We start from the raw sequence: 57,671 nt of genomic DNA on the forward strand, positions 1-57,671 counted from the left end.
GACTGGAGCATCTGGGTCGCGTCGGGGATTTCTCTGGTGTGGCTGTTGGTGGTCATGCGTTGGGGTTGAAGATTGAGTCGTAAGAGCGCCGCTTCCATAAGAGGCGCGACAGGTTGGCAAGCGGGACTACATAAGAAAAAACACTGGAGGTGTCTATGTTCAATAAGAAAAACAAGCTGCGACATAGCGTGACGTTGGCAACCATGCTGACACTCACCGGCTTGAGCGTGTCGGCGTGGGCGGATCAGTACGAAGATGCAGCGAAGAAATGGGTAGGCAGCGAGTTCAAGCCTTCCACGCTCAACGCCGAACAGCAACTGGAAGAGTTGAAGTGGTTCATCAAGGCGGCCGAACCGTTTCGCGGCATGAAGATCAAGGTGGTGTCGGAAACCCTGACCACCCACGAGTACGAATCCAAGACCCTGGCCAAGGCGTTCACTGAGATCACCGGCATCGAGCTGACCCACGACCTGCTACAGGAAGGTGACGTCATCGAGAAGCTGCAAACGGCCATGCAGTCCGACAAAAGCATTTATGACGGCTGGGTCAACGACTCGGACCTGATCGGTACGCACTTTCGCTACGGCAAAGCCGAATCACTCACCGATCTGATGGCCAATGAAGGCAAGAACTTCACGTCGCCAACGCTGGACATCAAGGATTTCATTGGCACCTCGTTCACCACTGCGCCAGACGGCAAGCTCTACCAGCTGCCGGATCAGCAGTTCGCCAACCTGTACTGGTTCCGCGCCGACTGGTTTGACCGTGCTGACCTGAAAGAGAAGTTCAAGGCCAAGTACGGCTACGAGCTGGGCGTTCCGGTCAACTGGTCTGCCTATGAAGACATCGCCAAGTTCTTCAGCGAAGACGTCAAGGAAATCGACGGCAAGAAAGTCTACGGCCACATGGACTACGGCAAAAAAGACCCATCCTTGGGCTGGCGCTTCACCGACGCCTGGTTCTCCATGGCCGGCAGCGGTGACAAGGGCCTGCCAAACGGTTTGCCGGTGGACGAGTGGGGTATTCGCGTAGAAGACTGCCATCCGGTCGGTTCGAGCATCACCCGAGGTGGCGACACCAACGGCCCGGCTGCTGTGTTCGCGACCCAGAAATACATCGACTGGCTCAAAGCCTACGCGCCACCTGAAGCTGCGGGCATGACGTTTTCTGAGTCGGGCCCTGTGCCGTCCCAAGGCAACGTCGCTCAGCAGATCTTCTGGTACACCGCGTTCACGGCCGACATGACCAAGCCTGGTCTGCCGGTGATGAATGCTGATGGAACACCGAAGTGGCGGATGGCGCCGTCGCCTAAAGGTCCGTACTGGAAAGAGGGCATGAAGCTCGGCTATCAGGACGTGGGTTCGTGGACATTCCTCAAGGCGACGCCTGAGAAGCAACGTCTGGCGGCTTGGCTGTACGCACAATTCGTGACTTCGAAGACTGTATCGCTGAAGAAAACCATTGTTGGCCTGACGCCGATTCGTGAGTCGGACATCAACTCCAAAGAGATGACCGCCCTGGCGCCAAAACTCGGTGGTCTGGTGGAGTTCTACCGCAGCCCTGCCCGTGTTCAATGGTCGCCAACCGGCACCAACGTTCCCGATTATCCGAAGTTGGCGCAACTGTGGTGGAGCCATGTGGCTGAAGCCGTTACTGGCGAGAAAACCGCGCAAGCGGCTCTCGATGGTCTGGCCAAGGATCAGGACGCGATCATGACCCGTATCGAGCGCTCCAAGGTCCAGGACGCGAGCAATTGCGCGCCGAAGATGAACCCGGAAACCTCGGCTGAGGAGTGGTACAAAAAGGCAGAGAGCAGCGGCGGCAAGTTCCTGGCGCCACAGCGCAAACTGGCGAACGAGAAGCCGAAGGGCGAAACCATCAACTACAACGAACTGCTGAAAAGCTGGGAAGCGGCCAAGAAGTAAATTCTGATATCGCTGGAGCGGTGCTCTGTAGGAGCGAATTTATTCGCGAGGCGGCGTAACTGGAACACCCGGTCGCGCCTCTCGCCAACAAGTTGGCGCCTACAGAAGCGCTGAAGTTAGGGATAAAAAAACGGCACTCTCGGGTGCCGTTTTTATTTGCCTGATCGGTCGAGCTGATCAGCCGTGCAGCGTCTCGGCTGCGTACAAGGTGTTTTCCAGCAGGCAGGCCCGGGTCATCGGCCCCACACCGCCTGGCACGGGCGTTATCCAGCCAGCGCGGGGCAGGGCGGTGTCATAAACCACATCACCTACCAGCTTGCCGTCTTCCTGACGGTTGATCCCGACGTCAATGACGATAGCGCCTGGCTTGATCCATTCACCCTTGACCAGTCCGGGTTTGCCGGCAGCCACCACGACTAGATCCGCGCGGCCGACGTGGCCTGCCAGATCCTGAGTGAAGCGGTGGGTCACGGTCACGGTGCAACCGGCGAGCAACAATTCCATCGCCATCGGGCGACCGACGATATTGGAGGCGCCAACCACCACTGCATCCTTGCCATACAGATCGACCCCGGTGCTTTCCAGCAGGGTCATGATGCCTTTAGGCGTGCAAGGACGAAGCAGCGGGATACGTTGAGCCAGACGGCCGACATTATAAGGATGGAAACCATCGACGTCTTTGTCCGGGCGGATGCGCTCCAGCAGGCTGGAAGCGTCCAGATGCTCCGGCAAAGGCAGTTGCAGCAGAATGCCGTCGATGGCCGCGTCATTGTTGAGGCGATCAATGAGATCGGTCAGCTCGGTCTGAGTGGTTTCGCTGGGCAGGTCATAGGCCTGGGAAATGAACCCGACTTCTTCGCAGTCTTTGCGTTTGTGCGAGACGTAAACCTGAGAGGCGGGGTCGCTGCCGACCAGTATCACCGCCAGGCCCGGCGTACGCAGGCCCTGCTCGTGACGCTCGGCGACACGTTTGGCGATCTGCTGGCGCAGGTTGGCTGCGATCGCTTTGCCGTCTATTAGTTTTGCAGTCATTACGCGTGATTAACCATCGGAAGGGAGGAAAAAAGAGCGCGCATTCTCGCATGACATCGCCCAAGGGCAAAGGCGGTTGGTCTGCATAATCCCCTAACCCCTTTAATTAACTGAATTTTTTAGAAAAAAGAGTTGACGACCTTTTAGACCGTCTATAAGATTCGTCGCACTTGTCGGGCACAGCCTAGCACTGAGTGGCCAGCGATGGCGGACGAAGTCGGTAGGTTGATTGAGTCAGGTGGGTTTAGATCTGCTCAGCTTGATTGAAGCGCTTGGTTTGTAATCGCAAGAATACAAATTATATAAGTGCCCGTAGCTCAGCTGGATAGAGCATCCGCCTTCTAAGCGGATGGTCGCAGGTTCGAGTCCTGCCGGGTGCGCCATTAACGGCAGCTTTGGCACAAGTAGCATTCAAATAGAATGCGCCGGTTACAACGCGATATGGTGGGCGTAGCTCAGTTGGTAGAGCACGGGATTGTGACTCCCGTTGTCGAGGGTTCGATCCCCTTCGTCCACCCCATATTCGAAGAAGGCGCCAGACTTATAATCTGGCGCCTTTGCTTTAACAGCTTCAAATGCGGATGTGGTGGAATTGGTAGACACACTGGATTTAGGTTCCAGCGCCGCAAGGTGTGAGAGTTCGAGTCTCTCCGTCCGCACCAGTTAAAAACCTTGAGAATTGCCTTGGCGTTCTCAGGGAATAGAAAAGCCGCCTAGTGCGGCTTTTTTTGTTTCAGCGTATTGGTTTCATGATGCAGCAACCCCGACGGCTGATCCGTTGCAGGGTTGTCTGGACTGTTTCCAGGGACTGGATCGATATTCGGTCATGCTTCGCTTCCTTTATATAGGAGCGGATCAGGGCTGTCCCAGAGCGCTCGCGACAGCCATTGGTGCGCGCGACGCATCCCTTGATTGGTTCCACTTTATTTACCCTGATTCAGTAGGGTGACTTCTTGAGTTTGACCCACTAGAATGCTTGCCCTTGATTCTGGGGTCGGAAACGGCCGGCTAACGTCTGTGCAACGAGGAATATCCATGCAAGTTTCTGTTGAAAATACTTCCACTCTTGAGCGCCGCATGACCATTGGCGTGCCAGCTGAGCGCATCGAGACTGAAGTCAACAAGCGTCTGCAGCAGACCGCACGTAAAGCCAAGATCCCGGGCTTCCGCCCAGGCAAAGTGCCTATGAGCGTGATCCGCCAGCGTTACGAAGACGGTGCTCGTCAAGATGCATTGGGCGACCTGATCCAGGCGACCTTCTACGAAGCCGTCGTAGAGCAAAAGCTGAACCCGGCCGGCGCTCCATCGGTTGAGCCAAAGTCCTTCGAAAAAGGCAAGGACCTGGAATACGTCGCTACTTTCGAAGTATTCCCGGAGTTCACCGTTGCCGGTTTCGAATCCGTTGCCGTTGAGCGTTTGTCCGCAGATGTGGCCGACAGCGACCTGGACAACATGCTGGAAATCCTGCGCAAGCAGAACGTTCGTTTTGAAGAGACCGATCGCGCTGCTCAAAACGAAGATCAACTGAACATCGATTTCGTGGGCAAGATCGACGGCGAAGAGTTCGCTGGCGGTTCCGCTACCGGCACTCAGCTGGTACTGGGTTCGGCTCGCATGATCCCAGGCTTCGAAGATGCTCTGGTTGGCGCAAAAGCTGGCGAAAAGCGTGTTCTGACTCTGACATTCCCAGAGGATTATCAGAATCTGGAACTGGCCGGCAAGCCGGTTGAGTTCGATGTGACCGTCAACACCGTTTCCGAGCCGAAACTGCCTGAGTTGAACGAAACGTTCTTCAATCAGTTTGGCATCAAGGAAACCGGGATCGACGGCTTCCGCACCGAAGTTCGCAAGAACATGGAGCGCGAACTGCGTCAGGCGATCAAGTCCAAGGTCAAGAATCAGGTAATGGACGGCTTGCTGGCCGCCAACCCGATTGAAGTGCCGAAAGCGCTGCTGGAAAACGAAGTGAACCGTCTGCGTGTTCAGGCCGTTCAACAGTTCGGCGGCAACATCAAGCCAGATCAGCTGCCTGCCGAGCTGTTCGAAGAGCAAGCCAAGCGTCGCGTTGAGCTGGGCCTGATCGTTGCTGAAGTGGTCAAGCAGTTCGACCTCAAGCCTGACGAAGATCGCGTTCGCGAGCTGATCAAGGAAATGGCTTCCGCTTACCAGGAACCAGAGCAGGTCGTATCCTGGTACTACAAGAACGAACAGCAAATGAACGAAGTGCGTTCGGTTGTGCTGGAAGAGCAAGTTGTGGATACTGTTTTGCAGAAAGCGAGCGTGACCGATAAAGCGGTCTCGTACGAAGAAGCTGTCAAGCCGGTAGAAGCTCCACAAGCCGACTGATTTCTCCTCTCGTTCGAAAACACCATAAGCCAGCCTTCGCGCTGGCTTATGCGTATTCAAGACATGACTATTTGGGAGTGAATGCCGGACATGTCCCGCAATTCTTATATTCAGCAGAACTCTGACATCCAGGCCGCAGGCGGCCTGGTCCCGATGGTTATCGAGCAGTCCGCCCGTGGCGAACGCGCCTATGACATCTATTCGCGCCTGCTCAAGGAGCGAGTGATCTTTCTGGTGGGTCCAGTAGAAGACTACATGGCCAACCTGATCTCGGCGCAACTGCTGTTCCTTGAAGCGGAAAACCCGGACAAGGACATCCATCTTTACATCAACTCACCAGGCGGTTCGGTGACTGCAGGCATGGCGATCTACGACACCATGCAGTTCATCAAGCCAGACGTGTCGACCACATGCATGGGTCAGGCCTGCAGCATGGGCGCGTTTCTGTTGGCCGGTGGCGCACATGGCAAGCGTTTCGCACTGCCGAATTCGCGCGTGATGATTCACCAGCCGCTGGGCGGTTTCCAGGGTCAGGCTTCGGATATCGATATCCATGCCAAAGAGATCCTGTTCATTCGTCAACGTCTGAATGAATTGCTGGCTCACCACACAGGTCAGTCGCTGGAAACCATCGAGAAAGACACCAACCGCGACAACTTCATGAGCGCCGAACGCGCTGCTGAATACGGTCTGGTTGATTCGGTTCTCGACAAACGCCAAATGGTCAAATGACTGCTAGATAGGCAGTAATCCCGGGTGGCCGGACATCCGTGCCACCTGCGGACTTGAAAAAGCCCGCAATTGCCTTCATCTTGTGTTGCAAGCCTACCGGATTGGATCGATCGAATGACTGACACCCGCAACGGCGAGGATAACGGCAAACTGCTTTACTGCTCCTTCTGCGGCAAAAGCCAGCATGAAGTACGCAAGTTGATTGCCGGCCCCTCGGTATTTATCTGTGACGAGTGCGTCGACCTGTGCAATGACATCATCCGCGAGGAGGTGCAAGAAGCCCAGGCAGAGAGCAGCGCCCATAAATTACCATCGCCTAAAGAAATCAGCGGCATCCTTGACCAGTATGTAATCGGTCAGGAACGTGCCAAAAAGGTTCTCGCGGTAGCGGTGTACAACCACTACAAGCGTTTGAACCAGCGTGACAAGAAAAACGACGACGTTGAGTTGGGCAAGAGCAACATCCTGCTGATCGGCCCTACGGGCTCCGGCAAGACCCTGTTGGCGGAAACGCTGGCTCGTTTGCTCAATGTTCCTTTCACCATCGCGGACGCCACCACCCTGACCGAAGCCGGTTATGTGGGTGAGGACGTTGAAAACATCATCCAGAAGTTGTTGCAGAAGTGCGATTACGACGTAGAGAAGGCCCAGATGGGTATTGTCTATATCGATGAAATCGACAAGATTTCGCGCAAGTCTGACAACCCTTCGATCACTCGTGACGTGTCCGGTGAAGGCGTGCAACAAGCCTTGCTGAAGCTGATCGAGGGCACTGTGGCTTCCGTTCCGCCCCAAGGCGGTCGCAAGCACCCACAGCAGGAATTCCTGCAAGTGGATACGCGTAATATCCTGTTTATCTGTGGTGGCGCGTTCTCTGGGCTTGAAAAAGTCATCCAGGCGCGTTCTACCCGCGGTGGAATCGGTTTTAACGCGGAAGTGCGCAGCAAGGAAGAAGGCAAGAAGGTGGGCGAGTCCCTGCGTGAAGTCGAGCCTGACGATCTGGTCAAGTTTGGTCTGATCCCGGAATTCGTTGGCCGTCTGCCAGTACTGGCAACGCTTGATGAGCTGGATGAAGCTGCGCTGATGCAGATTTTGACCGAGCCCAAGAATGCGCTGACCAAGCAGTACGGCAAGCTCTTTGAAATGGAAGGCGTGGACCTTGAGTTCCGTCCGGATGCGCTTAAATCGGTTGCTCGTCGTGCGCTTGAGCGCAAGACCGGTGCCCGAGGTCTACGTTCCATCCTGGAGGGTGTGCTTCTCGACACCATGTATGAAATCCCGTCGCAGTCTGACGTGAGCAAAGTGGTCATCGATGAAAGCGTCATCGAAGGGACGTCCAAGCCGCTGTTGATTTATGAAAACAGCGAGGCACCTGCGAAGGTGGCGCCTGACGCTTAAGCGTTGGCGTCATGCCGCAAGTGATGTAAACGCAGAGGGGCCTTCGGGCCCCTTTTGCATTTGAAGCGGTTTTGCATTTCGTTGATCCCGCGCTTGTTTTTTTAGGTATCTACCCCCATCTTGATTTTCAGCTCATATCTATCTGTCCATGGCCTTACGGCCGCCGTAGAGGCGAAATCATGAAGACGACCATTGAATTGCCTCTTTTGCCATTGCGCGATGTTGTGGTTTATCCGCATATGGTTATCCCACTGTTCGTGGGGCGCGAGAAGTCGATCGAGGCTCTTGAAGCCGCGATGACCGGCGACAAGCAAATCCTCCTGCTCGCGCAAAGAAACCCAGCAGACGATGATCCTGGTGAAGACGCTCTTTATAGCGTGGGCACTGTTGCAACCGTGTTGCAGCTGCTGAAACTGCCTGACGGCACCGTGAAGGTGCTGGTTGAAGGCGAGCAGCGCGGCTCTGTCGAACGCTTCATCGAGGTCGATGGCCATTGCCGTGCCGAAGTCGCGCTGATCGACGAAGTCGACGCGCCGGACCGTGAATCCGAAGTGTTCGTGCGTAGCCTGCTGGCTCAGTTCGAACAATACGTGCAGCTGGGCAAAAAAGTCCCGGCTGAAGTCCTTTCCTCCCTCAACAGCATTGATGAACCTGGCCGTCTGGTCGATACCATGGCAGCGCATATGGCGCTGAAAATCGAACAGAAGCAGGAGATTCTCGAGATCATTGACCTGTCCGCACGGGTCGAACACGTGCTCGCCTTGCTGGATGCCGAGATCGACCTGCTGCAGGTCGAGAAGCGCATCCGTGGCCGCGTGAAGAAACAAATGGAGCGCAGTCAGCGCGAGTACTACCTGAATGAGCAGATGAAGGCCATTCAAAAAGAGCTCGGCGACAGCGACGAAGGCCACAACGAAATCGAAGAGCTGAAAAAGCGCATCGACGCCGCTGGCCTGCCCAAAGACGCCCTGACCAAAGCGACGGCCGAGCTCAACAAGCTCAAGCAAATGTCGCCGATGTCGGCTGAAGCCACAGTTGTTCGTTCGTACATCGACTGGCTGGTTCAGGTGCCATGGAAAGCGCAGAGCAAGGTTCGCCTTGATCTGGCTCGCGCCGAAGACATTCTCGACGCCGACCACTACGGGCTGGACGAAGTCAAAGAGCGCATCCTCGAATACCTCGCCGTGCAAAAGCGCGTGAAGAAGATTCGCGGCCCCGTGTTGTGCCTGGTCGGTCCTCCTGGCGTGGGTAAAACCTCGCTGGCCGAGTCCATTGCCCACGCAACCAATCGCAAATTCGTGCGGATGGCGTTGGGCGGCGTGCGTGACGAAGCGGAAATCCGCGGTCACCGTCGTACCTACATCGGTTCGATGCCAGGTCGTCTGATCCAGAAAATGACCAAGGTTGGCGTGCGCAACCCGCTGTTCCTGCTCGACGAAATCGACAAGATGGGCAGCGACATGCGTGGCGATCCTGCCTCGGCGCTGCTCGAAGTGCTCGATCCTGAACAGAACCACAACTTCAACGACCACTATCTTGAAGTCGATTACGACCTATCGGACGTGATGTTCCTGTGCACCGCGAACTCCATGAACATTCCAGCCGCATTGCTGGACCGTATGGAAGTCATTCGCCTGCCTGGTTACACCGAAGACGAAAAGATCAACATCGCCACCAAATATCTCTCTCCAAAGCAGATTGCTGCGAACGGTTTGAAGAAGGGCGAAATCGAGTTTGACGCTGAGGCCATTCGCGACATTATCCGGTATTACACCCGTGAAGCCGGTGTCCGTAGTCTTGAGCGCCAGATCGCTAAAGTTTGCCGTAAAGCGGTCAAGGAACACGCTCACGAGAAGCGTTTTTCGGTGAAGGTCACGGCCGACATGCTGGAAAATTTCCTCGGTGTTCGCAAATTCCGCTACGGATTGGCCGAACAACAGGACCAGATCGGTCAAGTTACCGGTCTTGCGTGGACTCAAGTGGGCGGCGAATTGCTGACCATCGAGGCTGCCGTGGTGCCGGGTAAAGGTCAGTTGATCAAGACTGGTTCCCTGGGAGACGTGATGGTCGAATCGATCACCGCAGCACTGACCGTTGTACGCAGTCGCGCAAAAAGTCTGGGCATCCCCGTGGACTTCCACGAGAAGCGCGACACCCATATCCATATGCCGGAAGGCGCAACGCCCAAAGACGGCCCTAGCGCAGGCGTAGGCATGTGCACGGCGCTGGTTTCAGCGCTGACACAGATACCTGTGCGCGCGGACGTGGCAATGACCGGTGAAATTACTCTTCGCGGGCAGGTTCTGGCGATCGGCGGGCTGAAGGAAAAGCTGCTGGCGGCACACCGTGGTGGAATCAAAACGGTCATCATTCCAGAAGAAAACGTGCGTGATCTGAAAGAGATTCCGGACAACATCAAACAGGATCTACAGATCAAGCCGGTTAAATGGATTGACGAAGTCCTGCAAATTGCGCTGCAATACGCGCCGGAGCCCTTGCCGGATGTGGCTCCGGAGATGGTTGCAAAGGATGAAAAACGCGAGTCTGATTCTAAGGAAAGAATTAGCACGCATTAGTCTGAGGGGCTTCCTTGACAGCTTTTTAGAGCCCTTGTTATAAAGCGGCTCTTCAAAGCCTAGGCAGTCGATATAGCCAGGCCACTCAGCGCTCGTTTGGCTTCACCAAAAAACTTAGAAAATACTCAATAGATATAAGGGGACTTAGAGTGAACAAGTCGGAACTGATTGATGCTATCGCTGCATCCGCTGATATCCCGAAAGCTGCTGCTGGCCGTGCGCTGGATGCAGTCATCGAATCCGTCACTGGCGCTCTCAAGGCTGGCGACTCCGTTGTACTGGTAGGTTTCGGTACCTTCTCCGTGACAGACCGTCCTGCTCGCGTAGGCCGTAACCCACAGACCGGTAAGACGCTGGAAATCGCTGCTGCCAAGAAGCCAGGTTTCAAAGCCGGTAAAGCGCTGAAAGAAGCTGTGAACTAAGTTTCATCGTTGCCTTTACCCAGCCAGGACTTCCACTTCTGTCCTGGTTGTGAAGCGGCAAGTGCGGTTGGTTGTAAGCTGGCCTGTCACCTCGGGGGACGCAAATTCGAACCCTGTCCGCTTTGCAAGTTACGAGAAGGCGCATCCTCGGATGCGCCTTTCTTCTATCCGGATTCTACCCACGCTCCGCGGTTGGTGAGTCAAACACCACCGTTTCTGGGGGACGCATGCTGCAGAATATCAGGGACAATTCACAAGGCTGGATTGCCAAAACCATTATCGGAGTGATCATTGCTCTGATGGCCCTGACGGGTTTCGATGCCATTTTCAGAGCGACCAGCCATAGTCAGGACGCCGCGAAAGTCAATGGTGAAGAGATCAGTCAGAACGAGCTGGCTCAAGCGGTCGACATGCAACGTCGTCAGCTTGCGCAACAGCTGGGCAAGGATTTCGATCCTGCCATGCTCAATGACCAAATGCTCCGTGAGTCTGCCCTCAAGGGGCTGATCGATCGCAAGCTGTTGCTGCAAGGCGCTGCGGATGCCAAGTTCGGTTTCTCGGAAGCATCGCTGGATCAGCAGATTCTGTTGACCCCTGAATTCCAGGTAGACGGCAAGTTCAACGCTGATCGTTTCGATCAGGTTGTCCGTCAACTGGGCTACACCCGCATGCAATTTCGCCAGATGCTTGGTCAGGAAATGCTGATCGGTCAAGTGCGCGCAGGTGTTGCCGGTAGCGCGTTCATCACTGACGCTCAGGTTGACGCTTTTGCCCGTCTGGAAAAACAGACGCGTGATTTCGCCACGCTGACGCTGCCAGCTGATCCGTCGAGCGTCAAAGTCACCGACGATGAAATCAAGGCTCATTACGACGAGCACGCCAAGGAGTTCATGAGCCCTGAGCAAGTCGTGCTTGATTACATCGAGCTGAAGAAATCCTCCTTCTTCGACAAAGTGTCGGTCAAGGACGAAGACCTTCAGGCGGCTTACCAGAAAGAAATCGCCAACCTGGCTGAGCAGCGTCGTGCTGCCCACATCCTCATCGAAGTCAACGACAAGATGACCGATGCCCAGGCCAAGGCGAAGGTTGAAGAGATTCAACAGCGTCTGGCAAAAGGCGAAGACTTCGCTGCACTTGCCAAAGAGCTGTCTCAGGACCCGGGTTCGTCCGCCAAAGGTGGTGATCTGGGTTATGCCGGCAAAGGCGTCTACGATCCGGCCTTCGAAGACGCGCTGTATGCGTTGAACAAGGATCAGGTCTCGGCGCCGGTTCGCAGTCAGTTTGGCTGGCACTTGATCAAGCTGCTGGGCGTTGAAGCGCCGTCTGTGCCGACGTTCGCCAGCCTCAAAGAGAAGCTGACCACCGACCTGAAATCGGCTTTGGTGGAACAGAAGTTCGTTGAAGCGACCAAACAATTGGAAGACACAGCGTTCGAGTCCTCCGATCTGGCGCAGCCAGCACAGGATCTTGGCCTGAAAGTCCAGACTTCCGCGCCGTTCGGTCGTGAAGGCGGTGAAGGTCTGACGGCTAACCGCGCTGTGATCCAGGCCGCTTTTAGCCCTGAAGTGCTGGAAGAAGGTTCCAACAGCTCGGCACTGGAGCTTGATCCGGAGACGGTGCTGGTGGTGCGCTCCAAGGAGCATCGTCAGCCAGAGCAATTGCCGCTTGAAGCAGTGTCCAGCGCGATTCGTGCGCAGCTGACCAAAGAGCACGCCAGCGAAGCGGTGAAAACCAAAGGCCAGGCGCTACTCGCAGGTCTGCGTGATGGCAAGACTCCGTTGGCCGCCAAGCAGGAAGGTCAGAGCTGGAAGGTCGTGGAAGCCGCGTCGCGCAGTCAGGAGGGTGTTGATCCCCAGGTGCTGCAAGCGTTGTTCCGCATGCCCAAGCCGGAAGGTAAGGACAAGCCTGGTTATGGCAGCCTGACCGCCGCCGATGGCAGCTTCGTGATCGTGCGCCTTAATGGCGTCAATCAGGCCGCTCCACCGACCGATGAAGAGAAAGCTCAGTACCGTCGCTTCCTTGCTTCCCGTGAGGGCCAGCAGGACTTCGCCGCGTACCGTGCGCAGCTGCAAAGCGCAGCGAAGATCGAGAAGTATTGATCGGTTGATCCGCTGACAACAAAAAGCCCCGGCTCGTGAGAGACCGGGGCTTTTTGTTGAGTGGGAAAACAGTGTATCTGATCGTTCCCACGCTCTGCGTGGTAACGCTGCCTCTGACGCTCTGCGTCAAGGACGCGGAGCGTCCCGGGATGCATTCCCACGCCGGAGCGTGGGAACGATCAAAACTGCTCAGGCCCAATCACATCACTCTTCGATATTGCCCATCGCGGTGGTGTTGAAGCCGCCGTCGACGTACATGATTTCACCGCTGATGCCCGATGCCAGGTCAGAGCACAGGAATGCGCCGGCGTTGCCGACTTCATCGATGGTCACGTTACGGCGCAATGGAGTCTGCGCTTCGTTGGCGGCCAGCATTTTACGGAAGTTCTTGATACCGGAAGCGGCGAGGGTGCGGATCGGGCCAGCCGATACAGCGTTGACGCGGGTGCCTTCCGGACCAAGGCTGCCTGCCAGATAACGTACACCGGCTTCCAGGCTGGCCTTGGCCATGCCCATCACGTTGTAGTTCGGCATGGTGCGCTCTGCGCCCAGGTACGACAGGGTCAGCAGGCTGCCATTGCGGCCTTTCATCATTTCGCGACCGGCTTTGGCCAGGGCCACGAAGCTGTAGGCGCTGATGTCGTGAGCGATGCGGAAACCATCACGGGTGGTGGCTTCTGTGAAGTCGCCATCCAGTTGGTCACCCGGTGCGAAGCCTACGGAGTGAACGATCACGTCCAGGCCGTCCCACTTCTTGCTCAGTTCTTCGAAGACCTTGGCGATCTCCTCGTCGCTGGCCACGTCGCACGGAAAGCACAGCTCAGGGTTCGAACCCCAGCCTTGTGCGAATTCTTCGACGCGACCCTTGAGTTTTTCGTTCTGGTAGGTGAAGGCAAGCTCAGCGCCCTCGCGGTGCATGGCGGCAGCAATGCCGGATGCGATGGACAGTTTGCTGGCGACACCGACGATCAGGACGCGCTTACCGGCGAGAAAACCCATGTGTTGTTCCTCTATCAGATTAATCGACAGTTGCCGGGGCCAAAAACGCGGCTTCCAGCAACTGCTGTGTATATGGATGTTGCGGTGCGGCGAAGATGTCTTCGGCTGCACCCTGTTCGACCACTTGGCCTTGCTTGACCACCATCAGTTGGTGGCTCAGCGCTTTGACTACCGCCAGGTCATGGCTGATAAACAAATACGTCAGGTTGTACTTGGTTTGCAGTGAACGCAGCAGCTCCACCACTTGACGTTGAACAGTGCGGTCGAGGGCCGAAGTCGGCTCGTCCAGCAAAATCAGCGCCGGTTTTAACACTAATGCCCGGGCGATGGCGATTCTTTGCCGCTGCCCACCGGAAAACTCATGGGGGTAGCGGTGCCGGGTATCCGGGTCCAGACCTACCTCCTTGAGCGCTTCGATCACCGCCGATTCCTGCTCCACCGGCGTGCCCATCTTGTGAATCCGCAGGCCTTCGCCAACGATGTCGCACACCGACATGCGTGGGCTCAGGCTGCCAAACGGATCTTGAAACACCACCTGCATTTGCCGCCGCAGCGGGCGAACCTGCTGCTGCGTCAGGGAGTCTAGCGGCTTGCCCTGAAAGCGTATGGCGCCGTCGCTACCGATTAGCCGAAGAATCGCCAGGCCCAACGTCGACTTGCCCGAACCGCTTTCCCCAACGATGCCCAGGGTCTGACCTTTGGGCAGGCTGAAGTGAATGCCATCGACCGCTTTCACATGATCGACGGTGCGTTTGAACAGGCCCTTTTTGATCGGAAACCATACCCGCAGGTTGTCCACTTCAAGCATCGGCGGCCCCGGAGCGTTGTCGGCGGGGCCGCCTTTGGGCTCGGCGCTGAGCAATTCTTTGGTGTACGGATGCTGCGGCGAACGGAACAGCTCCTCGCATGACGCCTGTTCGACGATGCAACCGCGCTGCATGACACATACTCGGTTGGCTATTTGTCGAACCACGTTCAAATCGTGGCTGATCAGCAGCAGGGCCATTCCCAGCCGGCCCTGCAATTCCTTGAGCAGTTTAAGGATTTTCAGCTGCACCGTGACGTCGAGCGCGGTGGTTGGCTCATCGGCAATCAACAGCTCCGGCTCGTTGGCCAGCGCCATGGCGATCATCACTCGCTGCCGTTGCCCGCCAGACAGCTCGTGAGGCAACGCTTTGAGGCGTTTGCGCGGTTCGGGGATGCCGACCATGCCCAGCAACTCCAGCGTACGCTCAGTGGCCGCCTTGCCCGTCAAACCTTTGTGCAGGCCGAGCACTTCGTTGATCTGCTTTTCAATCGATTGCAGCGGATTCAACGAGGTCATCGGCTCCTGGAAGATCATCGCGATGCGATTGCCGCGAATCGCCCGCAAACGCTTCTCGCTGGCGGTGAGCATGTCGTGACCGGCGTAACGAATGGTCCCGGTCGGGTGAGTCGCCAGCGGGTAGGGCAGCAATCGCAGAATCGAGTGGGCGGTGACTGACTTACCCGATCCGCTTTCGCCGACCAGTGCCAGGGTTTCGCCCTTGCGGATGTCGAAGCTGATGCCCTCGACCACGCGCTGCTTTGTATCGCCGTTGACGAACTCGACGGACAGGTCGCGGATTTCAATCAGATTGTCCTGCTTCATCTCATTTCCTTGGGTCGAACGCGTCGCGGGCGGATTCGCCGATGAACACCAGCAAGCTCAACATCAAGGCCAGTACGGCGAAGGCACTCATGCCCAGCCACGGCGCTTGCAGGTTGGATTTGCCTTGTGCCACCAGTTCGCCCAGAGAGGGCGAGCCAGCGGGCAGGCCGAAGCCCAGGAAATCCAGCGCGGTCAGGGTGCCGATCGCGCCGGTGAGAATGAACGGCATGAAGGTCATGGTCGACACCATGGCATTTGGCAGGATGTGGCGGAACATGATCGCGCCGTTTTCCATGCCCAGCGCACGGGCTGCACGCACGTATTCCAGGTTGCGCCCGCGCAGGAACTCGGCTCGCACCACGTCCACCAGACTCATCCAGGAGAAAAGCAGCATGATGCCTAGCAGCCACCAGAAGTTGGGCTGCACGAAGCTGGCCAGAATGATCAGCAGATACAAAACTGGTAGCCCGGACCATATTTCCAGAAAGCGCTGGCCGACCAGATCCACCCAGCCGCCATAGAAACCCTGCAACGCGCCGGCAACCACGCCGATGATCGAACTCAGAATGGTCAGCGTCAGGGCGAACAGCACCGACACCCTGAAGCCATAAATCACCCGCGCCAGCACGTCGCGGCCTTGGTCATCAGTGCCCAACAGGTTGTCCCGCGAGGGCGGGGCAGGGGCCGGGACCTTCAGGTCGTAGTTAATACTTTGGTAGCTGAAGGGGATGGGCGCCCATAACGTCCAGCCGTCTTTAGCGGCCAGAAGCTCCTTGATGTAGGGGCTTTTGTAGTTCGCTTCCAGCGGGAATTCGCCGCCGAACGTGGTTTCCGGGTAGCGCTCGAACACCGGGAAGAACCACTGGCCGTCGTAGCGAACGGCCAGCGGTTTGTCGTTGGCGATCAGTTCCGCGCCCAGGCTCAGACCGAACAGGATCAGGAACAGCCACAGCGACCACCAGCCGCGCTTGTTGGCTTTGAAACGGGCGAAGCGGCGTCGATTGAGAGGGGACAACGTCATGTTAATGATCCCTGCTTTCGAAGTCGATACGCGGGTCAACCAGCGTGTAGGTCAGATCGCCGATGAGCTTCACTACCAGCCCCAGCAACGTGAAGATGAACAGCGTGCCGAACACCACCGGGTAATCGCGGTTGATCGCCGCTTCGAAGCTCATCAGGCCCAGGCCGTCCAGGGAGAAGATCACTTCCACCAGCAAAGAACCTGTGAAGAAGATGCCAATGAACGCCGACGGAAAACCTGCGATCACCAACAGCATGGCGTTGCGAAACACATGGCCATAAAGCACGCGATGCTGCGACAGACCCTTGGCCTTGGCAGTGATCACGTATTGCTTGCCGATCTCGTCGAGAAAGCTGTTTTTGGTCAGCAGGGTCATGGTCGCGAAGTTGCCGATCACCAACGCTGTGATAGGCAGCGCCAAGTGCCAGAAGTAATCGCCGATCTTGCCCAGCCAGCTCATCTGGTCGAAGTTGTTGGAGGTCAGGCCGCGCAGCGGGAACCAGTCGAAATAGCTGCCGCCGGCGAATACCACGATCAACAGAATGGCGAACAAGAACGCCGGAATTGCGTAGCCAACGATGATCGCCGAACTGGTCCAGACGTCGAAATGGCTGCCATGGCGCGTGGCTTTGGCGATCCCCAGCGGGATTGACACCAGGTACATGATCAGCGTGCTCCACAACCCCAAGGATATGGACACGGGCATCTTCTCGATAATCAGGTCGATGACCTTGGCATCACGGAAGAAGCTGTTGCCGAAATCCAGCTGGGCGTAGTTCTTGATCATGATCCACAAGCGTTCCGGCGCCGATTTGTCGAAGCCGTACATGTGCTCGATTTCTTTCACCAGGCTTGGGTCCAGACCCTGTGCACCGCGGTAGGTCGAGCCTGCGACGGCAACTTCCGCGCCACCGCCGGCGATGCGGCTGGTGGCGCCTTCGAAACCCTCCAGCTTGGCGATCATCTGTTCCACCGGGCCGCCGGGCGCCGCCTGAATGATCACGAAGTTGATGAGCAAAATACCCAGCAGCGTCGGGATGATCAGCAACAGGCGCCGAAAGATATAGGCCAGCATGTTATTGCTCCGCGCTCGCAGGTTTGGCGTCGTCTGCATCAGGCTGCTTGGGGGCAGCGTCCAGCGGCACGGCTGGCTGAGCGTCAGGCTTGACCCACCAGGTCATATTGCCGATGTCGGACAGCGGCGAGACCTTTGGATGACCGATGTGATCCCAGTACGCCACGCGCCAGGTCTTGATGTGCCAGTTGGGGATAACGTAGTAGCCCCACAGCAGGGCGCGGTCCAGGGCGCGGGTGTGGTCAATCAGGCTCTGCCGCGAATCGGCGTTGATCAGGCCGCTCACCAGCACGTCAACGGCGGGGTCTTTCAACCCCAGAATGTTGTAGCTGCCAGGCTTGTCGGCGCTGCTCGAATCCCAGTACTCACGTTGTTCGTTACCGGGCGAGCTGGACTGCGGGAAGCTGCCGACGATCATGTCGTAGTCCCGCGAGCGACGACGGGTGATGTACTGCGAGACGTCAACGCGACGAATTTCCAGGTTGATGCCGATGTCGCTGAGGTTGCGTTTGAACGGCAACAGGATGCGTTCGAATTCGGTCTGCGCCAGCAAAAATTCAATGGTCACCGGCTTGCCTTCGGTGTCGACCATTTTGTCGCCAACGATTTTCCAGCCCGCTTCCTTGAGCAGCTGGAACGCCTTGCGCTGCTGCTCGCGGATCATGCCGCTGCCATCGGTGACCGGCAGTTTGAATTCGTCAGTGAATACCTGGGCCGGCAGCTTGTCGCGCAGCGGTTCGAGAATCTTTAGCTCTTCAGGAGTAGGCAAGCCGCGCGAGCCCATGTCGGAGTTATCGAAGTAGCTTTTGGTCCGCGTGTAGGAGCCGTTGAATAACTGTTTGTTGGTCCATTCGAAGTCCAACAGCAGGCTGAGTGCCTGGCGCACGCGCACGTCCTGGAACATCGGCTTGCGCAGGTTGAAGATAAATCCCTGCATGCCCTGCGGGTTGCCGTTGGGAATTTCCTCACGGATCAAACGGCCGTCTTTGACCGCCGGGGTGTCGTAGGCGGTGGCCCAGTTTTTCGCGCTGGTCTCCAGCCAGTAGTCGAAGGCGCCGGCTTTCATGGCTTCCAGCGCGACGGTGTTGTCACGGTAGTACTCGGTGGACAGGGTGTCGAAGTTATAGAAGCCCTTGTTCACCGGCAGATCCTTGCCCCAGTAGTCCTTGACCCGCTCATAGCGCACGGAGCGGCCGGCCTTCACCTCGACGACCTTGTACGGCCCGCTGCCCAGCGGGATTTCCAGGTTGCCCTTGCTGAAGTCGCGACCTTCCCACCAGTGTTTCGGCAGCACCGGCAACTGGCCGAGGATCAGCGGCAATTCGCGGTTGTCGTTGTGCTTGAATTTGAAGAGCACTTTGAGCGGGTCTTCGGCAATCGCTTGGTCAATGTCGGCGTAGTAGCTGCGGTACAGCGGCGAGCCGTCTTTGATCAGCGTCTGGAAACTGAACACCACGTCTTCGGCGCGGACCGGATGGCCGTCGCTGAACTTGGCCTCGGGCCGCAGGTAAAAGCGCACCCAACTGTTGTCCGGGGCTTTTTCGATTTTGCCGGCAATCAGGCCGTATTCGGTAAACGGCTCATCCAGACCCTGGCGGGCGAGTGTGTCGTAGATCAGGCCGATGTCGTCGGCCGGCACGCCCTTGCTAATGAACGGGTTGAGGCTGTCGAAGCCGCCGAACCCTGCCTGACGGAAGGTCCCACCCTTGGGCGCGTCGGGGTTTGCATAATCGAAGTGCTTGAAGTTGGCCGGGTATTTTGGCGCTTCGTTGTACAGCGTGATGGCGTGTTCCGGGGCCGCTTGGGCCGCGCAGGCAATGCCCAGCAGAAACAAGCCGCCAGCCTGTGTGAACAGGGAGCGAAGGGCAGTCATTGGGGTTTCTCCGAAGGCTTGAGCCACCACGCACGCAGGCCCAGGGTGTAGGGCGGGGTGGTGACCATGACGAACCGGTTGCGGTACGCCAGACGATGATTATTGAGGTACCAGTTGGGGATCATGTAGTGCTGCCAGAGCAGGACTCTGTCCAGTGCTTTGGTCGCAGCGACCTGATCGTCCTGGGTCTTGGCGGCGAGCAATTGGTTGAGCAGGTTGTCCACCACCGGATTGGCAATGCCCGCATAGTTCTTGCTGCCCTTGATATTCGCCTGGCTGGAATGAAAATACTGCCACTGCTCAAGGCCGGGGCTGAGGGTCTGGTTGAGGGTCATCAGAATCATGTCGAAATCGAACTGGTCCAGACGCTGTTTGTATTGCGCACGATCAACCGTGCGAAGCCTGGCATCGATGCCGATGCGCGTGAGGTCTTCGATGTAGGGCTGCAGGATCCGTTCGAGATTGGGATTGACCAACAGTATTTCGAATCGTAACGGCTGCCCGTTATTGCCCATCAGGCGGCCATCGGAAAACTTCCATCCCGCTTGTGCGAACAGGCCCAGCGCTTTGCGCATGGTGTCCCGCGGAATGCCTCCGCCGTCGGTTTTCGACACGCTGAAGGGCTGGGTGAACAGGTTGGGGGGCAACTGTTCGCGGTACGGCGCCAGGGTCAGAAATTCGCGGCCAATCGGCAGGTCAGTGGCCGAGAAGTCGCTGTTGGGGTAGTAGCTGGTCGAGCGCTTGTAGGCATTGTTGAACAGCGTGCGGTTGGTCCACTCGAAATTGAACATCAGCCCCAGTGCTTCACGCACCTTGACGTCGGCAAACGTCGAGCGGCGGGTATTCATGAACAAACCTTGGGTTTGCGTCGGAATCTTGTGGGTGATCTGGGCCTTGATCACGTCGCCGTCGGCCACTGCCGGGAAGTCATAACCGGTCGACCAGTTCTTCGCCTGGTGCTCAATGTAGATGTCGAATTCGCCCGCTTTGAACGCTTCGAACGCTACATCCGCATCGCGATAGAACTCGACCTCGACGCGATTGAAATTGTACTTGCCGCGATTGACTGGCAAGTCCTTGCCCCAGTAATCCTTGACCCGCTCGAACACCAGGCTACGGCCGGGATGAACCTGGGTGATGCGATAGGGCCCGCTGCCCAGAGGCGGCTCGAAGGTGGTGGCCTTGAAATCGCGGTTCTTCCAGTAATGCTGCGGGAGCACGGGCAGTTCGCCCAGGCGCAGGATCAGTAATGGATTGCCGCTACGTTTAAACACGAAGCGAATGCGATGACGGTTGAGGATGTCCACCCGCTGCACTTCTTGCAGTGCCGTACGGTATTGCGGATGGCCGTCCTTGAGCAGCGTTCTGTAGGAGAACGCGACGTCGTAGGCGGTAATCGCCTTGCCGTCGTGAAAACGCGCTTCGGGTCGCAGGTTGAACACCACCCAGCTGCGGTCTTCGCTGTATTCGACGGACTTGGCGATCAGGCCGTAGCTTGAGGTCGGTTCGTCGCCCGAAGGGTCGTACTGGCCGGTGCCGACCATTAATGGCTCATTCAGCTCACTGACGCCGTACTGGCCGAAATTGGGGGTCGAGATCGGGCTGCTGCCCTTGAAGGTGTAGGCGTTGAGGGTGTCGAAAGTGCCGAACGCCATGATTCGCAGGGTGCCAGCCTTCGGCGCCTCGGGATTGACCCAGTCGAAATGCGTAAAACTGGCCGGGTACTTGAGAACACCGAACTGTGCGTAACCATGGCTTTCGCTGACGGTCGCGGCGGCTGTCGTGCTCAAGGCCAGGCTTACGATCAGCAGGCAATGGCGTATCAAATCGAGGTTCGATCCAGGCAGCGGTCGGTCACAGTAACAGCTTGTATCGGCTGGAAAAAGAGTGCCCAGGGCAGGTATCGATTACCTGTAAGAGCGAACTTGTTCGCGAAGCGGTGTATCCGATACACCCAATCAACTTCTCGCCAACAAGTTGGCTCCTACAGATCGTGCGGTTTAACTTTCCAGATCAATGCGGCAAGTAAACCGTCAATGTCTGCCCAGGCTTCAACGCCTGACCACTGCGCGGGTTCCAGCGTTTGAGATGTTGCATCTCGACGTTGAAACGCTTGGCGACCAGATACAGCGAGTCGCCTTTCTGGATTTTGTACTGCATGGATTTCTGATCGGCTTCTTTGCTGCTGGTGCCCTTGCTGGCAACCGCGCGCGCACTGCTGCTGACTTTGGCGGGCTTGCTGTTGTCCTGCATCACCAGCGTCTGGCCGACTTTCAGGTTTTGCCCGGACAACTTGTTCCAGTGCTGCAAATCCTTGACGTCCACCTTGTTGATCCGCGCGATCTGCACCAGGTTGTCGCCCTTCTTCACTTTGTAACTGCGCGTGCGCACCGGGGTGATGTCTTCAACAGCAATTTCCTGGAAGACCGGCAGGGCAGGGGTGATGCCCGGACGCACCGGAATGGTCAGCGCCTGACCACGACGCAGATGAGTGCTGGTGAGCTTGTTCAAATCTTTGAGCGTGGAGGTCGAGACCTGATAGCGGCTGGCGATGGTCGCCAGACTGTCACCCGGCCGGACGCGATACTGCTGCCAGTCGATCAGGTCTTCGGGCTTCATGTTCGACAGGTTGGAGGTCAGCAGCTGCGATTTCGACGTCGGCACCAGCAAGTGCTGGGGGCCATCGATGGTCAGGCGTTTCTTGAAGGCCGGGTTGAGCTGAATCAGCTCGTCTTCGTCAATGTTGGCCATGGCCGCGACTTTCGAAAGGTCCATGCGCTGGTTGAGCTCGACCACCTGAAAATACGGCTGGTTGGCGATCGGGTTGAGGTTGACCCCGTACGCTTCCGGCGACATCACCACCTGCGACAGCGCCAGAAGTTTTGGCACATAGTCACGGGTTTCCTGCGGCAATGGCAGGTTCCAGTAGTCGGTCGGCAGGTTCAGCTTGTCGTTACGTTCGATGGCGCGACTGACCGTACCTTCGCCTGCGTTGTAAGCCGCCAGCGCCAGCAACCAGTCGCCATTGAACATGTCATGCAGCTTGGTCAGGTAATCCAGGGCCGCGGTGGTGGACGCCGTAATGTCGCGACGGCCATCGTAGAAATTGGTTTGACGCAGATTGAAGTAGCGACCGGTAGACGGGATGAATTGCCAGATGCCGGCAGCATCGCTGCGTGACAGGGCCATCGGGTTGTAGGCGCTTTCGATCACCGGCAACAGCGCCAGCTCCAGCGGCATGTTGCGCTCTTCCAGACGCTCGACGATGTAGTGCATGTACAAACTGCCGCGCTGGCCAGCGGTTTCCAGAAACGAAGGATTGTTGGCGTACCAGAGGCGCTGTTGATCGATGCGCGGATTGAGGTTGTTGCCGTCTTGCAGCTGGAAGCCTTCACGCATCCGTTCCCAGACGTCCTGAGGTGGCGTCTGCGGACTCGGTTTGCGCGCGAGGAAAATCGGTTTTTGCTTGATCTTGGCCGAAAGATTCGGAACCGGGGCGGGGTTGCTGTGTTGCACGCTGCTGGTGCTCTGACAGCCTGCCAGCGTGGCGCTCGCGATAACTGCGACCGCTTGGGCCAACCGAGTCAATGTGTCGGATGTGAAGGTTCTGCGTATAGATGACGACATTGGCTGGGGGATAGTTCCAGTCGAAAATGTCGGGCGATTCTAGAAACTGCATTAACAACGGTCAACCATTCAGAATTTTTGTGCTGAATGGCTACCGCTTTAGAACTTATCTTTCCAGCCCCGCAAGGTCGTAAAAACCGCCACAGGCGTTGAGTTATCAGTGCCGCTCCGTTCGTCCGCTTTTTCTTTCACTGCCCGGATGCCGGCACGCAGAAAAGGGTTGGTTTTGCGTTCCAAGGCCAAATTGGAGGGCAAGCTGATGCGGTTTTCGTTGCGCCATTGGCTGACCTGTTCAAAACGCGCGATCACATCCGGGTTGTTCGGCTCCACCGCTACCGCGAACCGCAGATTGCTCAGGGTGTATTCGTGGGCGCAATAAACCAGGGTATTGCCCGGGAGTTCAGCAAGGCGGCCGAGGGAGTGATGCATCTGCTGAGGAGTGCCTTCGAATAGCCGACCGCAGCCAGCGGCAAACAGGGTATCGCCACAGAACAGCAGCGGCGTTTGCGGGTCTTCGTGGTAGAAGGCGATGTGCCCCAGCGTATGGCCCGGCACTGAATAGACGGCGAACTCCAGGCCGAGTACGGTGAGCCGGTCGTTGTCGTTGAGCGAGACGTCGCGCACGGGCGTATTTTCGGCGGCAGGGCCATAGACCGTCGCGCCGCTGACGCGCTTGAGTTCTTCGACGCCGCCGGTGTGGTCGGCGTGGTGGTGCGTCACTAGAATGTCGGTCAGTTGCCAGTCGGGGTTGGTGGCGAGCCAGCTCAGGACCGGTCCGGCATCCCCCGGATCGACTACCGCGCAACGTTGGCTGGTCGTATCTTGTAACAGCCAGATGTAGTTATCGGAGAAAGCGGGGAGAGCTTGGATCTGTATCATGCGGTTCGCCTCGCTGGAAACAGGATTGCAGCATCAAGTTGCATCAATGCCGCATCTTAGAGTCTCAATACGTTCCAGGCGAGCACCTCTCGCGAGATCATTCATGGAGACCGGAAATGACCGAAGAAGCATTTGCCCAGGCCGATCCCGAATGGGTTGAGCTGATCAGCTCGGCGCGCGAATGGCTGTCCGGGCCGGTAGGACAGCTGTTGTTGCAGGAAGAACGCCGGGTGCTCGATGAAGAGCTGGAGCGTTTTTTTGGCGGGTATCTGGTGCATTACGGGCCGTCAGCCGAAACCCCGCCCGCCGCCAAACAGGTGCAGCGCAACGTGCGGTTGGGCGCGCCGCTGCCGGGGGTAGAAATCGTCTGTGAAGAGCAAGCCTGGCCGTTGAGTGAGCACGCCGCCGATGTCGTGGTGATGCAACACGGTCTGGATTTCTGTCTGTCGCCCCACGGTTTGCTGCGCGAAGCGGCCAGCAGCGTCAGGCCCGGCGGGCACTTGTTGATCGTCGGAATCAACCCTTGGAGCACGTGGGGTATTCGTCATTTGTTCGCTCGTGACGCGCTGCGCAGGGCACGCTGCATATCCCCGTCGCGGGTCGGCGACTGGCTGAATCTGCTGGGTTTCGCGCTGGAGAAACGCCGCTTCGGGTGCTATCGTCCGCCGCTTGCTTCGCCGGCCTGGCAGCAGCGTCTGGCAGGTCTTGAACGCTTGGGCGATGGCTGGCAAAGCCCTGGCGGCGGTTTTTACGTGCTGGTGGCGCGCAAATTGATGGTAGGACTGCGACCTCTGCAGATGCCCCGTCGCGAGCCGATGGGCAAATTGCTGCCATTGCCGATGGCCAAGGTCAATCGGCGCAGTCCCGAGCCTTAGTCGCCAGGCGTTCACCGGCAAGAAGCCCTCTTATTTTGGAAAAAGTCGTCATGAGTGAAACCGTTGAGCTCTTCTCCGACGGCGCCTGCAAAGGCAATCCCGGCCCTGGCGGCTGGGGCGCATTGCTGGTGTGCAAGGGCGTGGAGAAGGAATTGTGGGGCGGCGAAGCCAATACCACCAATAACCGCATGGAGCTGACCGGCGCCATTCGCGGACTGGAAGAATTGAAACGTTCCTGCGAAGTGACCCTGGTCACCGACTCGCAGTACGTCATGAAGGGCATCACCGAATGGATGCCTAACTGGAAAAAGCGCGGCTGGAAGACGGCTGCCAAAGAGCCGGTCAAAAACGCGGACCTTTGGAAGTTGCTGGATGAGCAGGTCAATCGCCACACCGTCACTTGGCAATGGGTGCGAGGCCACATCGGCCACCCCGGCAACGAACGCGCCGACCAGTTGGCCAATCGTGGGGTCGATGAAGTGCGCGGTATAAAGCGCGGCTAAACCGCGATCATCACTGGTAGGAGCGCTTGCCCGCGATAGCGATATATCGGCTCCCGAACTCTTGCCGGCAAAAAGCAATCGCGGGCAAGCGCGCTCCTACAGAAACGGGACCCGTTTTGGCATGCTAAGATTCGCGCCTGACGCTGAGGCAGTAAGCAATGACTGTACAAAACACCCTTGAACGAAAAATAGTGCTCGATACCGAGACGACCGGTATGCCTGTGACCGATGGACACCGGGTGATCGAGATCGGTTGCGTCGAGGTCATCGGCCGGCGCCTGACCGGGCGCCACTTCCATGTGTACCTGCAGCCGGACCGTGAGAGTGACGAGGGCGCAATTGGCGTCCACGGTATTACTGACGAGTTTCTTATCGGCAAACCCCGCTTTGCCGAAGTCGCCGACGAATTTTTCGAATTCGTCAAAGGCGCTCAGCTGATCATCCATAACGCTGCGTTCGACGTGGGCTTCCTCAACAACGAATTCGCGTTGATCGGTCAGACCGATCGCACTGACGTCACCACCTATTGCACCGTGCTCGACACCCTGGCCATGGCCCGCGAGCGTCATCCGGGGCAGCGCAACAGCCTCGATGCACTGTGCAAGCGTTATGGTGTCGACAACTCCGGTCGTGAATTGCACGGCGCGTTGCTCGACTCCGAGATTCTGGCGGACGTCTATCTGGCGATGACCGGTGGCCAGACCACGTTGTCGCTGGCCGGCAACAACGATGGTGAAGGCGGTGCTGACCGCCCCAGCGAGATTCGTCGGGTTGTCAACCGTACTCCGGGCCCTATCATTCATGCTTCGGACAGCGAAATGGCCGAACACGAGGCGCGCATGGCGGTCATTGCCAAGTCAGCCGGTGCGCCAGCGTTGTGGGTGCAATTGCTCGAAGCGCAGCAGCAAGCCGCGTCGGCCTGAGGGTTGACGCCAGTGGGAGGGGCCTTTTGATGGGTCGTCTCTCTTCATTGACGGTGCAGGCCCGACATGACTGACTCTCCATCGACAAACCAACCCGCTCTGAGTGTTCGCGTCGCTGACGAACGTTTCGAGGATTACATCCTTAACAGCGAATTCACTTTCAACGTCTGCGGCTACGCCAAGGTGCAGATCGGCAAACCGGTGGCGCAGTGGCGCATCGACTCGGTCCAGCCGTACCTCAAAAACTACGGCATCGATTCAGAAGAGTTCTGTGATTATCGAAATCGCGCCGACAGCACCGTGCTGGTGGCGTGGATCGGCGAGGAGCCGGTGGGCCACATCGTGCTCAGCACCCACTGGAACGGCTTTGCCCATGTCGATGAGCTGGCGGTGGACGCGACGTCAAGACGCAACGGAGTGGCGCGTTCGCTGCTGGATGTAGCCCAGTTCTGGACTCGTAAACGCAACCTGCCCGGGATCATGCTGGAAACCCAGAATAACAACCTGGCGGCGTGCCGGTTGTACGAAAGTTATGGGTTTATTGTTGGAGGCGTCGATCACTTGCTGTATCGCGCGATCGATCCGTCTAGCCACGAGGTGGCGATTTTCTGGTATCTGCTGTTTGAGGACGGCGGGGCAGGCGGCCTGTAGGAGCTCGCTTGCCCGCGATAACGGTACTGCAGCAGAACAAGCTTTAGCGGGGAAGCGCGCTCCTACAGGGCTACTCGACGTTCAGCTAACCCGAGTGATCTTGATTCCGGACTGCAACAACTCGAATTCATCTCCACCCAGATGGTTGACGCGGTCGCCAATGGCCAGTCGATAAGTGGATTTGGGCTCCGCGCCGCCAGCCTCGACAGGCTGTGATTCACGGAACTCATGCACTGGGTAGACGCGGCCTTCTGCGTCTCTGGCATGAAATTGTCCAACTAGAACTGAAGCCATCTGCTTTGTAACCTCTGGAAATAACTGCTCGTTTTCGCTCGCATCGTACCACTGCGCGCTGACAATCCGTGGCCGCTTGTAAGGTAAGTCTGAAAGATCTGTAGCTCATTTCGCGGTTATGCCTTCAGACCGTCGTTTTTGAGTGTAGTTTTCGGCAGCAAAAAATATAGTCGCAATGTGCGCTAGACCGCCCTGGGATTGGCTTGGCGCGGTAAACATGAACCAATCCGATGATGATGACCGCACATTTCGAACAGATCATCTGCGTCGTTTAATCTATAACTGTCAGCTCACCATTAGATTAAGAGGCATGTCATGAGTCAGGTTCATACGATTGCAGTGATCGTCGGCAGTTTGAGAAAGGACTCCATCAATCGCAAGGTCGCTCACGCCTTGGCCGAGTTGGCACCTTCAAGCCTCAAGCTGAAAATCGTCGAAATTGGCGACCTGCCGCTTTATAACGAAGACATTGACCAGGATTTGCCGCCTGAAGCCTACGCCCGCTTTCGCCAGGAACTGCTCGGCGCCGATGGCTTTTTGTTCGTCACCCCTGAATACAACCGTTCCGTTCCGGGCGCATTGAAAAACGCCATCGACGTCGGCTCACGGCCTTATGGCAAAAGCGCGTGGGGCAGTGCAAAGCCTGCAGCCGTGGTCAGCGTATCGCCAGGCGCGATCGGCGGTTTTGGTGCTAACCAGCATTTGCGCCAATCGTTCGTGTTCCTCAACGTGCTGTGCATGCAGCAGCCAGAAGCGTACCTGGGCAATGCCGGGACGTTCTTTGATGAGCAAGGCAAATTGAACGATAAAACCCGCCCGTTCCTGCAGGGCATCATCGATGCGTTTGCCGGGCACGTTGAGCGCACGTTGAAGGTTTGATCTTCTGCCGGACGCTTCCGGTTCTGTAGGAGCCAACTTGTTGGCGAGGCGATTGTGAGGCGTGTCAGGCTAGCCGCCTCGCGAACAAGTTCGCTCCTACAGGCGATGTGGTGTCAGTTACCGTGTCGCGAGCAGAGGGTGGGACTTCACTGATCGGTCAACCCAAACTGCGTCAGGCAGAATGTGGGGATCGACATATCTTCCAGTCGCTGGGAGCCCCCCAGCTCGGGTAAATCAATGATAGCCGCTGCTTCATGCACCTTGGCGCCCATGCGGCGAATCAGGTTGGCGGCGGCGATCAGCGTGCCGCCGGTGGCAATCAGGTCATCGAACATCACCACCGAATCGCCGTCACACAGGCTGTCGGCGTGGACTTCCAGAAACGCTTCGCCGTACTCGGTTTTGTAGGCCTCGGCCAATACATCGGCGGGTAGCTTGCCTTGCTTGCGAAACAGCACCAGCGGTTTATTGAGTTCGTAGGCGATGATCGAGCCGATCAGAAAGCCCCGTGCGTCCATGGCACCGACGTGGGTGAAATCCGTATCGATGTAGCGCTGAACGAAGCTGTCGATCACCAGCCGCAGCGCCTTGGGCGACTGGAACAGCGGGGTGATGTCACGAAAAATGACGCCCGGCTTGGGGAAATCAACCACCGGGCGGATCAGGGATTTGAAGCTGAACTCGTCAAAAATCATCGAAAGTATCCTGGGCAGGAAGGCACACCAAAGGCGCTAGTCTAAGCCTGACCCAAGCCTTGCGCATCAGCTTTCCAGCGAACCGCCCGCCAGCGCACACAGTTGAATCGGATCGATGATGCGGATTTCCTTGCCCTCGGCGGCAATCAGTTCGCTCTGTTGAAACCTTGTAAAAACCCGCGACACTGTCTCCACCGCAAGCCCCAGGTAATTGCCGATTTCGTTGCGCGACATGCTCAGGCGGAATTGATTGGGGGAAAAGCCCCGCGCGCGGAAACGTGCAGACAGATTGATCAGGAACGTTGCGATGCGTTCGTCAGCGGTCTTTTTCGACAGCAGCAACATCATCTGTTGATCGTCGCGAATCTCGCGGCTCATCACCCGCATCAACTGGCGACGCAATTGCGGCAGCTGCACTGAGAGTTGGTCCAGACGCTCGAAAGGGATTTCGCACACCGACGTGGTTTCCATCGCTTGCGCCGATACCGGGTACGCCTCAGCGTCCATGCCGCAAAGGCCGACGAGTTCGCTGGGCAGATGAAAACCGGTGATTTGCTCCTGGCCGCCGTCACTGACGCTGAAGGTTTTCAATGCGCCAGAACGGACCGCATACACCGAATCAAACCGATCGCCCTGACGAAACAGAAAATCGCCTTTGTTCAGCGGACGACCGCGTTTGACGATGTCGTCCAGTGCATCCATGTCTTCCAGGTTCAGGGAAAGCGGGAGGCACAACGGAGCCAGGCTGCAATCCTTGCAGTGGGCCTGGGTTTGAGCGCGTACTTTCACTGGCTCAGGCATCGGGTCATTCCTTGTCTTAAAACACACATAAGTCGTAAGGGTAACTCAGCGCTTAGGCGTGGGACTAGTCACTGTCTTGCAGGGCCTGTAAATCGTTCCTGCACACCTGGCGGATATTTCCTATATCACCCGAGAAAATCGCTGACGGTTTCGGTCGGTCAGGTAGGCATCGAACACGCCGCAGATCGAGCGTACCAACAGCCGTCCGATGGGGTTGACGTCGATGCCCTGAGTATCGATGTCGAGCAAACCGTCCTCAGCCATCGCCAGCAACTGCGGCCATACGTCCAGGAAGTAGTCCTGAAAGACGATTTCGAACCGGCTTTCGATCACCGCGAAATCCAGGCTGAAATGGCAGATCAGTTGCCCAATGATTGCCTGTCGTAATCGGTCGTCGGCATTGCAGCGCACACCGCGTTTGGTCGCCAGTTGATCGCTGGCGAGCTGATTCTGGTAGTCGTTCAGGTCGTTGCAGTTTTGCGTGTACAGATCGCCCACCTGGCTGATGGCCGACACACCCAGGCCAATCAGATCGCAATGACCGTGGGTGGTGTAGCCCTGGAAATTGCGCTGCAGGGTGGCTTCTTCCTGGGCAACCGCCAGCTCGTCATCTGGCAACGCAAAGTGGTCCATGCCGATGTAGCGATAGCCTGCGCCGGTCAGTTGTTGGACGGTGCGTTGGAGCATCTGGAGTTTCTGATCGGGGGCGGGCAAGTCCGCGCTGTTGATGCGTCGTTGCGGCATGAAGCGTTCAGGCAGGTGCGCGTAGTTGAATACCGACAGGCGATCCGGCTGCAGGGCGATTATTTGCTCTACGGTACGTGCAAAGCCGTCCACTGTTTGCCTGGGCAGGCCATAGATTAAGTCGATGTTCACCGAACGAAATTGCAACGTGCGCGCGGCGTCGACGATGGCTTGGGTCTCATCCAGGCTTTGCAAACGGTTGACCGCCCGCTGCACCTGCGGGTCGAGATCCTGCACACCGAGGCTGACGCGGTTGAAGCCCAGTTCCCGCAAAAGGCCCATGGTCGACCAATCGGCTTCGCGCGGGTCGATCTCGATGCCGTAGTCGCCCGAGTCGTCGTCCAGCAGCGTGAAGTGTTGACGCAGGTGCGCCATGAGTTGCCGCATTTCGATGTGACTGAGAAAGGTCGGCGTGCCGCCGCCAAAATGTAATTGTTCGACGACCTGCTTTGGGTCCAGATGGCAAGCCAGTAACTCGATCTCCTGCTGCACGCTCTGCAAATAGGCCTGCGTGCGACCGCGATCTTTGGTGATGACTTTGTTGCAGGCGCAGTAGTAGCAAATGTTGGCGCAGAACGGGATGTGCACGTACAGCGACAACGGGCGACGCGCATTGCGGCTGTCTCGCAGGGCGTGCAACAAATCAAAAGCGCCAATCTGCGTATGAAACTGCAAAGCGGTGGGGTAGGACGTGTAACGCGGTCCGGTCAGATCGTAGCGGCGGATGAGGTCAGAGTCCCAACGAAGGTCGTCGAGCATGCGGGCATTCCCGAAAAAGGCTGGCTGTGGGTGCCATTTTAAGGAGTGGTGCTGCGCCAAGCGTTGATCTGGATCAATGCCCCATCAACCAATGCTGATGCGGGCCGGGCAAGGTCCAGAGCCCGAACACGATCACCAGCAATCCGCCGGCCACACGAATGCCGCGCTTGCGCAACAACGCTGTCGTGCGTTCTGCAGCCAGCCCCGTGGCGAGCAACACCGGCCAGGTGCCCAGCCCGAACGCAACCATCAGCAACGCGCTATACAGCGCATTGCCTTGGCTGGCCGACCACAGCAAAGTGCTGTAAACCAGCCCGCACGGCAACCAGCCCCATAAGCTGCCGAGCAACAATGCACGGGGTACGCTGGACACCGGCAACAGCTTGCTGGCAAACGGCTGGATGTGGCGCCACAGCCCACGGCCCAGGCTTTCGATTCGCGTCAATCCGCTCCACCAGCCGGCGAGATACAGGCCCATGGCGATCAATAGCAGCGCGGCGATCACGCGCATGACCATCGCCCCCGGACTGTTGGCGACCGCCCAACCCGCCACGCCAATCAGCAAACCTGCGCAGGCGTAACTGAGGATTCGGCCCAGGTTGTAGGCTAGCAGCAGACGAAAGCGCCGGCTGCGTTGCTCTTTGGGGATGGCCATTGTCAACGCGCCCATTAAGCCGCCGCACATGCCCAGACAATGCCCGCCGCCGAGCAGGCCGAGGATCACGGCCGAGGCGAGGAGTGGGAGCAGGTCAAGCATTTTTAGAGCCCATGCCGAAGCATTCGCGGGCAAGGTTATCCATCGGCCCGCTTCTTGTCCGCCGCTGACTGCGGCGTTTTGCCCGACGCCTCATCCACGCCCGCCTGATGATTGGGGTCCTGATCGTCGAACAGGATGCTGTGGGCCGGGCTGTCGAGATCGTCGTACTGCCCGCTGTCCACAGCCCAGAAGAAGATATAAATGGCCACGGCCACGATCAACAACGCGGCGGGGATCATGATGTAGAGCGCGGGCATAAAACCTCCGAAATCCGTGGCCTGCTCATGTTGGCTGCGGGCGACTGAGTGCACTCGCGACACGGCCCGAGCCGTTGGCGGCAACGCCTTTCACCCGGGTCAGACGCAATGCGTTGAGCACCACGGTCAGCGAACTGATGGACATGCCGACCGCAGCCCACAGCGGCGTGATCCAGCCCAATGCGGCGAACGGCAGCATTAGCCCGTTGTACAAACACGCCCACAGCAGATTCTCGATGATGATACGCCGGGTTCTTCGCGCCAGACTGAACGCCTGCACCAGCGCCTGCAAGCGATTGGAGAGCAACACAGCGTCAGCGCTGGTTTTCGCCAGATCAGTGGCCGAACCCATTGCTACGCTGATGTCGGCGGCGGCGAGTATTGGCACGTCGTTGACCCCATCTCCGAGCATCAATACCTTGCGCCCCGCAGCCCGCAGTTGGTGAAGAATCGCCAGTTTGTCGTCCGGCAGCAGCCCGTCCCGAGCATCATCGATTCCCAACTGCGCAGCGACGCTCGCCACCATCGGTGAAGTGTCGCCAGACAGCAGCATGAGTTTCCAGCCTCGCGTTTTGCAGGCCTGCACCAGTTCGGCGGCACCGTCACGCAAGCGGTCGTCGAGCACCAGCCAGGCCAGCGCCTGCTGAGCGTCGCCCAGCAGCAGCCATTGCCCCGGCTCGTCTGGCATCGGCGGCACCGAGCAGCCGCTCAGGCCGCAGACAAAAGCCGGTTGCCCCACGCGCAAGGTGCGTTCCGCCACCCGACCTTCGAGCCCCAGGCCCGGCGTGGCGACGACCTGTTCTGCGGCGACCGGCGCCCGGCCGAATGCCCGGGCAATCGGGTGTTCGGAGCGGTTTTCCAGTGCCGCGGCCAAGGCCAGGCATTCGTCGCTGGCCAGGTTGGCCAATGGACGGATGTCGCGCAATGTCAGTCGGCCTTCGGTGAGCGTGCCAGTCTTGTCGAAAATCACCGTGTCGATTTGATTAAGACCTTCCAGCACATGCCCGCGCGTCAGCAGCAGCCCCAGTTTATGCAGCGTGCCGGTCGCCGCCGTCAGGGCGGTGGGGGTTGCCAGCGACAGGGCGCACGGACAGGTCGCCACCAACATCGCCAGCACTACCCAGAACGCGCGCGCTGGATCTATTTGCCACCACAGCAAGCCGATCAACAACGCGAACACCAGTGACCCGAGCAGGAACCACTGCGAGGCCTGATCGGCGATGTGCGCCAGCCGGGGTTTTTCCGATTGCGCGCGTTCCAGCAAGCGAACGATGGCCGACAGCCGGGTGTCATGGCCCAGGGCGGTGACCTCAACGATCAGCGAATTTTCCACATTCAGCGTACCGGCGGTCACCGCATCACCCAGCTGCCGAGGTTGTGGCAGGTATTCGCCAGTCAGCAGTGATTCGTCAACGCTGGACTGGCCGTCGATGATCTTGCCGTCGGCCGGTAAAGCCGCGCCGGGGTGTACCAGCACTTGATCACCCAGGCGTAATTCCGCCAACAGGATGCGCTCGCTTTGGCCTTCCCGATCCAGTCTCAAACACGACGCTGGCAGCAAGTTGACCAAATGGGCGGTGGCGGCGGCAGTACGCTCCCTGGCCCGGCGTTCAAGATAGCGACCGGCCAGGAGAAACAGGGCGAACATTCCGACCGCGTCGAAGTACAACTCGCCGACGCCGGTGATAGCCGTCCAGATACCCGCCAGATACGCAGCGCCGATGGCAAGCGACACTGAGACGTCCATGGTCAGGTGGCGCGTGCGCAGGTCGCGCATCGCACCTTTGAAAAACGGCGTGCAGCTGTAAAAGACGATTGGGGTTGTGAGAAACATCGCCACCCAGCGCAGGATGGTGTGCATCTGCGGGCTGAGGTCGATATTGAATTCAGGCCAGGTGGCCATGGTCGCCATCATGGCTTGGAACCACAAAAGCCCGGCAACGCCCAACTGGCGAAGCGCCAGACGGTTCTCACCTGCCAGGCGTTCGGCGGCTTTGTCGGACTGATATGGGTGAGCGGCATAACCAATGCTGCGCAGTTCGGCGAGCACTTTGCTCAGCGGCAGGTCCGAGTCGGCCCAACGCACGTGCAAGCGATGATTGGACAGGTTCAAGCGCGCCTCGGCGACGGCAGGCATGGCGCGCAAGTGTCGCTCGATCAGCCAGCCGCACGCCGCGCAGCTGATGCCTTCCATCATCAACGTGGTTTCAGCGAACGCCTGATCATGGCGCACGAAAGGGGCTTGCACGTCAGGGCGGTCGTACAGCTGCAATTCGTCGATCAGTTGTGTGGGAAGCGTCTCTGGATTGGGTGAGGCTTCGCTGCGATGGCGGTAGTAGCTTTCCAGTCCGCCCGCGACGATGGCCTGCGCCACGGCCTGGCAACCGGGACAGCACAGCTCACGGGTTTCGCTGAGGATGATCGCAGTGAACCGGCTGCCAGCAGGTACGGGCAGGGCGCAGTGGTAGCAGGGGGTGAGTTGGGTCATGGAAGGATTTCAGATGATCGTGAGTCTTGCCTGGATATAGGGCCTGATCGGGCCTCTTCGCGGACAGGTCCGCTCCCACAGTAGACCGCGCATCCAAATGGGAGCGGGCCTGTCCGCTCAGGTGCTAGTGAAAGCGCAGCATATCGGCTCATCACCGCTTCAAATCTTCCGCACCCTGCAGGGGCTCGTCACCCAGTATCAGCTCCTGGTCGTGACTGACTGCTTCTTCCTCGAACATGCGCCAAGTCTGGCCGTTTTCAACGCCTAGCAGTTCGACAAAGCGTCGGCCCTGCACTTTGTCGTTCAACTGACCGACGTAGCGACCGGCCTCGGACTCGCTGCGGGTCAAGACGATCTTGCGATCCTTCTCGGGCTGGGTTGGCGAGATCAGATTCAGTTCAAGCGTCTCAGGCTCGCTATTACCGGTTAGCCGCAGGTCCGCTTCGCCGGTCACGTCATCCAGGTGCATCGTGGCCTTCAGCTTGAGGCCCTGTGCCAGCAACTCGCGGTCCAGGGAGCGGTTGATGCCTTTGCCCGCTTCGTAATAGTTGTCGTTGACCAGGTTGTCCGGGTTATTCACCGCGATGGTCACCATCGTCAGGGTCAGGGTGACGGAGCAGGCGAGAATGCTAATGATGATCCACGGCCAAAGATGCCGGTACCAAGGACTTGAAGCGATTGCTGCGGGCATGGCTGACTTCTCTGTTTCTCGTTGGGCTCAACGTACTTGTGGGCCGATAAATCGGCTCTTGGCTTGTGTTTCAGTGCTGCTGTTGTCGGCGTCCCTGAGGATGAATTTCACCTCGTTGGTGCTGGACGGCAGCTGCTCTGGCGCGACCGACAGTTCCACCGGCTGACTGAGAATTTCACCCGCGCTGACCTTGATCTCGCTGCGGCCTTGCAGCCTCAAGTCCGGCAAACCCGTGGCTTCAAGCAGATAGGTGTGGTCCACCTGATCCTTGTTCATGATCTTCAGGCTGTAGACGTTTTCGATGCGGCCCTCAGCGTTTTCCCTATACAGCACGCGGTCTTTGCTGACGTCGAAACCCACCAGTGAGCGCATGAAAAATGCGCCCACCAGAAAGCCGATCATCGCCAGCAACACCACGGCGTAGCCGATCAGGCGCGGACGCAGTTTGTGAGTGACTTGTCCCGACAAATTGTGCTCGGTGGTGTAGCTGATCAGGCCCCGTGGATAGTCCATTTTGTCCATGATCGTGTCGCAAGCGTCGATGCAGGCCGCGCAGCCAATGCACTCGATTTGCAGGCCGTCGCGGATGTCGATACCGGTGGGGCAGACTTGTACGCACATGGTGCAATCGATGCAATCGCCCAGCCCTTGAGCTTTGTAGTCCAGATCCTTTTTGCGCGGGCCGCGTTTCTCTCCACGCCGTGGGTCGTAGGACACGATCAATGTGTCCTTGTCGAACATCACGCTCTGAAAGCGCGCATACGGGCACATGTAAATGCACACCTGTTCACGCAGCCAACCGGCGTTGCCGTAAGTGGCCAGGGTGAAAAAGCCGACCCAGAAATACGACCAGCCATCGGCCTGTCCGGTAAAGAATTCGATCACCAGTTCACGGATGGGGGAGAAGTAGCCGACGAAGGTCAGCCCCGTGACGAAACCGATGCTCAGCCATAGGCTGTGCTTGGCCAGCTTGCGCGCGAATTTGTTGGCGCTCATGGGCAGCTTGTCGAGCTTCATGCGCTGGTTGCGGTCGCCTTCGGTGACTTTCTCGCACCACATGAAAATCCACGTCCACACGCTTTGCGGGCAGGTGTAGCCACACCAGACACGCCCGGCATACACGGTGATGAAGAACAGCCCAAAAGCGCTGACGATCAGAATGCCCGACAGCAGGATGAAATCCTGCGGCCAGAAGGTGGCGCCGAAGATGTAGAACTTGCGCTCCGGCAGATTCCACCAGACCGCCTGATGGCCACCCCAATCGAGCCAGACCGTGCCGAAATACAGCGCAAACAACAGCGCTCCGCCGGCCATGCGCAAGTTGCGAAACAGACCGGTGAACGCGCGGGTGTAGATCTTCTCCCGAGAGGCATAAAGGTCGACCGTGTCACTGTCTTTTTTCGCCGGCGGCGTGACGTTGTGTACCGGAATCTGATTGCTCATCGGTGCATCCCACGGCGGTGGAAAAGTGCCCCGGCCAGTGCGTGCCGGTCGGGGTCGGTAGCCAGCGATTATGGCTTCAGTGCTGGCTTTAACGTGTAGGCGTTGCCGAAGGCTCCGGGTTCGCGCCCGACCGGTGCGGCGTGTCAGACAAACCGCTTCGCAGCCTCGCGCTGCTCGTCAGCTCCTACATGATCTGCGTCCGTTTCCGGATTACTCGGCCGGTTTTTCTCCATGGGACAAGCTATAAACATACGCCGCCAACAGATGCACCTTGTCGTTACCCTGTAGCTGTTCCTGCGCGGGCATCTGGCCCTGGCGACCGTAGCGGATGGTTTGTTGCAGTTGGGCGAAACTTGAGCCGTAAATGAAGGCGGCGGGGTGGGTCAGGTTGGGCGCACCCATCGCAGCGGTGCCTTTGCCTTCCGGACCGTGGCAGGCGACACAATTGGCGGCGAAGATTTTCTGCCCGGCGGCCACGTCGGCCTTGGCATCTTCCGGCAATTTGCGCCCGTCGAGCTGGCTCAATACGTAAGCCGAAACATCGCGAACGCCTTGATCACCCACCACTTCACCCCATGCCGGCATCACCGCGTGGCGGCCGCCCATGATCGTGGTCTTGATGGTTTGCGGCTCGCCGCCCCAGCGCCAGTCGGCGTCGGTCAGGTTGGGGAAGCCATATGCGCCCTTGGCGTCGGAGCCGTGGCACACCGAACAGTTGGAGGCAAATAGCCGACCCCCCATTTTCAGCGCTTGCGGGTCTTTAGCGACGTCTTCAATGGGCATCGATGCAAATTTGGCGAAGATAGGGCCGAATCGGGCATCAGAGCGAGCCATTTCCTTTTCCCATTCGTGCACACCGGTCCAGCCTTGCTGGCCGTTGGAAAACTCGGTCTTCTTGTCGTTATCGACGTAGTCATAGCCCGGCAGCAAACCCTTCCAGTTGCCCAGGCCTGGGTACAGAACCAGATAACCTAGGGCGAAGATGATGGTGCCGACGAACAGCATGAACCACCACTTGGGCAGCGGGTTGTCGTATTCCTCAATGCCATCGAACGAATGGCCGACGGTCTCTTCAGTGGAATCGGCGCGCTGGCCTTTGCGGGTCGCCAGCAACAGCCAGGTCAGGCAGAAAATCGTACCCAGGGTGAGGACTGTGACGTACAGACTCCAAAACGTACTCATTGTTTGTCGCTCCTGGAAGCTTGCGCCTGCTGCACCTGCTTGATCGCCTCGGGATCATCGGCAAATGGCAGCATGGTCGCGTCGTCGAATTCGGCTTTGCGGCGGGGGCTGAACACCCACAGCGCCAGACCGATGAAGGCCACCATCACCACCAGGGTGCCGAGGCCTCGAATCATTCCGATATCCATCGCAATCACCGTTTGCTTCTGATGAGTGTGCCCAGGCCTTGCAGGTAGGCAACCAGTGCGTCCATCTCGGTTTTGCCCTTGACGGCGGCGGTTGCCCCGGCGATGTCGGCATCGGTGTACGGGACGCCTAACGTGCGCAGGACTTCCATTTTCTTCGGCGTGTCCTTGCCGTCGAGGCGGTTCTCGACGAGGAAGGGATACGCCGGCATCTTCGATTCAGGCACCACGTTGCGCGGGTTATACAAATGCGCGCGATGCCAGTCATCGGAGTAACGACCGCCTACCCGCGCCAGGTCCGGCCCGGTGCGTTTTGAGCCCCACAGGAACGGATGATCCCAGACGCTTTCGCCGGCCACCGAATAGTGCCCGTAGCGCTCGGTCTCGGCGCGGAATGGCCGGATCATCTGCGAATGGCAGCCCACGCAACCGTTGGCGATGAACACGTCGCGGCCTTCGAGCTCAAGGGCCGGGCGCGGCTTCATGCCTTCGACCGGCTTGTTGGTCACGTCCTGAAAGAACAGCGGCACGATCTGGGTCAGCCCGCCGACGGCAACGGCGATGACCATGAACAACGACAAAAGGCCGATGTTCTTTTCGAGGGTTTCGTGTCTGATCATCAGTGGGCTCCCACGACAGCGATCTGCGCGGCGGCTTCGGCTTCTTCAGGGTTGGAGGCGTGAACCGTGCGGAACACGTTGTAGGCCATGAACAGCATGCCGCTGGCGAAGAACGCACCGCCCAGGGCGCGAACGATGTAACCGGGATGGCTGGCTTGCAGCGCTTCGACGAATGAGTAAGTCAGGGTGCCGTCATCGTTGATCGCACGCCACATCAGGCCTTGGGTGATGCCGTTGACCCACATTGAGGCGATGTAGAGCACGGTGCCGATGGTTGCCAGCCAAAAATGCGTGTTGATCAGGCCGATGCTGTGCATCTGCGGGCGGCCGAAGATTTTCGGGATCATGTGGTACAGCGCGCCGATGGAGATCATCGCCACCCAGCCCAAGGCCCCGGCGTGAACGTGGCCGATGGTCCAGTCGGTGTAGTGGGAGAGCGAGTTGACAGTCTTGATCGCCATCATCGGGCCTTCGAACGTCGACATGCCGTAGAACGCCAGGGATACCACGAGGAATCGCAGAATGGGGTCGGTGCGCAATTTATGCCAGGCGCCCGACAGCGTCATCATGCCGTTGATCATGCCGCCCCAGCTCGGCGCCAGCAGAATGATCGACATCGCCATGCCCAGTGATTGAGCCCAGTCGGGCAGGGCGGTGTAGTGCAAATGATGCGGACCGGCCCAGATGTACAGGGTGATCAACGCCCAGAAGTGGACGATGGACAACCGATAGGAATAGATCGGGCGCTCGGCCTGTTTCGGCACGAAGTAATACATCATCCCGAGAAAGCCCGTGGTCAGGAAAAACCCTACCGCGTTGTGCCCGTACCACCACTGGATCATCGCGTCGGTGGCGCCGGAGTAAGCCGAATAGGATTTGAACAAGCTGACCGGCAAAGACATGTGATTGACAATGTGCAGCATCGCCGTCACGACGATAAACGCACCGTAGAACCAGTTGCCGACGTAGATGTGCTTGGTCTTGCGCTTGACGATGGTGCCAAAGAACACCACACCGTAGGTCACCCAGACAATCGCCAGCAGAATCGCGATTGGCCATTCCAGTTCGGCGTATTCCTTGGTGGTGGTATAACCCAGCGGCAGAGTCACAATCGCCCCGACAATGACGGCCTGCCAGCCCCAGAAGTGAAACGCTGCCATGGCATCGGAGATCAGCCGCGTCTGGCAGGTGCGTTGCACAACGTAATAAGAGGTGGCGAACAGGGCGCAACCACCGAAGGCGAAGATCACAAGGTTGGTGTGCAGCGGTCGCAGGCGCCCGAAGGTGGTCCACGGGAGACCGAAATTAAGCTCGGGCCAAACGAGTTGGGAGGCGATGAAAACACCAAGCCCCATGCCAAGGATGCCCCAGACCACCGTCATGATGGCGAACTGGCGGACTACCTTATAGTTATAAGCAGTCGGAGTGATTGCAGTGCTCATTCTCAGGTTCCACGATTCGGATATTTATTAGAGGTAACCATCGGACGCAATACCGAATAAGCGTAGACGTTTTGCGGCGCGGTGAGCGCTTAGCAAAGGCGTACAGACGCAAGGTCGGTGTCACTTCAAGCACGCCCCCGACGCTGCAAAGCGCAAAGAGAACATGCCCGGTGAACCAGAACAGTTCGAAAGACAGGTCGTGTGAGACTCAAGGTCGTTTGAGCGCTGCAATTGTGGATACAAAGCTGCGTTGCTAGGCTTACATATGCCCATCAGAAAACTGCTGCTCAAAATCCCTTCACTTGTCTTGCAATCAGACGTTGTCTGGTCACTGTTCGGGCAAGCTTAGTCGGGAAACGCAGCCCTGGGAAGTCGTATACACAGTGTGTGCGACACTTGGCCGCGCATTTGGACAGGAACGTCGCGCCCCGTTGCGAGGCGCGATGTTGAGACGTTTCAGTCACGGCTGAAACGTTAAACCCCCTACTTTCCTTGAACTTTAGGAGGATTTTTGTACTGCAAGTTGTATACAAAAGACGTCACTAATTGCACTTTATCACTGCCCAAAATATTTTGGCCTGAGCAGGCAAATGACCCTGGCGACCGTAACGGATAGTCTGCGATGGCGGCGTTACGCGATTGAAAATGGAGCCGCCCGGTTGCGTGCAGGTTGGGGCGCCCATGGCTTCAGTGCTTTTATCCGAAGTGCCGGGTGAGGCTACGCAGGCAGAGCTGAACCGAGGCTGTCCGGCTTGGGGATTGAGTGGGGCATAATTACGCCCGAAATGAGCTGGCTCAAACGTTTGCGCCCGGCTCAATTAACGAACAGTGAGGTTGCGCGGTGAGTAAAGCGTTGAAAGGCGGTAAAGGTGCAGATCAAGTCGCCCAATGTGCAGCGCAGCAGGGTTGGTTGTGGAATGCGCCAGTCAGCGTCACGGGAAATACGACCGCCACATTAATCTTGGCTCATGGCGCCGGCGCTCCAATGGACAGTGAGTTCATGAATGACATAGCCCGGCGTCTGGCTGATTTGGGGGTTGGCGTACTGCGCTTCGAGTTTCCCTACATGGCCCAACGCCGAATCGACGGAGGGAAACGTCCTCCCAATCCGCAACCGAAATTACTGGAGTGCTGGCGCCAGGTGTACGAAGCGGTGCGACCCTTGGTCAGCGGACGTTTGGCGATAGGTGGCAAATCCATGGGCGGGCGGATGGCCAGTCTGATTGCAGATGAACTGAACGTGGATGCGCTGGTGTGTCTCGGCTATCCGTTCTACGCCGTGGGCAAGCCGGAAAAGCCAAGGGTCGCGCATCTTGAGTTTTTGAGTACCCCGACGCTGATCGTTCAAGGCGAGCGTGACGCGTTAGGGAATCGTCAGGCCGTTGAGCAGTACGTACTTTCAAAGGCTATCGGCGTGCATTGGCTGCCCACTGCCAACCACGACCTCAAACCGTTGAAGTCATCGGGCGTCAGTCATGAGGCGTGTCTGCAGGATGCGGCTGAGCAGGTTGCCCTTCTATTACTGGGCTGATGCGTCTTGTGCTTCGTTGATCCACTGCAGGTTGAATGCGCCTTGCGCCAGTTTGAAGTTGATGGAGGACATGCCGAACTCGAGGGTGCCGCGCAGGCGGCGAGTGTCAGGGTTGCACTCCAGCAGGATCAATTCGCCCGTCTGGAAATAGCGGGAGTGATAGACCCGCGCCATCTGACGAGGTGTCCTGTGATAAACGACACTGATGCAAGGATTATTCACCAGGTCATAGGTGCCAGGGCCCAGGGTCTGGTCAATGAACAGGCCGATGCTGGTGCTGTGCCGGGTAACGTGACCCGTGGCGAGAATTTTCCATATCCGCCGATTGGGTTTGTGCCGCAGTTCCGAGCGCCAGCAGGACCAGGCCGTCACGCTGGCTGCAACAAAGGGCTTGCCGTTGACCGTCGCCTGAAACTGCTCGACGAGGGACGGTACGTTCAGGTGGGTTTTCTGGAGATTTATTGAATCAGTCATGATCTCTCTCTCAACAAATAGATGTGCTCACGAAACAAAGCCCCCGCTGACGCCATACGATTGTGGCGCCGGGGGGAGCGGGCTCCATCAGCCCGCCGAGAAGTGAATGGAAAGTCCTTCAGCGTTTATCGAATCGAGACGCCGAGAGCTCCATTGATATGCAGGTATTTGAAATCCTTGCCAGTGTCGAGGTCTTTGGCGTAATACCACTTTGCGCCGAGCACGTTCTTGGCCACGGTAGAGGACCAGTACAGACCTTTGCCCATCGGCCAGCGCCCGTTGTAGGCGTTATAGATTTCGATCAGTTCCTGAATGTTCGGAATGCGCGCACCGATGGCAGCCGCCGAGTTTGAAACCTGCGTCAAGGTACCTGCGCCGACACCAATGCAATGAATGACACCGGTTACCGAAACGCTGTAGGCCTTGCTTTCGCCCGCTGCGTCCGTGGCGGTAATGGTCGCGCTGCCGTTGCCACGAACGGACACCAGACCCTGCTCATCGACATGGGCAATCAGTACATCGCTTGAGTCATAGACATAGGGCGGTTTACCTCCCGTTGCCACGCGCGTGAGGGTCGTACCGGTCGGGAATGCCGGCAGCAATTCCGGGCTACCCGGCAGCAGATACACCTTACCGCTCAGCACCACAGCCGAGGTGTCAAACTCCAGGGCAGACGTCACCGTCAGCGCGAGCTTTTCGGATTCACGGTCCACACCTTCACGCTGTACGTAGTAATGCAGCGTGGCCGCCTTCCCCTCGGAGTCTAAGATAGCCGCCTTCGACACGTTGAATGTCAGCGTGGGCTCGGTGCCAATCGTTTGAGCAGGCGTATCTTCAACATAGGTGCCCATCCAGCGGACCATGACCAGGTCGCCGACCGTACTGTCTGGATAGCTGACCCTGACAGATCCTCCCGACTCGGGAATCAGCGAAGGCCGCAAGATGCCATCCGAGCCAACGGTGTCCATTGTCGGTGCGGGCAGTTCAAGCACTGCACTCAAGATCCTAAGCGCCACGGTATCGGAGTCTTGAACGATGCCGCTGGTGCGAGTCACGCTGTAAGAGACTTCCACCGTTTGCCCGTCGTTGACAGCGACTAGTGGGGCGGCGAAGACTACTTCCAAGCTTTTGCCAGCTTCTTCTTCGCTGACGACTTTTTCTTTTTCGTCGCTACCTTTTGGGCCTTTCCAGCGGACAACCACTTTTTCGCCGAGCTGCAGGTTGGCGGTGGAGTCAATCACCACCGTTGCGCCGCCGACGGCTGCCGCTGGATCAAGCGTGTCTCCGACGGCCTCTTTGATCAATGGTGGCGGGAGGGGTGTGATGACAGACAGTTCCAGAGTCACCGACACGTTTTCGGAAGGCATCGAAAGATTGCCCGCCTGATCGGTCACGGTGTAATGCACGGGCGCCTCGCCATCGCCGACCTGCTCCAGGAGCGCGCGGGGAAAATCGACCATCACCCGGTTCAGCCCCATGTCGTTGGCGCTAACGAACGTAATCGGGCCTTCGAGCGAACCCCAGTAAGTTCGAATGACATCTCCTTCGGCGATGCCGCCATAACTGGCGATCTTGCCTGGCAGGACGTTGTTCAGTGATTCCAGTTCGGACGATGTGAGGCCGTTCTGGATCGCGTCCGGGAAGATGATGGGGGCGAGTTGGGGTGCGCCGGGGGCGGTTTTGTCGATGGTGATGGTGGTGGCAAAAGAGTCCGCACTGGTGTTGCTGAAGGGACTGTAAATTACGTAAGAGACTTCATGAGTACCTTCTGTTAGCAACTCCACCGGGATCTCTAAATTCAGCACATCTCCCGGACGATGAGACTCAAGAATCTCCTTCTCAGGCGGCACAGACATGCCATTCAATCTTAGCATGTAGGTGTATTCCGGTAGGGCGGAGGGCCAAACCTTCAGTTCTACTGCTAGAGGGGTTTTCAAAGCATCCACCGGTATAAGCCCATTCTCAATCGCTGATACAACAACTGGAGCTTCGATAACGTCCGCAGTACGAACATTAATTGCAGATAGATCAAACATTTTGAACTCCTGTTGCCAAACCGATACACCCGCTACCGACAGGATTGGTTTGGCATATTAAAGTTTTATTAAATAGGGCAGCTGTTTTCAGAAGGCGCCCGCATTTCAACAGGTACTCTAGTGATTTTTGATGTCACAGCACTCTGATTACTACCTGGCGCGGGCTCCACACGAAAACTTGCTTCCGCAAATCCAAAACACAGTGTCCGCAAAATGGTATATGGAACTGTAAAGGTGTACCCGCTAACCACATCCAAATCGTCCATCACGCGAGTGTTTGAATACGTAGCACTTTCAATTGGGTTGTTATCTTGGTCAAACCCTTTAAAAGTAAAAAACAATTTTTGCTTTTCACCTATATTGATATAGGGTTCGATCTTTACATCAGCGCCGTTTTCGTTCAGCCAAGGGGATAGATATCCTAAAGGATTTAGTTTGAAGGGAGGACCTTCGAGTCCATCCGGGCCGCCCGGCAAGCTTTCTTTCGAGCGAACAGTCACTTGCTGTGTCGGAGATCTGGTCTCATTTGGATTGTTATCCCGGACGACAGTGTAGCGAGTAGGGATCTCAACGCCAGTACCTTGTGCTTTCATAATGCTGTTCGCAATCGGGATAACTAAGTCTTTCGCAGCCGTTACGTCTTCCTCACTGATTTGATACCACTGGGCTCTATACTGGTCACCCCAATAAAGATTGATATTATCGCTTTCTTTGTAAGCCGGGTTCCATGTCAGAATGGCTCGGCCATTAAGTTCATAATCATCTTCGTCGATAAAGTTATCGTCTTTATTTGGGTTGTTAACACTAGTTCCTTGAATGGTGGGAGGGAATGTAGGCTCTGGAACAGGCAGCGTCAAAAAAACTTCCACTATCTTAGGGAGTGAGGTACCTACAATCTGATTGCCACGGGATACGCTATACTTCAGTATGATGGTGTCTGTTGGGAAAAGTGCAGTAGTTTCATAATGAATTTCTAGTGTTAATACGATGTCGTCTTCTTCGTTGCCTGGTGGGACCTTAACGGGCTGCAGCGGTAGGTCATCGCCCCAGTAGAAGGTTACTTCGTCACCAGCGGCAGCGTCCGGATAATTTGGGATTTCAACTCTTACACCAGACTTTGCTTCTGAGTAATCGATTAGATCGCCAATGGCCGGGTCTAGGATCGGAGCTGGGTAATCCTCCGAAATTTCCTGAAGGAGCAGGGTGATTTCCACAGCCAGCGAGTCTTCCGAAACGTTCCCAGCACGGTCTACAACGTGATATTTGACATCTTTAGCACCACTGTCTACTGACTCCAAAAACTCGCGGGTAAAATCGAAAATAATTTTATCCAGCCCCATCTCATTTTCGCTGACATTTACGACAGGTCCGGGTTTCTCTCCCCAGAATGTATGAATAGTGTCATGTTTTGCCATCTGGGTATAACTGGCAATTTCGACATTCAGGACGTTTCCAAGCTGTACTAGCTCGGCAAGTGTCAGTCCATTTTGAACTTCTACTGGGAATTGAATCGCGCCTAGTTCCGGCTTGCCGGGGGCGGTGCGGTCAATGGTAATGGAAAAAAAGTTCGAGATCTCCGCTACGTTACTGAAAGGACTATACGCACGATAGGCGACGGTATGAGTACCCTCGCTCAGGAGTCTAGTCGGAATCTCAAGCGTAAGTTCATCTCCGGGCCTATCCGTTTCTAAAATTGTTTTTTCCGGACCTGTCACGGTGCCGTCGAATACGAGGGTATACGTATAGCCAGTTTTTGCGGCATCCCAAACTGCAAAATTTACGATGAGAGGATTATCGAGTTCGTGAATGGGAACTAGCCCCGGCGTATCTTCATCATGGTAAGCAACCTTTACGTCCGGCGCAGCGAGCAAGCGAGGCTCTCTTTTATAAGGGCTGCTGCGGGGGGTGCTTGCAACGTGTTGGAAAGTATTCATAAACATCCTTGGAAAATGAGATTAGGTTTTATAAATTGGTAGAGTGATTAGCTCGTTATTTAAATAATATTGTTCTTGGGCGGCTGTCAAGATCCAAAAATTAGTATCTGTAGGACGTCTTTGGTCGTCGTAGGAAATATGGCTCTGCGTTGGAATCGTCCTCTCCTTTGTCTGTCGTGCAGCGCCTTGTTTTACTGGTCATGTTTGCTAGTTCTCGTAGGAAAAAAGACTCGGCAAACCGGAATTTTCCTACCTTCTTTATTTTTTTTGTTTCCGTTGGGCTTTTATCATTGCTAGACACTTCGGCGCTTCCTATAGGAGGTCTGAATGAGATTAACAACACTTTATCATCGCGCTACTCTGAAAATTGGTATTAAGGAAAGCGCCCTTGCACTATCCATATGCGTTTTCATGCCGGTTGTGTTGGCAGACGTGGATAACATTTCTCCAGCTCAGACATCTTTTGGAATGGAGGCTCTCTTTGGCAAGGAGCTGATCTTTATTAATGGACAATTTATTCCTGCCATCATTATTGATGGTACTCATTTGACAGTCGACGCTTCATCACCCATCTCCAGTTATGGAGTAATTAACAATGGGCAGCTTAATTTAATTAATGGAGCCGTCGTCGGTGCCGTTAAAATGGTCCAAGCCACTTTGAATGCTACAGGCAGTAGCATAACGAAAGGCATTTTGGCGTTCGATGGGTCTGTAAAGTTAAGCAATTCCGTCGTTGGGAACTCCAACGGCGTTGGGATGGTTTTGGGGGCACAGCCTCACAGTGTTAAGCCTGGTTCGACAGGTATTATAAATGCTAGCGTGATCTCGGGGTTGGACACCGGGATACAGTTAAGCCCGCGTAGTGAGCTCTGGCTGTCTGAAAGTTCTGTAGAGGGTTTTGCGCAAGCCGGAGTTGGCGGCTTCGGTATAAGAGTTGCCGGCGGTGTCATACATGTCGGAGGTGGCAGCAGCGTCAGCGGTGCCATGAACGCCATCGTAGTAGCGAACGGTTCGGTTAGCGCTAGCGATGAAGCTCTCGGGCTAGTCAATCGAGTTGAGGTCGATGGTTCGACGCTTACGTCTAACAATGGAGCAGCGATCCGTGTTGAGCGTGCATATAACGATGGTTCAATAAATATTGCTGATATATTGATCACGAGAGACTCCAGACTGGTTGCTGGTAATGGTGTTATTTTAGATGTTGAACAAGATAGCGAAGTAACCTTTAAGGTGGATCACAGTCAATTGTTCGGAGATTTGGTCGCGGACGCAAGTGCAATTTTAGATGTGGTTTTTGATAACAGCGCATCGCTGAGTGGGAACATCTATAATGCCCGCTCCGTCGGCATTAACTTGGGTTCTTATTGGCAATTTAGCGGCGACTCCCAGTTGGGCTCTTTGTCGCTCAGTGGTGGCCGTGTCCACTTTGATGAAGAAGGCTTCCATACCCTTTCTCTGGGCGAACTCTCCGGCCACGGCACCTTCGACATGCGCATCAACCTGGACACCGCGCAGGGCGACCTGCTGGAGGTCAACGGGGAGGCAACCGGCTACCACAAGCTGAACGTCAAAAACACCGGCGTCGAGGTAGTACCGGCGGAGTTTGACCCGCTGCGCATCGTCCACACCGAAGGCGGCGACGCTCAGTTCGGCTTGCTCGGTAATCGTGTCGACCTCGGCGCTTACTCCTACCTGCTTGAGAAGCAGGGCAATGACTGGTTCATCGTGGGCGAGGGTAAAACCATCAGCCCTTCGACGCAGAGCGCCTTGGCGTTGTTCAACGCAGCGCCGGCTATCTGGAACAGTGAGCTGACCACGCTGCGCAGCCGTATGGGCGAGGTGCGAGGGCAGGAGGAAGGCGGTGGCTGGATTCGCAGCTACGGCAACCGCTTCAATGCCAGCACGGGTGCGGGCCTTAATTACCACCAGAAGCAGCAGGGCATGTCGTTTGGCGCTGATGCGCCGATAACGGTAGCTAATGGCAATCTTGTGATGGGGTTGATGGGCGGCTACAGCAAATCTGATCTGGATCTGAGTGGCGGCACTTCTGGCACGGTGAATAGTTACTACGTTGGCGCTTATGGCACCTGGTTGTTGGACGAAGGTTATTACCTGGACGGTGTGCTTAAGTTCAACAGGTTCCGTAACGAGTCGAAGGTCGCGATGAGCGATGGCGGCAAAGCGAAAGCGCGCTACAACAACAAGGCTGTAGGTGCCTCGATTGAATTCGGTAAGCACATCCAGCTTGCTGATGACTATTTTGTTGAGCCCTATACGCAGCTGTCGGGAGTGTCCATCGGCGGTGACAGCTACTCGCTGAGCAACGGGATGAAGGCGAAAAACTCCAGCACGCAGTCGGTGCTCGGCAAGGTGGGGACGACGGCGGGGCGTAATTTCGCGCTTGATGATGGCAGCATCGTTCAGCCCTATGTGCGTGTGGCGATGGCTCATGAGTTCGCTCGCAGTAATGATGTGACAGTCAATGAAGCTCATTTTGATAACAATCTGTTCGGGTCTCGCGCAGAGCTTGGAGCGGGTGTTGCCGTTTCGCTTTCCAAACGGCTGCAACTGCACGCTGACTTCGATTACATGAAGGGCAAGCATGTAGAACAGCCCTGGGGTGCAAACTTGGGGCTGACGTTAGCCTTCTAAATAGTTGTGGGGATCTGAGTCCCGGCTACGTTGAGTAGCCGGGATTTTTTTTAGATGCTTCTGCGTTTTACTGAGCGTCGACGTCGACCAGATCTAGGTCTGCCGTTACCCTCGAGATTAATTTTCAGTGTTTCCGAAATGCCGACCACATGTGAACTCCGAATTACTTCGTAGCGAATACAGACTTCGCCATTTTGGTAGTGCGCAATTTGCTCGCTGTTAATGTATTGAGCCAGGCTCGGCTCAGCAGGACTTGGTTTTGATTCAATGGCTGTGTAAAAAGTGTTCTGTCCCCAAATCAATTTTATTTGATCTCTCGTACACAGCATTTCGGATTCGGGAATGTTGATACATATCCCGGCAACCATTTGCTCGGGCGTAACAGCCTGAGCGTTTGCACCAGAAAGAAAGGGCGCCAGCAAATTGGGTGTAGTAATAACCTTGTCTGTTTCTTTGGCAGGTGACCACGGATAACCGGGCGCTCGCCTCAACGCTTCTTTGTACAGTTTCGCAGACACCTCATCGTCATGAAAACCTAGCGAGTCAATGAGCTCTGATGTGACGGGCGGAAGGCTCGAACTTTCAATCGGCTTATCATTATCATCGCTGTCTTGATTGGTGATACCAGTCGCATTGATATCTGGCCTGAAGCAAGACTTTTTTTTGTCGTGTTTTCCCATATTGGCTCCGAGTGCTTGTTATTGAAAATGTCGGGGAGGCTCAATTCTTACTGTGAAAGCTACAAGACGAGCGATCCCGGGACATATGTTCAGTTTCAAAAATCTTGTTGTCAACGTTGAGGTTTTCAGCCCTTTTCCTAAGAAAACGCCGTTATGCCCCTGAATGTTGCAAAATACTTCAAGCCGTGATTTTTAACCGAACTCAATGATTACGGGCGCTTGCGGCGGTAAAAAAATGCTTTCCGAGAAAAAGTCAGACATGTATTACAACCAATTCCGAAAGTACTGCATTTTGTAGGAAATTTATTGGTCGGATTTCAACCTCTGAAGCATTTATCCATTACCTGAATTATTTTTTCCAATGTTGTCAAAAAGATATCTCTAGATCCACGATCAATTCAAATGGATGACAATAACTCGAGGCGTATCCGTAATCTAAGTCGTTCGAGTTGTGATGCGAAGCGCGCTTTCCTGCTAGATGAGTGGTGAGGGGATCGTATCTGGCGACTTACTGTACTCATAGCTACGGTCCATTCGGATAGTTTTACCGCGCAGATGCTCGCGTGCGCAGGGTCCAGCCAGCGAAGCCGTTGGTGGAGGGCTCGATGGAAAACGATCTGAGCTAACCACCCTGCATACGGTGCAGAAGAGCGTATCGAGGGCACCAGGTCTTTTGGCTTGATAATCCACCCTCCCGCAGATAGAGAGGATGGATACAGTTCAAATGCCTGGGTTGCATTTCAGTGAAATGACCTCGATAACGTGAATGCTTACTACTTGATGATTATCACGCGGGAGGGCCAACTCGTAAGTCACGCTTGGATTGTCAGAGTCACTGGCAGCGACATAATTGATACGTTTCCTGCGCGGTCGGTGATGAAGTATTCGATCAAAACGCTACTGCTTCCCAAGCTTTGTAAAAACTCTCGTTCGAAGATTATCGTGATGGGGGTGTCTTTCAGTTCTCCATCGACAACGGTGTGAGCGGGGCCTTTCATTCCATTGCATACTGTTTGGATAAAGTCTCCGGTCTTCATGCCAGCGTAACTGGCTATTGCGACTGTAAAGGTCTCCCCCAAAGTGACTTGTGGGATAACTGTCGGCGCTATTAATGCAGCACCAGGAGCTACACTGTCAGTGATTAAATAAATGCTCGGCGAGTCTCTTGCGACTTCACTTATGTTGTTTGTAGCTTGATACAGCACTTCATGGCGGCCATTCGCTTTGAGAAGTTTCTCGTTAAGCTTCAGTACCGCCACATCTCCAGGTTTATCCGTGTCAGTGAAGGTTCGGATATCACCAACCAGCTCTCCGTCAAGCTTTAGCTGCACGAAGTAGCCTGGCCGAACTGCATCCCACACCACAATCTCAACCGGAATCGGCTGGCCGAGATCTACTGTTTGCAACAGGCCATCCACTGGGTCAGCGATCGGAACAACGGGCGCTGAGAAGGGATATTGAAATTCAGAAATGCTCATAAAATTCTCCAAAAAGCATCCGCAACAGCCAAGCCTGACTGTGCGCAGCCTAAAAAGTTAATAATTAGAGATCAGATATTTGCTACCTATGTGCGGTAACTATGTACCTCGATCTATAATTCAACTAATAGGAGTCAGTGATAGCTGTCAACCCTACACTCGCCGCCGTTTACCCATATTCAAACGCTCAAAGGGCACTTCGAGTTATTTTCGGAAATTTCCTACTTTTAAATGACGGGGTGCGTAGACAAAAAAAGCCCCGGCAAACGCATCTGCCGGGGCTTTTCGAGTGGTGCGGTGTGCTTCTACCGATTAAAACGCTCCACCAGCGAATACTGGGTGTTCGCCGTGCTGGTCAGTTCAGCGCTGAGTGTTGCAGAGCGGCGGGCTTCGTCGGAGGTCTGGTCTGCAAGCTGCGCGATGGTTGTGATGTTGCGGCTGACTTCCTCGGCAACCGAGCTTTGCTCTTCTGTCGCGGCCGCGATTTGTGTGGTCATGTCGGTGATGTTGGCCACTGCGTCGCTGATGCCGACCAAGGCTTCGTCGGCTTCCAGCACGCGCTGCACGCCTTCTTCCGCCTGACGATGGCCGGTGCTCATGGTCTGGACGGCGGCATTGGCAGTCTGTTGGAGTTTGGCGATCAGGCTGTGAATCTGCGCTGTGGAGGCGGTTGTCCGCTGAGCGAGTTGGCGGACTTCATCGGCCACGACTGCAAAGCCGCGACCCATTTCGCCTGCACGTGCAGCTTCGATGGCCGCATTGAGAGCCAGGAGGTTGGTCTGGTCGGCAATGCCTTTGATGACGTCTACCACGCCGCCGATTTCGTCACTGTCCTTGGCCAGTTGAGTGACCGTCAGCCCTGTTTCGCCCACCGATACGGACAAGCGTTGAATCGCTTCGCGGGTTTCGCTGGCGATGTCGCGGCCCTTGCGGGTCAGCGCGTTGGCTTGTTGTGTGGCGTCGGCCGTACGCTGCACATGGCTGGCGACTTCCTGGGTCGTGGCCGCCATCTGGTTAATGGCTGTAGCGACCTGTTCGGTTTCGACGCGTTGACGTTCCAGTCCGCTTGAGCTGGCCTGGGCGAGGCTGTCGGATTGTCTGGCCTGATCAGTCAAGTGTTCGGCAGTGTCCTGCAAGCGGGTCAGGCAGGTTTTCAGCCGTGCTTCCTGGCTCAGGATCGACATTTCAAGCCGCGCTTGCGGGCCACGGCTGTCGGTATACATCTGAGCGATCAAAGGATCAGAAGTGGTTTGCTCGGCCAGACGCAACAGTCGCTTGATGCCGCGCTGCTGCCAACTCAGGCCCAGCAGTCCCAACGGCACGGACAGCGCAGCCGCGAGGATGAACCCCCAGTGGGAATTGAGCCATACGCCAATCAGAAAACTCAGTTGGCTGACCAGAATGAACGGCAGCCAATCCTGTAAGACCGGCAACCATTTATCGCGGCTTGGCACTGCCGCCTTGCCGCTGTTGATGCGTTTATAAAGCGCCTCGGCGCGTCGGATCTGCTCGGGGGTAGGCTTGACCCGCACTGATTCAAAGCCCACTACCTGCTTGTTTTCAAAGACCGGCGTGACATAGGCATTCACCCAATAATGGTCGCCGTTCTTGCAGCGGTTCTTGATGATCCCCATCCAGGGTTGACCCTGCTTGAGCGTGGTCCACATATGCTCGAAAACCGCTGACGGTACGTCCGGATGGCGCACGGTATTGTGTGGCGCCTTGAGCAGTTCCTCGTAGGAAAAACCGCTGATATCGACGAACGCGTCGTTGCAGTAGGTGATAACACCGCGCGCATCGGTGGTTGAAATCAACCGTTGATGTGCGGGAAACGTGCGGTCGCGTTGGGTGATGGGCTGGTTGTTGCGCATGAGCTATCTATCCAGGAAGGCTTTGACTGGATATCGGCCGGCCTTCTGAAAAATTGAGCGTTGTGTGAACTGCATCACAAACCGTATGGCTCTGGACTAGGGCTTAGCGATTGAACATGGGGTACGTGAACAAAGAAAAGTGCACAAGATTCAGGCCGAAGTGTGTCAAAACCGCCGCCGTCAAACCGCCAAGACGGTACGCGATGCCGTAGCCGATGCCAGCGACGCCGGCCAACAGGACCCACTGCCATCCCGCGCCTGCATGCGCCAGGCCAAACACCATGGATGCCAGAGCGATTGCCAGCACATCGTGATACGGCAAGCGTTTAAACAGTCGGGTCAAACCACCCTGTATGTACCCGCGAAACAGCAGCTCTTCGGTCAATGTCACCAGTAACAGGTTATTGAATATCCAGATGCCACTTTGCTCTGGCCATTTGGGTGCCCAGGCCAGAACACCCAAGCTGATGGCCGTAGCCATGCAGACGCAGGTCGTGACGACTAAGGTTGAAGCCGTGACCGCTGCCGAACGGAGGACGCTCGCTCGATAGATCACCCACGGGCAGGCCAGCACGACCCAGAAACCGATCAGGGATTTGTCCAGATTGAGATACATCGAAAACGGCGCGGCATCAGGGCTGAAACGAACGGCAGCAACGGCGCGGGGGTTTAAAAAACCCGGTAACCAATGGCTGGCCAGTCCGATAGCGAGCCCAATGAACAGCAGATGCCCGAAGGCATTGACGGCCCAATGGCGAAAGTGGCTGACGCAGATACCGGCCATGATCAGCAGGCCGACTGTTATGGCAGCGGGCAGGCTGAGCTGACCGTAGGTGAATGCGACAGCGTAGCCGAGCGTAAGCAGGGCCAGCGTCGTCCAGCGCAACGCCGACATGGCAGCGTCCTTCAACAGCGAAATAGGGCGAGGATTCTAGCGTTTAAAAGATTCACACGCCTGTCAGACCTGGATGAAAGTCGTTGATAGAGCGGGGTGGATATTTCGAGGGCTTGTGTAGGGCGTATCCGAATGTGACCTGCATTGCCTGCAGGAAAACGCTTGCTCGCGGACAGGGTGTCAGCAACGAGTCGTTACTGGGGGACCGCAATCGCGAGCAAGCGCACTCTCATCAAACAAGCAAATGTCGCTGATTTCAAAAGCGTCGCAGCCTTGCTTCTGCCCGAAGGGCGTAGGAGTCCGGCTTGCCGACGATGGGGCGCGAAGCGGCCCTAAATCCGGCCATCTGCGCTAAACGTTACCCACCGCATGCACAGCTTTGCTGCCGGTTCCCGGCAGATCGCCGACAAGTCAGGCTCCTACGGCCTCCGGCCCGAAACAACAACGCCGTATACCTCCCAGTTTGCCGCAGCGCGACTCTGGACGACGAGCCCACTCCTACAAAATTGCGCCAAATCAGCTCTCTCAGGAAGCAATCAGCTGACGCAGCACATAGTGCAGAATCCCGCCCGCCTTGAAGTACTCCACTTCATTGAGGGTGTCGATTCGGCACAACACATCAACGTCTTCCGACTGACCGTCTTCACGCGTGATGTGCAGTTTCAGCGTCATGCTCGGTTGCAGCGTCGCGCCGGTCAGGCCGGTGATGTTCAGGGTTTCCTTGCCCGTCAGCTCCAGAGTTTTGCGCGTTTTGCCATCCTTGAACTGCAACGGCAGCACACCCATGCCCACCAGATTTGAGCGGTGGATTCGCTCGAAGCTTTCAGCGATCACCGCCTTTACCCCCAGCAAATTGGTGCCTTTGGCCGCCCAGTCGCGACTCGACCCGGTGCCATATTCCTGACCGGCAATTACCACCAGCGGCGTGCCTTCCTGTTGATAGCGCATGGCCGCGTCGTAAATCGGCAGTTTTTCATCGGTCGGTACATGCAAGGTAAAACCGCCTTCTTCATTACCCAGCATCTCGTTGCGAATGCGGATGTTGGCGAAGGTGCCGCGCATCATCACTTCGTGGTTGCCCCGGCGCGAGCCGTAGGAGTTGAAGTCCTTGGGCTCGACGCCCTTGCTGCGCAGGTAACGTCCGGCCGGGCTGTCCGCCTTGATATTGCCAGCGGGGGAGATGTGGTCCGTAGTAACCGAGTCGCCCAGAATCGCCAGCACGCGCGCGTTGCTGACATCGGCGATGACCGGCAAAGGCCCCGACACGTCATCGAAGAAAGGCGGATGCTGAATGTAGGTCGAATCCTCCTGCCAAACGTATGTCGCGGCCTGTGGCACTTCAATGGCTTGCCATTGTTCATCACCGGCAAAGACTTCGGCGTATTCCTTGTGGAACATGGCGGTGTCGACCTTTTGCACAGCCTCCGCAATTTCCTGGCTGCTGGGCCATATGTCGCGCAGGTACACCGGCTGACCATCTTTGCCTTCACCCAGGGGTTCGCTGCTCAGATCAGTGCGCACTGTGCCCGCCAACGCATACGCCACCACCAGCGGAGGCGAGGCGAGCCAGTTTGTTTTCACCAGCGGGTGCACGCGGCCTTCGAAGTTGCGGTTGCCCGACAATACGGAGGCGACAGTCAGGTCCGATTGCTGAATGGCTTTTTCGATGGGATCACGCAGCGGACCGGAGTTGCCGATGCAGGTGGTGCAGCCGTAGCCGACCAGATCAAAGCCCAAGGCGTCGAGGTATTGGGTCAACCCCGCCGCGTTGTAGTAGTCGGTGACCACTTTGGAGCCCGGTGCCAGTGAGCTTTTCACCCAGGGTTTGCGCTGCAGGCCTTTTTCCACCGCTTTTTTAGCCAGCAAACCGGCTGCCATCATCACGCTGGGGTTGGAGGTGTTGGTGCAGGAAGTGATCGCGGCAATCACCACCGCGCCATTGCGCAGGCGATATTTCGCGCCTTCATACTCATAATCCGCTTCGCCCACTTGGGCGGCGTTACCGACCGCGACACCGCCGCCGCCTTCGCTTTCCAGGCGACCCTCTTCATGCTTGCTGGGCTTGAGTTGCAAGCCAAGGAAGTCATCGAACGCTTGGCCGACATCGGGTAGCGCGACACGGTCCTGAGGACGTTTTGGCCCGGCGAGGCTGGCGACAACTGTGCTCATGTCCAGCTCCAGCGCATCGGTGAACACCGGTTCCTGGCCCGGCAGCCGCCACAGGCCCTGCGCCTTGCAATAGGCTTCGACCAAGGCCACGGTTTCAGCAGGACGGCCCGACAGTCGCAAGTAATCCAGGGTCACGTCGTCCACCGGGAAGAAGCCACATGTAGCGCCGTATTCCGGAGCCATGTTGCCGATAGTGGCGCGGTCAGCCAGTGGTAACTGCGCCAGCCCGTCGCCATAGAATTCGACGAATTTGCCCACCACGCCTTTCTTGCGCAGCATCTGGGTGACGGTCAGCACCAGGTCGGTCGCGGTGATGCCTTCGTTGAGTTTGCCGAGCAATTTGAAGCCGATGACTTCCGGGATCAGCATCGACACCGGCTGGCCGAGCATCGCCGCTTCCGCTTCGATCCCGCCGACGCCCCAGCCCAATACGCCAAGGCCGTTGATCATGGTGGTGTGGGAATCGGTACCGACCAGTGTGTCCGGGAAGGCATACGTGCGGCCATCTTCTTCTTTGGTCCACACCGTGCGGCCCAGGTATTCGAGGTTCACCTGATGGCAAATCCCCGTACCTGGCGGCACCACGCTGAAGTTGTCGAAGGCGCTCTGGCCCCAACGCAAGAAGGCGTAGCGCTCGCCGTTACGCTGCATTTCGATGTCGACGTTTTCGCCAAAGGCGTTGGCATCGCCGAACTTGTCGACCATCACCGAGTGGTCGATCACCAAATCCACCGGTGAAAGCGGATTGATGCGCTGCGGATCACCGCCAGCCTTCGCCACGGCGGCGCGCATGGCGGCCAGATCGACAACCGCAGGCACACCGGTGAAGTCCTGCATGAGCACGCGAGCAGGGCGGTACTGAATTTCTCGATCGGATTTGCGTTCGGTCAGCCACGCCGCGATGGACTTGAGGTCATCGGCCGTGACGGTCTTGTTGTCTTCCCAGCGCAGCAGGTTTTCCAGCAGCACCTTGAGTGACATCGGCAATTTGTCCAGATCGCCCAAGGATTTAGCGGCGTCGGGCAAGCTGTAGTAGTGGTAGGTCTTATTGTTGACTTCTAAGGTCTTGAGGCTTTTCAGGCTATCGAGGGAGGGCATGAAGTAACTCCTTGACGAGTCCGCACGGCACGGACCTGGGGGAATCGGGCAAACCAAAACACAGGTGGATCTTTATGCACGAACGCTCTGGTTGGCGGCTTATGTAGTACTGGACCTGCGAGCCGCGCCAGTGGTTCCTGATTGGGCTATCATGCGCCGCTTTTGTGTCGCTGAGGTTTATCCTCAAGTATAGGTACCGCCACGCGCCGCTCTGGCTCGTGCAGAGGAGCTTCAATGAACACCCTGTTTATGCATTGCCGTCCCGGTTTTGAAAGCGAAGTCTGTTCTGAAATCAGCGAGCACGCCGCGCATCTGGACGTCTCCGGGTACGCCAAGGCCAAGACCAGCGCGGCCTTTGCCGAGTTTGTCTGCACCGAAGAAGACGGCGCCGAGCGCCTGATGAACAGCGTGCGCTTCACCGACCTGATTTTCCCTCGGCAGTGGGCGCGGGGCGTATTCCTGGATCTGCCGGAAACCGACCGCATCAGCGTGATCCTCGCGCACATGGCGGACTTCGCCACCTGCGGCAGCCTGTGGCTCGAAGTAGTCGACACCAACGACGGCAAGGAGCTTTCGACCTTTTGCCGCAAGTTCGAAGCGCCGCTGCGCAAGGCCTTGATGCAAGCGGGCAAACTGGTGGACAACCCCAAACTGCCGCGCCTGCTGCTGACGTTCAAAAGTGGCCGCGAAGTGTTTCTCGGCCTGGCCGATGCCGATAATTCGGCGATGTGGCCCATGGGCATTCCCCGGCTGAAATTCCCACGGGAAGCGCCGAGCCGTTCGACGCTTAAACTGGAAGAGGCCTGGCATCACTTCATCCCCCGTGATCAGTGGGATGAGCGGTTGTCGGGCGAAATGACCGGTGTTGATCTGGGCGCGGCGCCCGGCGGCTGGACCTATCAACTGGTGCGTCGCGGTATGTTGGTCACCGCCATCGACAACGGCCCGATGGCCGAAAGCCTGATGGACACCGGTCTGGTGCAGCATTTGATGGCCGACGGTTTCACCTACAAGCCGCGTCAGCCGGTGG

At 57.0% G+C, this 57,671-nt stretch carries 46 protein-coding genes and 3 tRNA genes (2 of these 49 cut by a window edge); 19 read left to right on the top strand and 30 right to left on the bottom strand.

Annotated features, from left to right (window positions below; translation table 11 throughout):
* Both ACWKWM_RS15480 and ACWKWM_RS15485 read left to right on the top strand, forming a co-directional pair.
* Window positions 1-69, top strand: partial view of a DUF2160 domain-containing protein gene (locus ACWKWM_RS15480; RefSeq protein WP_483836146.1) — the final stretch only. It extends 204 nt beyond the left edge of the window; the window shows 69 of its 273 coding nt (coding positions 205-273); its start codon lies beyond the left edge, outside the window; the stop codon is at window positions 67-69.
* Window positions 70-155: 86 nt separating this feature from the next.
* The gene (locus ACWKWM_RS15485; protein WP_483846978.1) at window positions 156-1,925 is read left to right on the top strand and encodes an ABC transporter substrate-binding protein; all 1,770 of its coding nucleotides are present in this window, start codon (window positions 156-158) and stop codon (window positions 1,923-1,925) included.
* Window positions 1,926-2,102: 177 nt separating this feature from the next.
* Here ACWKWM_RS15485 and folD read toward each other — a convergent pair whose 3' ends face one another.
* Window positions 2,103-2,957, bottom strand: a complete 855-nt coding sequence (gene folD, locus ACWKWM_RS15490; protein ID WP_483846979.1) for a bifunctional methylenetetrahydrofolate dehydrogenase/methenyltetrahydrofolate cyclohydrolase FolD — start codon at window positions 2,955-2,957, stop codon at window positions 2,103-2,105.
* Between the two features lie 306 nt (window positions 2,958-3,263).
* Here folD and ACWKWM_RS15495 point away from each other — a divergent pair.
* From ACWKWM_RS15495 to ACWKWM_RS15535, 9 genes are all read left to right on the top strand, one after another.
* Window positions 3,264-3,340: transfer RNA gene (locus tag ACWKWM_RS15495), tRNA-Arg, on the top strand.
* Window positions 3,341-3,401: 61 nt separating this feature from the next.
* A tRNA-His gene (locus ACWKWM_RS15500) sits at window positions 3,402-3,477 on the top strand.
* Between the two features lie 57 nt (window positions 3,478-3,534).
* A tRNA-Leu gene (locus ACWKWM_RS15505) sits at window positions 3,535-3,619 on the top strand.
* Window positions 3,620-3,992: 373 nt separating this feature from the next.
* Window positions 3,993-5,303 carry a trigger factor gene (gene tig, locus ACWKWM_RS15510; RefSeq protein ID WP_483846980.1) on the top strand — a complete coding sequence of 437 codons (1,311 nt, stop codon included), beginning with the start codon at window positions 3,993-3,995 and terminating at the stop codon, window positions 5,301-5,303.
* A 90-nt stretch (window positions 5,304-5,393) separates the two neighbouring features.
* A complete protein-coding gene (gene clpP, locus ACWKWM_RS15515; RefSeq protein WP_268797144.1) occupies window positions 5,394-6,035 on the top strand; it encodes an ATP-dependent Clp endopeptidase proteolytic subunit ClpP in 642 nt (213 codons plus the stop codon).
* A 114-nt stretch (window positions 6,036-6,149) separates the two neighbouring features.
* Window positions 6,150-7,433 carry an ATP-dependent Clp protease ATP-binding subunit ClpX gene (gene clpX, locus ACWKWM_RS15520; RefSeq protein WP_483846981.1) on the top strand — a complete coding sequence of 428 codons (1,284 nt, stop codon included), beginning with the start codon at window positions 6,150-6,152 and terminating at the stop codon, window positions 7,431-7,433.
* A 179-nt stretch (window positions 7,434-7,612) separates the two neighbouring features.
* Window positions 7,613-10,009: an endopeptidase La gene (gene lon / locus ACWKWM_RS15525; RefSeq protein WP_483846982.1), complete on the top strand. Its 2,397-nt coding sequence runs from the start codon at window positions 7,613-7,615 to the stop codon at window positions 10,007-10,009.
* Between the two features lie 149 nt (window positions 10,010-10,158).
* Window positions 10,159-10,431 carry an HU family DNA-binding protein gene (locus ACWKWM_RS15530; protein WP_096822334.1) on the top strand — a complete coding sequence of 91 codons (273 nt, stop codon included), beginning with the start codon at window positions 10,159-10,161 and terminating at the stop codon, window positions 10,429-10,431.
* A 227-nt stretch (window positions 10,432-10,658) separates the two neighbouring features.
* On the top strand, window positions 10,659-12,530 hold the full coding sequence (locus ACWKWM_RS15535; RefSeq protein ID WP_483846983.1) for a SurA N-terminal domain-containing protein: 1,872 nt from the start codon (window positions 10,659-10,661) through the stop codon (window positions 12,528-12,530).
* A 204-nt stretch (window positions 12,531-12,734) separates the two neighbouring features.
* On the opposite strand, the gene fabI is transcribed toward ACWKWM_RS15535, so the two are convergent.
* From fabI to gloB, 8 genes are all read right to left on the bottom strand, one after another.
* The gene (gene fabI / locus ACWKWM_RS15540; RefSeq protein ID WP_483846984.1) at window positions 12,735-13,529 is read right to left on the bottom strand and encodes an enoyl-ACP reductase FabI; all 795 of its coding nucleotides are present in this window, start codon (window positions 13,527-13,529) and stop codon (window positions 12,735-12,737) included.
* A 19-nt stretch (window positions 13,530-13,548) separates the two neighbouring features.
* Complete coding sequence (locus tag ACWKWM_RS15545) at window positions 13,549-15,159, bottom strand: ABC transporter ATP-binding protein (protein ID WP_483846985.1); 1,611 nt, start codon at window positions 15,157-15,159, stop codon at window positions 13,549-13,551.
* A gap of 1 nt (window position 15,160) precedes the next feature.
* Window positions 15,161-16,180, bottom strand: coding sequence for an ABC transporter permease (locus ACWKWM_RS15550; RefSeq protein WP_483846986.1), 1,020 nt, complete (start codon window positions 16,178-16,180; stop codon window positions 15,161-15,163).
* A 1-nt stretch (window position 16,181) separates the two neighbouring features.
* Window positions 16,182-17,255, bottom strand: coding sequence for a microcin C ABC transporter permease YejB (locus ACWKWM_RS15555; protein ID WP_483836137.1), 1,074 nt, complete (start codon window positions 17,253-17,255; stop codon window positions 16,182-16,184).
* A 1-nt stretch (window position 17,256) separates the two neighbouring features.
* A complete protein-coding gene (locus ACWKWM_RS15560; RefSeq protein WP_483846987.1) occupies window positions 17,257-19,128 on the bottom strand; it encodes an extracellular solute-binding protein in 1,872 nt (623 codons plus the stop codon).
* Entirely contained in the window at window positions 19,125-20,954 is a 1,830-nt protein-coding gene (locus ACWKWM_RS15565; RefSeq protein ID WP_483846988.1) for an extracellular solute-binding protein, read from the bottom strand. Before ACWKWM_RS15565 ends, ACWKWM_RS15560 begins: the two co-directional genes overlap by 4 nt.
* A gap of 187 nt (window positions 20,955-21,141) precedes the next feature.
* Complete coding sequence (locus ACWKWM_RS15570) at window positions 21,142-22,755, bottom strand: LysM peptidoglycan-binding domain-containing protein (protein ID WP_483846989.1); 1,614 nt, start codon at window positions 22,753-22,755, stop codon at window positions 21,142-21,144.
* 99 nt (window positions 22,756-22,854) lie between these two features.
* A complete protein-coding gene (gene gloB, locus ACWKWM_RS15575; protein ID WP_483846990.1) occupies window positions 22,855-23,634 on the bottom strand; it encodes a hydroxyacylglutathione hydrolase in 780 nt (259 codons plus the stop codon).
* Window positions 23,635-23,750: 116 nt separating this feature from the next.
* Here gloB and ACWKWM_RS15580 point away from each other — a divergent pair, with 116 nt between their 5' ends.
* From ACWKWM_RS15580 to ACWKWM_RS15595, 4 genes are all read left to right on the top strand, one after another.
* The gene (locus ACWKWM_RS15580; RefSeq protein ID WP_483846991.1) at window positions 23,751-24,509 is read left to right on the top strand and encodes a class I SAM-dependent methyltransferase; all 759 of its coding nucleotides are present in this window, start codon (window positions 23,751-23,753) and stop codon (window positions 24,507-24,509) included.
* Window positions 24,510-24,559: 50 nt separating this feature from the next.
* A complete protein-coding gene (gene rnhA, locus ACWKWM_RS15585; protein ID WP_483846992.1) occupies window positions 24,560-25,012 on the top strand; it encodes a ribonuclease HI in 453 nt (150 codons plus the stop codon).
* 158 nt (window positions 25,013-25,170) lie between these two features.
* On the top strand, window positions 25,171-25,935 hold the full coding sequence (dnaQ, locus tag ACWKWM_RS15590) for a DNA polymerase III subunit epsilon (protein WP_483846993.1): 765 nt from the start codon (window positions 25,171-25,173) through the stop codon (window positions 25,933-25,935).
* 66 nt (window positions 25,936-26,001) lie between these two features.
* Window positions 26,002-26,586, top strand: a complete 585-nt coding sequence (locus ACWKWM_RS15595) for a GNAT family N-acetyltransferase (RefSeq protein ID WP_483846994.1) — start codon at window positions 26,002-26,004, stop codon at window positions 26,584-26,586.
* A gap of 81 nt (window positions 26,587-26,667) precedes the next feature.
* Here ACWKWM_RS15595 and ACWKWM_RS15600 read toward each other — a convergent pair whose 3' ends face one another.
* Complete coding sequence (locus ACWKWM_RS15600; protein ID WP_483836128.1) at window positions 26,668-26,880, bottom strand: hypothetical protein; 213 nt, start codon at window positions 26,878-26,880, stop codon at window positions 26,668-26,670.
* Window positions 26,881-27,195: 315 nt separating this feature from the next.
* Between ACWKWM_RS15600 and ACWKWM_RS15605 the strand changes: the two genes are divergently transcribed.
* Window positions 27,196-27,759 carry an NADPH-dependent FMN reductase gene (locus ACWKWM_RS15605; RefSeq protein WP_483846995.1) on the top strand — a complete coding sequence of 188 codons (564 nt, stop codon included), beginning with the start codon at window positions 27,196-27,198 and terminating at the stop codon, window positions 27,757-27,759.
* A gap of 146 nt (window positions 27,760-27,905) precedes the next feature.
* On the opposite strand, the gene ACWKWM_RS15610 is transcribed toward ACWKWM_RS15605, so the two are convergent.
* From ACWKWM_RS15610 to ccoN, 12 genes are all read right to left on the bottom strand, one after another.
* Window positions 27,906-28,454 carry an adenine phosphoribosyltransferase gene (locus tag ACWKWM_RS15610; RefSeq protein WP_483846996.1) on the bottom strand — a complete coding sequence of 183 codons (549 nt, stop codon included), beginning with the start codon at window positions 28,452-28,454 and terminating at the stop codon, window positions 27,906-27,908.
* A 66-nt stretch (window positions 28,455-28,520) separates the two neighbouring features.
* On the bottom strand, window positions 28,521-29,255 hold the full coding sequence (fnr, locus tag ACWKWM_RS15615) for a fumarate/nitrate reduction transcriptional regulator Fnr (protein WP_483846997.1): 735 nt from the start codon (window positions 29,253-29,255) through the stop codon (window positions 28,521-28,523).
* A 120-nt stretch (window positions 29,256-29,375) separates the two neighbouring features.
* Window positions 29,376-30,758 carry an oxygen-independent coproporphyrinogen III oxidase gene (gene hemN / locus ACWKWM_RS15620; protein WP_483846998.1) on the bottom strand — a complete coding sequence of 461 codons (1,383 nt, stop codon included), beginning with the start codon at window positions 30,756-30,758 and terminating at the stop codon, window positions 29,376-29,378.
* A 73-nt stretch (window positions 30,759-30,831) separates the two neighbouring features.
* Window positions 30,832-31,515, bottom strand: a complete 684-nt coding sequence (locus ACWKWM_RS15625; RefSeq protein WP_483846999.1) for a sulfite exporter TauE/SafE family protein — start codon at window positions 31,513-31,515, stop codon at window positions 30,832-30,834.
* 35 nt (window positions 31,516-31,550) lie between these two features.
* On the bottom strand, window positions 31,551-31,772 hold the full coding sequence (gene ccoS / locus ACWKWM_RS15630; protein ID WP_483847000.1) for a cbb3-type cytochrome oxidase assembly protein CcoS: 222 nt from the start codon (window positions 31,770-31,772) through the stop codon (window positions 31,551-31,553).
* A 25-nt stretch (window positions 31,773-31,797) separates the two neighbouring features.
* A complete protein-coding gene (locus ACWKWM_RS15635; RefSeq protein WP_483847001.1) occupies window positions 31,798-34,260 on the bottom strand; it encodes a heavy metal translocating P-type ATPase in 2,463 nt (820 codons plus the stop codon).
* A 151-nt stretch (window positions 34,261-34,411) separates the two neighbouring features.
* Window positions 34,412-34,951, bottom strand: coding sequence for a FixH family protein (locus ACWKWM_RS15640; RefSeq protein ID WP_483847002.1), 540 nt, complete (start codon window positions 34,949-34,951; stop codon window positions 34,412-34,414).
* A gap of 27 nt (window positions 34,952-34,978) precedes the next feature.
* Window positions 34,979-36,394: a cytochrome c oxidase accessory protein CcoG gene (ccoG, locus tag ACWKWM_RS15645; protein ID WP_483847003.1), complete on the bottom strand. Its 1,416-nt coding sequence runs from the start codon at window positions 36,392-36,394 to the stop codon at window positions 34,979-34,981.
* 210 nt (window positions 36,395-36,604) lie between these two features.
* Entirely contained in the window at window positions 36,605-37,576 is a 972-nt protein-coding gene (ccoP, locus tag ACWKWM_RS15650) for a cytochrome-c oxidase, cbb3-type subunit III (protein ID WP_483847004.1), read from the bottom strand.
* On the bottom strand, window positions 37,573-37,764 hold the full coding sequence (locus ACWKWM_RS15655) for a cbb3-type cytochrome oxidase subunit 3 (protein WP_483847005.1): 192 nt from the start codon (window positions 37,762-37,764) through the stop codon (window positions 37,573-37,575). The genes ccoP and ACWKWM_RS15655 overlap by 4 nt, the downstream gene beginning before the upstream one ends.
* Before the next feature lie 5 nt (window positions 37,765-37,769).
* Window positions 37,770-38,381 (bottom strand): cytochrome-c oxidase, cbb3-type subunit II, encoded by a 612-nt coding sequence (ccoO, locus tag ACWKWM_RS15660; RefSeq protein ID WP_483847006.1) that lies wholly within the window; start codon window positions 38,379-38,381, stop codon window positions 37,770-37,772.
* A complete protein-coding gene (gene ccoN / locus ACWKWM_RS15665) occupies window positions 38,381-39,823 on the bottom strand; it encodes a cytochrome-c oxidase, cbb3-type subunit I (protein ID WP_483847007.1) in 1,443 nt (480 codons plus the stop codon). Before ccoN ends, ccoO begins: the two co-directional genes overlap by 1 nt.
* Window positions 39,824-40,664: 841 nt before the next feature.
* Here ccoN and ACWKWM_RS15670 point away from each other — a divergent pair.
* On the top strand, window positions 40,665-41,354 hold the full coding sequence (locus ACWKWM_RS15670) for an alpha/beta family hydrolase (protein ID WP_483847008.1): 690 nt from the start codon (window positions 40,665-40,667) through the stop codon (window positions 41,352-41,354).
* Here ACWKWM_RS15670 and ACWKWM_RS15675 read toward each other — a convergent pair.
* The 3 genes from ACWKWM_RS15675 to ACWKWM_RS15685 all read right to left on the bottom strand — a co-directional run bounded on the left by ACWKWM_RS15675 (window position 41,343) and on the right by ACWKWM_RS15685 (window position 45,798).
* A complete protein-coding gene (locus ACWKWM_RS15675; protein ID WP_483847009.1) occupies window positions 41,343-41,828 on the bottom strand; it encodes a hypothetical protein in 486 nt (161 codons plus the stop codon). The two genes, ACWKWM_RS15670 and ACWKWM_RS15675, sit on opposite strands and share 12 nt — an antisense overlap.
* Window positions 41,829-41,953: 125 nt before the next feature.
* Complete coding sequence (locus tag ACWKWM_RS15680; protein ID WP_483847010.1) at window positions 41,954-43,864, bottom strand: immunoglobulin-like domain-containing protein; 1,911 nt, start codon at window positions 43,862-43,864, stop codon at window positions 41,954-41,956.
* A 68-nt stretch (window positions 43,865-43,932) separates the two neighbouring features.
* Entirely contained in the window at window positions 43,933-45,798 is a 1,866-nt protein-coding gene (locus tag ACWKWM_RS15685) for a hypothetical protein (RefSeq protein ID WP_483847011.1), read from the bottom strand.
* A gap of 327 nt (window positions 45,799-46,125) precedes the next feature.
* On the opposite strand from ACWKWM_RS15685, the gene ACWKWM_RS15690 reads away from it, so the two are divergent.
* Window positions 46,126-48,450, top strand: a complete 2,325-nt coding sequence (locus ACWKWM_RS15690) for an autotransporter outer membrane beta-barrel domain-containing protein (protein ID WP_483847012.1) — start codon at window positions 46,126-46,128, stop codon at window positions 48,448-48,450.
* Between the two features lie 50 nt (window positions 48,451-48,500).
* Here the strand turns inward: ACWKWM_RS15690 and ACWKWM_RS15695 are convergent, their stop codons facing one another.
* The 5 genes from ACWKWM_RS15695 to acnA form a co-directional block, all read right to left on the bottom strand.
* Entirely contained in the window at window positions 48,501-49,130 is a 630-nt protein-coding gene (locus tag ACWKWM_RS15695) for a hypothetical protein (protein ID WP_483847013.1), read from the bottom strand.
* Between the two features lie 812 nt (window positions 49,131-49,942).
* Window positions 49,943-50,608 (bottom strand): hypothetical protein, encoded by a 666-nt coding sequence (locus ACWKWM_RS15700; protein WP_483847014.1) that lies wholly within the window; start codon window positions 50,606-50,608, stop codon window positions 49,943-49,945.
* A 305-nt stretch (window positions 50,609-50,913) separates the two neighbouring features.
* Window positions 50,914-52,479, bottom strand: coding sequence for a methyl-accepting chemotaxis protein (locus ACWKWM_RS15705; RefSeq protein WP_483847015.1), 1,566 nt, complete (start codon window positions 52,477-52,479; stop codon window positions 50,914-50,916).
* Window positions 52,480-52,582: 103 nt separating this feature from the next.
* Entirely contained in the window at window positions 52,583-53,374 is a 792-nt protein-coding gene (locus tag ACWKWM_RS15710; protein ID WP_483847016.1) for a lysostaphin resistance A-like protein, read from the bottom strand.
* 525 nt (window positions 53,375-53,899) lie between these two features.
* Window positions 53,900-56,641 carry an aconitate hydratase AcnA gene (gene acnA, locus ACWKWM_RS15715; protein ID WP_483847017.1) on the bottom strand — a complete coding sequence of 914 codons (2,742 nt, stop codon included), beginning with the start codon at window positions 56,639-56,641 and terminating at the stop codon, window positions 53,900-53,902.
* Window positions 56,642-56,875: 234 nt separating this feature from the next.
* Here acnA and rlmM point away from each other — a divergent pair, with 234 nt between their 5' ends.
* Window positions 56,876-57,671 carry the 5' portion of a 23S rRNA (cytidine(2498)-2'-O)-methyltransferase RlmM gene (gene rlmM, locus ACWKWM_RS15720; RefSeq protein WP_483847018.1) on the top strand. 272 nt of this gene lie beyond the right edge of the window, so the window shows 796 of its 1,068 coding nt (coding positions 1-796); the start codon lies at window positions 56,876-56,878; its stop codon lies beyond the right edge, outside the window.

It is taken from the genome of Pseudomonas rosaeacicularis, assembly GCF_057128745.1.

What these genes read in the sequence shown, in the direction of transcription:
- ACWKWM_RS15680 (WP_483847010.1), bottom strand. Translation starts at nt 43,864, where the DNA reads ATGTTTGATCTATCTGCAATTAATGTTCGTACTGCGGACGTTATCGAA.
- lon (WP_483846982.1), top strand. Translation starts at nt 7,613, where the DNA reads ATGAAGACGACCATTGAATTGCCTCTTTTGCCATTGCGCGATGTTGTG.
- ACWKWM_RS15705 (WP_483847015.1), bottom strand. Translation starts at nt 52,479, where the DNA reads ATGCGCAACAACCAGCCCATCACCCAACGCGACCGCACGTTTCCCGCA.
- folD (WP_483846979.1), bottom strand. Translation starts at nt 2,957, where the DNA reads ATGACTGCAAAACTAATAGACGGCAAAGCGATCGCAGCCAACCTGCGC.
- ccoP (WP_483847004.1), bottom strand. Translation starts at nt 37,576, where the DNA reads ATGAGTACGTTTTGGAGTCTGTACGTCACAGTCCTCACCCTGGGTACG.
- clpX (WP_483846981.1), top strand. Translation starts at nt 6,150, where the DNA reads ATGACTGACACCCGCAACGGCGAGGATAACGGCAAACTGCTTTACTGC.
- ACWKWM_RS15625 (WP_483846999.1), bottom strand. Translation starts at nt 31,515, where the DNA reads ATGCTTGACCTGCTCCCACTCCTCGCCTCGGCCGTGATCCTCGGCCTG.
- ACWKWM_RS15695 (WP_483847013.1), bottom strand. Translation starts at nt 49,130, where the DNA reads ATGGGAAAACACGACAAAAAAAAGTCTTGCTTCAGGCCAGATATCAAT.
- ACWKWM_RS15570 (WP_483846989.1), bottom strand. Translation starts at nt 22,755, where the DNA reads ATGTCGTCATCTATACGCAGAACCTTCACATCCGACACATTGACTCGG.
- ACWKWM_RS15690 (WP_483847012.1), top strand. Translation starts at nt 46,126, where the DNA reads ATGAGATTAACAACACTTTATCATCGCGCTACTCTGAAAATTGGTATT.
- ACWKWM_RS15545 (WP_483846985.1), bottom strand. Translation starts at nt 15,159, where the DNA reads ATGAAGCAGGACAATCTGATTGAAATCCGCGACCTGTCCGTCGAGTTC.
- hemN (WP_483846998.1), bottom strand. Translation starts at nt 30,758, where the DNA reads ATGCTCGACGACCTTCGTTGGGACTCTGACCTCATCCGCCGCTACGAT.
- gloB (WP_483846990.1), bottom strand. Translation starts at nt 23,634, where the DNA reads ATGATACAGATCCAAGCTCTCCCCGCTTTCTCCGATAACTACATCTGG.
- ACWKWM_RS15550 (WP_483846986.1), bottom strand. Translation starts at nt 16,180, where the DNA reads ATGACGTTGTCCCCTCTCAATCGACGCCGCTTCGCCCGTTTCAAAGCC.
- ACWKWM_RS15560 (WP_483846987.1), bottom strand. Translation starts at nt 19,128, where the DNA reads ATGACTGCCCTTCGCTCCCTGTTCACACAGGCTGGCGGCTTGTTTCTG.
- fnr (WP_483846997.1), bottom strand. Translation starts at nt 29,255, where the DNA reads ATGCCTGAGCCAGTGAAAGTACGCGCTCAAACCCAGGCCCACTGCAAG.
- tig (WP_483846980.1), top strand. Translation starts at nt 3,993, where the DNA reads ATGCAAGTTTCTGTTGAAAATACTTCCACTCTTGAGCGCCGCATGACC.
- rnhA (WP_483846992.1), top strand. Translation starts at nt 24,560, where the DNA reads ATGAGTGAAACCGTTGAGCTCTTCTCCGACGGCGCCTGCAAAGGCAAT.
- ACWKWM_RS15595 (WP_483846994.1), top strand. Translation starts at nt 26,002, where the DNA reads ATGACTGACTCTCCATCGACAAACCAACCCGCTCTGAGTGTTCGCGTC.
- ACWKWM_RS15640 (WP_483847002.1), bottom strand. Translation starts at nt 34,951, where the DNA reads ATGCCCGCAGCAATCGCTTCAAGTCCTTGGTACCGGCATCTTTGGCCG.
- dnaQ (WP_483846993.1), top strand. Translation starts at nt 25,171, where the DNA reads ATGACTGTACAAAACACCCTTGAACGAAAAATAGTGCTCGATACCGAG.
- ACWKWM_RS15485 (WP_483846978.1), top strand. Translation starts at nt 156, where the DNA reads ATGTTCAATAAGAAAAACAAGCTGCGACATAGCGTGACGTTGGCAACC.
- acnA (WP_483847017.1), bottom strand. Translation starts at nt 56,641, where the DNA reads ATGCCCTCCCTCGATAGCCTGAAAAGCCTCAAGACCTTAGAAGTCAAC.
- ACWKWM_RS15535 (WP_483846983.1), top strand. Translation starts at nt 10,659, where the DNA reads ATGCTGCAGAATATCAGGGACAATTCACAAGGCTGGATTGCCAAAACC.
- ACWKWM_RS15600 (WP_483836128.1), bottom strand. Translation starts at nt 26,880, where the DNA reads ATGGCTTCAGTTCTAGTTGGACAATTTCATGCCAGAGACGCAGAAGGC.
- ccoN (WP_483847007.1), bottom strand. Translation starts at nt 39,823, where the DNA reads ATGAGCACTGCAATCACTCCGACTGCTTATAACTATAAGGTAGTCCGC.
- ACWKWM_RS15710 (WP_483847016.1), bottom strand. Translation starts at nt 53,374, where the DNA reads ATGTCGGCGTTGCGCTGGACGACGCTGGCCCTGCTTACGCTCGGCTAC.
- ACWKWM_RS15685 (WP_483847011.1), bottom strand. Translation starts at nt 45,798, where the DNA reads ATGAATACTTTCCAACACGTTGCAAGCACCCCCCGCAGCAGCCCTTAT.
- ACWKWM_RS15605 (WP_483846995.1), top strand. Translation starts at nt 27,196, where the DNA reads ATGAGTCAGGTTCATACGATTGCAGTGATCGTCGGCAGTTTGAGAAAG.
- ACWKWM_RS15675 (WP_483847009.1), bottom strand. Translation starts at nt 41,828, where the DNA reads ATGACTGATTCAATAAATCTCCAGAAAACCCACCTGAACGTACCGTCC.
- ACWKWM_RS15555 (WP_483836137.1), bottom strand. Translation starts at nt 17,255, where the DNA reads ATGCTGGCCTATATCTTTCGGCGCCTGTTGCTGATCATCCCGACGCTG.
- clpP (WP_268797144.1), top strand. Translation starts at nt 5,394, where the DNA reads ATGTCCCGCAATTCTTATATTCAGCAGAACTCTGACATCCAGGCCGCA.
- ACWKWM_RS15700 (WP_483847014.1), bottom strand. Translation starts at nt 50,608, where the DNA reads ATGAGCATTTCTGAATTTCAATATCCCTTCTCAGCGCCCGTTGTTCCG.
- ccoS (WP_483847000.1), bottom strand. Translation starts at nt 31,772, where the DNA reads ATGCCCGCGCTCTACATCATGATCCCCGCCGCGTTGTTGATCGTGGCC.
- ACWKWM_RS15610 (WP_483846996.1), bottom strand. Translation starts at nt 28,454, where the DNA reads ATGATTTTTGACGAGTTCAGCTTCAAATCCCTGATCCGCCCGGTGGTT.
- ccoG (WP_483847003.1), bottom strand. Translation starts at nt 36,394, where the DNA reads ATGAGCAATCAGATTCCGGTACACAACGTCACGCCGCCGGCGAAAAAA.
- ACWKWM_RS15580 (WP_483846991.1), top strand. Translation starts at nt 23,751, where the DNA reads ATGACCGAAGAAGCATTTGCCCAGGCCGATCCCGAATGGGTTGAGCTG.
- fabI (WP_483846984.1), bottom strand. Translation starts at nt 13,529, where the DNA reads ATGGGTTTTCTCGCCGGTAAGCGCGTCCTGATCGTCGGTGTCGCCAGC.
- ACWKWM_RS15635 (WP_483847001.1), bottom strand. Translation starts at nt 34,260, where the DNA reads ATGACCCAACTCACCCCCTGCTACCACTGCGCCCTGCCCGTACCTGCT.
- ccoO (WP_483847006.1), bottom strand. Translation starts at nt 38,381, where the DNA reads ATGATCAGACACGAAACCCTCGAAAAGAACATCGGCCTTTTGTCGTTG.
- ACWKWM_RS15655 (WP_483847005.1), bottom strand. Translation starts at nt 37,764, where the DNA reads ATGGATATCGGAATGATTCGAGGCCTCGGCACCCTGGTGGTGATGGTG.